This is a genomic window from Burkholderia crassaminum (genome assembly GCF_964265005.1).
GTDB lineage: Bacteria > Pseudomonadota > Gammaproteobacteria > Burkholderiales > Burkholderiaceae > Burkholderia.
The window spans coordinates 910167-967837 of record NZ_OZ183801.1 but is presented as its reverse complement, the minus strand read 5'-3'; the positions used below and the strand labels follow the sequence as shown (position 1 = coordinate 967837).

The following is a 57671-nucleotide window of genomic DNA, read 5'->3' as shown; positions in this document are numbered from 1 at the left end:
CGCGGCGTGCTGATCAACACGGCGCGCATGAGCGGTGTGGTCATCGATCCGCTCGCGCGGACCGCGCAGATCGACGCGGGTGCGCGCTGGGAACAGGTGATCGCCGCGGCGGTGCCGCACGGACTCGCGCCGCTCAGCGGCTCGGCGCCCGACGTGGGCGCGATCGGCTACACGCTGGGCGGCGGGATGGGCATCCTGGCGCGCCAGTACGGATATACGGCCGATCACGTCAGATGGGTCGAGCTCGTGACCGCGGACGGCGAGCTGCGGCGGATCAGCGCGACGGACGACCCCGAGCTGTTCTGGGCGGTGTGTGGCGCGGGCGCCAATTTCGGCGTCGTGACGCGCATGGAGGTCGCGCTCGTGCCGCGCGCGACGCTGTTCGGCGGCGGGATGGTTTTCGATACCGCGTACATCGACGACGTGCTCGCGTGCTTCGCCGACTGGACCCGCACGGCGCCAGAGGAGATGACCGCGTCCGTCGGGCTGTGCGCCTATCCGGACCTGGCGGCCTTCGCGGCGCCCCTGCGCGGCCGCTTCGTCGCGCATGTCCGTTTCGCGTGCGGCGCGCCGCCGGCCGTCGGCGAGTGGCTGGTGGCGCCGTTCAGGGCGCTGGGCACACGCCTGATCGACACGGTGCGCGAGCGTTCGTTTCTTGAAGCGGGCGGCATCTACGACGATCCACCGATGCCGCATGCGTACTACGGCAACAACCTGCTGATCGACGACCTCGATCACGCGATCCTGCGGGCGGCGGCCGAGGTCGCCGCGCCGCCCGGTTGGCCGATGTGCGTGGTGGACATCCGCCATCTCGGCGGCGCGGCGGGACGCGCGCCGCAGGTCGCGAACGCGGTCGGGCATCGCGGCGCGCGCTATGTCGCGCGGGTGCTGTCGCCCGTCGGCGCGGCCGACGCGCCGGCTGCGGCCGCGCGCCACCAGCCGTTTTACGACGCGCTGCGGCCGCGCGCGCTCGGCCGCTCGCTCAATTTCATCTATGGCCACGAGAGCAGCGTCGAACTGGTCGGCAGCGCGTTCGGCGCGGCGGATTTCGCGCGGCTGCGCGCGCTCAAGCGCGAGCGCGATCCGCGCAACGTATTCAGGCTCAACTACAACATCCCGCCGGCGTGAGCGGGCCGCCGGCGTCGCGCAGCAGGATCAACCGGAGAACTGTATGGGGCAAGACTCATCCCGCATGGGCACAGCCATGCCGTCACCCGTCCCGGAAACGGGCAACCCGGCGTCACCGAGCACCGAGACCGTGATCGCCGAGATCTGGCGCGAGGTGCTCGAAGTGCCCGAGGTGCGCGCGCAGGACAATTTCTTCGACCTCGGCGGCCATTCGATCCTGCTGTCGGTGGTGGGCGAGCATATCGCGCGCCGTCTGGGCAAGTCGGTGGCCTTGCTGGACATGTTCTCGCACCCGACCGTGCGCGCGCTTGCGCGTCACGTCGACCAGATTCCCCAGGAGCCCGCCCATGACCACGCCGGCTGAGCGCACCCGCGAACACGTCGCGATCATCGGGATGTCGTGCCGCTTTCCCGGCGCGGACGGCGTGGCGGCGTTCTGGGACAACCTGATCCAGGGCCGGGACACGATCACCCGTTATGCGGGCGACGGCGACGACGTGCTCGCGCACGGCCTGCTCGATCGGCCCGAGTGGTTCGACGCCGAGTATTTCCGCGTGTCGCAGCGTGAAGCGCGTCTCTTGAGCCCGCAGCACCGCGTGTTTCTCGAATGCGCTGTGGAGGCGCTGGAAGGCGGCGGCTACGATCCTGACCGCTACGCCGGGCGGATCGGCGTCTACGCAAGCGGGGCGGACACGGGTTATGCGCAGGTCGTGCGGTCCCAGCTGCATCGCCTGCCGCCCGTGGGCGACTGGGAAATCCTGCTCGGCAACGCACCCGAGTACATGGCCGCGCGGGTCGCCTACAAGCTGAATCTGCGCGGTCCGTCGATCGCCGTCCAGGCCGCCTGCGCATCGTCGCTCGTCGCGCTGCACGTCGCGATCCAGGGGCTCCTGGCCGACGACTGCGACATGGCGCTCGCCGGCGCGGCATCGGTGCACGTGCCGTCGAAGCTCACCCCGTACACGCCGGGCGGCGTGATTTCGAAGCAGGGTGTGTGCCGGAGTTTCGACGCGTCCGCCGACGGCACCGTCGGCACCGACGGCGTGGGCGTCGTGCTGCTCAAGCGGCTCGACGACGCGCTGACCGACGGCGATGTGATTTACGCGGTCGTGCGCGGCAGTGCGGTCGACAACGACGGCGCGGGGCGGATCGGCTTCACCGCGCCCAGCGTGGACGGGCAAGCGCGCGTGATCCGGGACGCGCTGCGCACGGCCGGCGTCAGCGCCGCGTCGCTCGGCTATGTCGAGGCGCACGGCACGGCCACCGCGCTCGGCGACCCGATCGAACTGTCGGCGCTGACCCGCGCGTTTCGCGAGCACACCGACGCGAGCGGCTATTGCTCGATCGGGTCCGTGAAAAGCAACATCGGACACGCGGATGTCGCGGCGGGCATGGCAGGCCTGATCAAGACCGCGCTCGCGCTCTCGCACGGCCGGATCCCGCCCAGCTTGCATTTCGAGCAGCCGAATCCGCACATCGATTTCGCCGCCACGCCATTTCGCGTCGCGACGCGGGCAGAGGACTGGCCGCGCACCTCGCAGCCGCGCCGCGCGGGCGTCAGTTCGTTCGGCATCGGCGGCACCAACGCGCACGTGGTGCTCGAAGAAGCGCCGCCGCAGCCGGCGTCGCCGCCCGGGCATCCGTGGCAATTGCTGGTGGTATCGGCGGAGCAGCCGCGCGCGCTCGAACAGGCGACCGACCGGCTGATCGATTACCTGCGCGCGCATCCGTCCGCCTCGCTCGCGGATGTCGCGTGGACGCTGCAGACCGGCCGCAGGGCACTCGCACTGCGCACCTTCGTGGTCGCGCGCGATCGCGAGGACGCGCTTGCCGCGCTCACCGCGGTGCGCGCCGGGGCGGGCGGTGGCGAGGCCGTGCCCGCTGTGTCGCCGCACGTGGTGCTGCGGTTTCCCGGCTCGCTCGACGAGGCCGAGACGGCGCGTCTGTTCGCGTATGAGCCGTCGCTGCGCGAGGCGGTCGACGCCTGCCTGCCGTCGGGTCGCGAGCCCTCGTCGGAACTGCGCTGCTTCGCGGTCCAGCACGCGGTGGCCGGGATGCTGGAGGCGTGGGGCGTCAAGCCCGACACGATCGTCGGCGAGCGTGCGGGCGCGTGGGCCGCGGCGGTGTGCGCGGGCGTGCTGTCCGTCGCGCAGGCGGTCGCGCTGATCGAGGCGAGCGGCGCGGGGCCGGTGGCGTTCGACGCGAGGCTCGGCGACATCCATCCCGCGCCGACGCGCACCCGCCTGTCGTTCGCCGGGCACGACCGGGTCTTCGAACCCGGCGAACGGGTGGATGCGCATCATTGGTCGTGGTGCGCGTATGGCCTGCCCGATGTGCGCGCGTCGGAGGACGGCACTCAGGGCGTGGTGTCCATCGACGTCGTGGGTGCGCCTGCCGACGACGGCGCGCGTGCCGACGCGGCGGTGGCGGCGGCACCGCCGCAGCTGCTGGTGCGGTTGGGGCGCGTGTGGAGTGCGGGGCTGCCGGTCGATTGGCGCGGCGTGCACGGCGCGGCGCGGCGGCGGGTGCTGCTGCCGGCCTATCCGTTCCAGCGGGCGCGCTACCTGGTCGACGCGGACGAAGCGCGGGCCGCTACGCCTGCGCCTATCCCCGCGCCCGTCCCCGCGCCGGCCGTCGCCGCGAACACGGCCGACGCCCACGCACCGGCGCGCGACTTCGAAGCGGACCTGACGCGGCTGTACGCGGAGATTCTCGGCATGGAGGCGGTCGGCGCGGACGACAGCTTCTTCGATCTGGGTGGCGACTCGTTGATCGCGGCGACCCTGTTCGAGCGCATCGCCGCACTGTTCCAGGTCACGCTCGATCCGCTCGCGCTCTACGACGCCGAGACGCCGCGCCAGCTCGCGGAGCTGGTCCGGCTGGCCGACGCCGAGGTGCGCAAATGACGGACGCGCAGGATGTCGCCGGACGCCGCGCCGGGCGCTGGCTCGTCTCGCCGGCGGGCGGGCCCGCCGACGGCGCGCGGCTCTACTGTTTCGGGCACGCGGGCAGCGCGCCCGGCGAGTATGCGCGATGGACGCCGGCGTCGCTGCGCTGCATCGCGCTGCAGTTGCCCGGGCATGGCGCGCGCGCGCTCGAGGCCCCGTTGCGCCGAATGGACGAGGCCGTGCGGCAGATCGTCGAGCACGTGTCGTTCGAACCGCCGTTCGCGTTCTTCGGCCACAGCCTCGGCGCGCTGATGGCGTTCGAGGTGGCCCGCGAGCTGCACGCGGCCGGCATGCCCGCGCCGATGCACCTGTTCGTGTCGTCCGCGCCGGCACCGCCGCGGATCGACACGGTGCAGGACGTGCATACGCTCGACGACGACGCGTTGCAGGCCTGGATCGAGGGGCGCTGGGGGCCGCTGCCGGACATGATCCGGCAGAACCCGGCGCTGCTGCGGCAGAGCCTGTCGGTACTGCGCGCGGACCTGGAGATCTTCGTCACCTATCGGCCAACCGAGCACGCGCCGCTCGACTGTCCGATCACCGCGCTGGCGGGCGACGCGGAGCAGTTCGACATGCCGGCATGGCGTGCGCATACGACCGCGCCGTTCGCGCATCACAGCCTGCCCGGCGGCCACTTTTATTTCCGGCAGACGCTGCCGCGTCTGTTCGGAATCTTGACCGAAGCGATCAGCATGAGGACGACTCTTTCATGAATCAACGACTCGATACCCCGGCGTCCCAGCCGGACGTTGCCGTTTTCCAGGATCCGCCGCACGAGCCCATCCCGGTCCTGCGTGCGTGGCTCGATTCGGCCAGGGCGAGCGGCGTGCTGGAGCCGGGCGCGATGGCGCTCGCCACGACGGGCGCGGAAGGCCACGCGTCGACGCGCATGGTCCAGGTGCTGGACGTCGGTCCTGACGGACTCCTGTTCACCACGCACGCGGGCAGCCAGAAGGGGCGGGAGATCGCCGCGTTCGGCTGGGCGAGCGGCGTGCTGTACTGGCGCGAGACGAAGCAGCAGATCGTCGTGTCCGGGCCGATCGGTTCCATCTCGATCGAGGCATCCGACGCGCTGTGGGCGAAGCGCTCGCCCGTTACGTACCCGATGTCGAGCGTGTCGCTGCAGAGCGAGACGCTCGACGACGAGCAGGCACTGCGCGCCAAGGCGCAGCGCCTCATCGATGCCGGCATGCCGTTTCCGCGGCCGGTCGGCTGGCTGGGCTACGCGCTGCGCCCGACGATCATCGAGTTCTGGCAGGCATCGCCCGATCAGCTTCACAACCGGCTGCGCTACGACGCGACGGCCAACGGCTGGACCAGCCGCAGACTTCAACCCTGACGCGGAGCACAGATGAAGACGAGTCGATATGTCATTGCCGATGTGTTCACCGATCGGCCGCTGGAAGGTAATCCGGTCGCGGTGTTCGTCGATGCGTCCGGGCTCGACGCGACCGACATGCAGCGCATCGCGCGTGAAACCAATCTCTCGGAGACTACCTTCGTCTTTCCGCCGAAAGCGGACGGCGATGTCCACGTGCGCATCTTCACGCCCGTCAACGAATTGCCGTTCGCCGGCCATCCGACGCTCGGCACCGCGATCGTGCTGGGCGAGACCCATGCTCAGCCGGTGCTCCGGATGGAGACCGCGATGGGTACCGTGCCGTTCGCGTTCGAGCGCACCGACGACGGCCGGATCCGCTCGGCCACGATGCAGCAGCCGATTCCCACCTGGGAACCGTACGAGCATGCGCAAACCCTGCTCGAAGGGCTCGGCCTCGCGTCGTCGACGTTGCCCGTCGAGCTGTACCGGAACGGACCGCGCCACGTGTTCGTCGGCCTGCCGGACATCGACGCGCTGTCGGCTGTCAAGCCGGACCTGCGGATTCTCGCCACGTTGCCGGACATGGCGGCGAACTGCTTCGCCGGCAGCGGCGGGCACTGGCGGATGCGGATGTTTTCCCCGGCGTACGGCGTCGCCGAGGATGCGGCAACGGGCTCGGCGGCCGGGCCGCTCGCGTGGCACCTGATCCGTCACGGGCTGATCGGGTTCGGGCAGGCCATCGAGATCTGGCAGGGCGTGGAAATGGGCCGCCTGTCGATCATGTCCGCCCGGGTCGACGGCTCGTCCGCCGGCGTCGATTCGATCCAGGTGTCGGGCAGCGCGACGATCGTCGCGCGCGGAGAGTTGCTGCGCTGGCGCGCGGCGGATGCGACGGTCGCGCACGGCGCGCTCGCCGGGGAGGTCGCATGAGCGCCGCCGGCGCCGGGTTCGGGATCCGCGCGTTCGGCTACGCGTTCGGCGAGGAAACCAGCGTCGCTGAGACGGCGGCGGACTACGTGACCGATCCGGAGCGCGTGCTGCAGTGGGGATGCACGACCTATCGCCGCGCGCGTCACGACGAGTTCGCGCTCGATTTCGCCGCACGCGCGGCACGGCAGGCGCTCGAGCGGGCGTCGTTGCGCGCGTCGGATCTCGATCTCGTGGTGCTCGGGTCGGCGGAAATGCCCGAGTACATGTACTGGGATTCCGCGGCGGCGCTCGCGCGCATGCTCGACCTCGAACGGACGCAGACGCTCGTGTTCAACAACGAGGGCTGCAGCGCCGGCCTGCGCCCGTTCGGCATGATCGCGGGGGCGTTCGCGCTGCAACCGGAGGTGGACAGGGCGCTGTTCGTGGTGGTCAACCGGGTCGGCGAGCATCACCGCAACCGGATGAACATCAACAACTGCGTGCATAGCGACGGCGCGGTTGCGGCCGTCCTGCAGCGCGGCCATGCCCGCTGCCAATGGCTCGCGACCGAGCACTTCACGCTGCCCGAGTACTGCGACCTGTTCCGCGGCGAGTACGGCGGCACGAAGACGCCGGTGCCGCCCGCGGGCTGGTCGAGCCGGAACGAGTCCGGCTACGAGAGCGTGCATCGTCATTTCAAGAATGACGCGTCGCGCCTGAAGGTCTTCCTCGACCACCGCAACGACTGGTTGACCGAGACCGTCGATGCGGCTTGCGCGCGGAGCGGGTTGACGCGGCGCGACGTCGATCACCTGATCTACATCAACGACGCGCGGCCCGGCGCGATCGAGGCGCTCGGCAAGCAGATCGGCGTGCCGGTCGAACGCACCAATTTCGCGTTCGCGGGCGTGCTCGGTCACATGGGCGCGGCCGACCATCTGGTGTCGCTTGGGCAGCACGTCGAGCGAGGGGAGATCCGCGACGGCGACATCGTCGCGATGTGCGGCATGTCAACCGGCATGCACTGGTGCTGCACGCTGCTGCGCGCGTGACGGCGCGACAAGGGGAAACGATGAACGTTTCGACAGACTGGATGGCGGCGTTGCGCGACGCGGCGACGCGGGGCGAGCCGCCGGACGCGCCGACGCGCGCGGCGCTGCTCGGCGTGACCGACGCGCTGCGCGCGATCGCGGCCGGCAAGCTCGTCGCCGGGTTGCCCGCGGGCGGCCCGCGGCCGAAGACGATCGACGTGACCGTGCTGGCCAATTGCACGACCGGCAACTATCCGCACCTGCTGGCCGCGCGGCTGGCCGGGATCGGCGTGCAGGCGCGCGTGCACGTCAATCCGTATGGCGGCTTCGAGATGGCGCTCGCGACGGGCCGTCTCGACGGTAGCGATCCCGATCTCGTGACCTGCCTGATCGACGAGGCGTACTTCATGCCGGAGGACTGGGATCCGGCGGACGCCGACGGGCTGGCCGCGCACCTGGCGTCGCGCGCGGACACGCTGCGCGCGCAGGTGCTCGCGCTGACCGATGCGTCGCGCGCCACGTTCGTGCTGCACACGCTGCCGCTTCCCGATACGTTGCGCAACAGCGTCATCAGCTGGCGTGCGCGCACGGCGCTCAGCCGCGCGTGGTGCCTGGTCAACGCTGCGATCCTCGGGCTCGCGGAGGACAGCGAGCGGGTCGCGGTGATCGATCTGGTCAGCCTGCTGGCGAACGCGGCGAAGCCGCTGCGCGACGCGCGCCTGATGCACTACGGGCATCTGTCGTTCAGCGACGACGCGCTGCTGCTGCATGCGAACGAAGTCCGGCGCTACGTGCAGGCGCGGCTCGGATTGTCGCGCAAGGGGCTGGGACTCGATCTCGACAATACGCTGTGGGGCGGCGTGGTCGGCGAGCTGGGCGCCGAGCGGATCGAACTGGGCCGCCTGTATCCGGGCAGCGGCTATCGCGCGCTGCAGACCGCGGCGGCGCGACTGCGCAGCCAGGGCGTCGTGCTGGCCCTGCTCAGCAAGAACGATGCGGCGCTGGTCGACGACGTGCTGGCGTCGCATCCCGAAATGGTGCTGCGGCCGGGCGACTTCTCGGCGAGCGCGGTGAACTGGGCGCCGAAATCGCAGGGCTTGCATGCGATCGGCGAGACGCTCGACCTTGCGCCCGATGCGTTCGTGTTCATGGACGACTCGGCGTTCGAGCGAGGCGAGGTCGCCGCGCAATGGCCCGAGGTGGCGCTCGTCGCGGCCGACTGCGATCCGGCGCTGCTCGCCGATACGCTCCTGGGCGGCGGGTGGTTCGACAGCCTCGCATTGACCGACACGGATCGCAACCGGCCGGCGCTGTATCGCGCGCGCAGCGACCGCCAGCAGTATTCGAACGGCTTCGCGTCGCGCGACGACTACCTGCATGCGCTCGGCATTCAGCTCGTGCCGAAGGCCGCGGAACGCTTCACGATCGCGCGGATCGCGCAGCTCGCGGCGCGTACCAACCAGTTCAACCTGACGGGCGAGCGCCACGACGACGCGCAGCTCGAGCAGATGGCGAACGATCCCGGCCACTTCGTCTATTCGTTCAGCGCGCGGGACCGGTTCGGTGACGACGGCATCGTCGGCGCCGTGTGGGGGACGCGCGACGCGTCGGCCTGGCGTGTCACGAATTTCGTGCTGAGCTGCCGCGTGCTGGGCCGGAGCATCGAAGTCGCGATCGTCGGCTGGCTCGCCGCGCGCGCCCGCGAGGCCGGCGCGCACATGCTCGAGGGACGTTACGTGGCGTCGCCCCGCAACGCGGTGGCGGCCGAACTCTGGCCCACCTGCGGATTCGCGCCCAGCCGTGACGATTGTTTCGCATTGCCGCTGTCGGGTGCGTTCGCGCCGACGCCAGCATGGATCCACATCCTTTCCGACCACGAGGTGTCCGCATGAGTGAAGCCGTATCGTTCGAGCCAGCCGTGTTGCGCGTGCTGAGCGAAATCCTGAATCAGCCGGAGGCGGCGTTGCAGGCCAACCCGGTGCTGGCGGCCCACGCGTGGGACAGCTTCAATTCGCTGAACGCGCTGCTCAGCCTGGAGGCGACGTTCCAGATCAAGTTCGACCTGCGGCGCTTTCACGAGGCGCGACGCGTCGACGACATCGTCGCGCTGGTGGCAAGCGCCGCGAACGGCGCGTCCGCGCCGGCTACCCACTCCTCTCACCTCAACTAGAAGGATCCCACCATGAGCGACATCCAGACCGAGGCCGGACAATTCGAACGCGACGCCGAACTGCGCCGCCGCAACCGTCAGGTGGTCGAGGACTACATGAGCCGCAAGGGCGAAGGACGCCTCACGCGTTATCAGCTGTTCGCGCCGGACGGCAGCGCCGGCCTGTGGACCAACGACACGCTGGAGCCCGTCGCGTCGCACGGTCACGAAGGCCTCAAGGCGCACGGCGAATGGTCGTTGAAGTGCTTTCCGGACTGGGAGTGGACGAATGTCGAGATTTACGAGACCCAGGATCCGAACCGGTTCTGGGTGGAGTGCGACGGCGAGGGGCAGATCCTGTTCCCCGGCTATCCGCCGGGCCGCTACGTCAACCACTTCATTCATTCTTTCCTGTTCGAGAACGGCAAGATCAAGCTCGAACGGGAATTCATGAATCCCTACCAGCAGATGCGCGCACTCGGCATCGTCTACCCCGCGATCAAGCGCGCCGGCATTCCTACCTAGACAGACAGGCCAAGACCCTGAACCGGAGTCATCGCATGCGTCATACGACATTGGGGGCGCGGACCGGCCTGCGCGTTTCCGAGTGCGCGCTGGGCACGGCCAATTTCGGCACATCCTGGGGCGGGGGCGCGTCACGCGCCGACGCACTCGCGATGCTCGAGCGTTTCGCCGACGCGAACGGCACCTTCATCGACACGGCGGATTGCTATCAGTACGGCGAGGCCGAGTCGATCGTCGGCGAGTTCCTGACGGGGCGGCGGGACCTGTTCGTCGTCGGGTCGAAGTTCGGTTACGGCGCGTCGCCGGCGCCGCACGCGCTCGATACCGGCAACAGCGCAAAGACCATGACGCGCGCGGTCGAGGCCAGCCTCAAGCGGTTGCGGACCGATTACCTGGATCTGTACTGGGTGCATTTCCCGGACGGTGTCACGCCGGTCGAGGAGATCCTTTACGCATTCGACGCATTGGTCCGCGCGGGCAAGGTGCTGTATATCGGCCTGTCCAATTTCCCCGCATGGCGTGTGTCGCGGGCCGCTGCGATTGCGGACCTGCGCGGCTGGGCGCCGGTCGCCGCGATCCAGACCGAGTACAGTCTCGTCGAGCGTTCGGCTGAACGCGAACTGCTGCCGATGGCGGCGAGCCTCGGGATCGGCGTGGCGAGCTGGTCGCCGCTCGGCGGCGGGCTGCTGACCGCGAAATACCGGCAGGACCGGAAGGGTCGCCTCACGGACTGGGGCGGCCGCGTCATCCGGTTCGAGGACAGCGCGCAGCGCACCGGCATCCTCGATACGGTGCTCGCGATCGCGAGCGAGAGCGGGCACGCGCCGGCGCAGGTCGCGCTTGCGTGGACGCTGGCACGCGCGCGTGCGTGCCGGACGGGCTTCGTGCCGGTGCTGGGACCGCGCAGTCGCGTGCAGCTCGACGCGTGCCTGGACAGCCTGTCGATCGTGCTCGACGTCGCGCAGCTGGCGCGGCTCGACGCCGCCAGCGCGATTCAGGCGGGTTCGCCGCATGAGGTCGGCGCGAACGCGCTCGAACGGATGCTCGGCGGCGCGGGTCATCGCGTCGAGCCGCGCAGCGGGGTGCCCGCATGACGGCGGACGCGATGGACGCGCGGCTTGCCGGCGCGTGGCGGCTTGCCGCCTTCGTCACCGTCGAGGCGGACGGGGTCAGCCCCGGTCCGCTCGGCGACGCGCCGACGGGCCTGCTGGTGTACGACCCGGACGGCTACATGTCGGTCGCGATGATGGGCCAGGCGAACGGCGAGCCCGGCGCGGCGGCGGTGCCACGCTACATGAGCTATGCGGGCACCTGGCGCTGCGACGGCGACGAGGTCGTGCACCGGATCACCATCGCGCCCGACGCGTCGTGGATCGGCACGGAGCAGGTCAGGCGCATCGAGCTGAGCGGCGCGACGCTCAAGCTCTACGGGCGGTCGCTGACGGGCGACCGCCGGCTGCGCCTGCTCGAATGGACCCGGCTACCCCGCGCGACCGACTTGCCCGACGGCTAGGCTCAGGCGCTGCCACCCGGCGCGGGCGGTACGTCCGCGTGGCGGTGCACGAGCTTCCAGTCGTCGCCGGTCCGGCGGAACACTTCGGTAACGCGGATCCGCATGTCGACCGGATGTTGCTGTCCCTTCAACTGGACGGTGACGACCTGGTAGCCGGTCCAGAAGGACAGTTCGTTGTCCGTTACTTGCTGCAGAATGTCGAGGCGGCTCTTGCCGCCCGGCTGGAAGATCTGCGCGTCGCTGATATAGCGCGCGCCCACCTCGGCCGCGCCCGACAGGCTGTCGCCGCGCGGGCTGTGGAAGGTCGCGTCCCCCTGTTTGACCACCAGCTTGTCGAGCGGCTCGGGATTGCCGCTGACATAGGCTTCTGCTGCTTTCGTGCGCACCGCAAAGAACGAATCGAATTCGGCGTGGCTCATCATGGTCCTCCTCGTCAATGTCGAGTCTCGATCATAGTGACGGGGACTGTCAGATTCTGTCAGCGGCGAGCAGTCTCGGTGTGGGCAACCGTCTTGCGCCAGGTGGCGAGCAGCGTCTGCTTGCGGCGCGGGTAGCGCTGGCCGAGCGACGCGAGGTCGGTCATCCGGTCGGTGCGGAAGTGACGGAAATCCATCCGCCGCTCGCACCACGCGACGAGAATGCGTCCGTCCTCGAAGAACCCGAGCGCGATCGGCCACACCGTGCGCAGCGACTGCTCGCCGTGGCCGTCGGTGTAGTGGAACGACAGCTTGTGCTCGAGCCGGATGGCGCGGCGGATCGCGGCCATGTCGATGGCTTCGTCGGACTTCGCGTCGCGCGGGCCGACCAGCAGCGCGTTCGAATCGAGCGAATCGCGCAGTGCGTCGGGAATCACCGCGGCGATCTTCGCGATCGCGTTCGTCGCGGCGGACGCGAGCTGTGCGTCCGCGCGCTTGCTGACCCAGCGCGAGCCCAGCACGAGCGCTTCGATTTCATCCTCCGAGAACATCAGCGGCGGCAGGATGTAGCCGGAGCGCAGCACGTACCCCATGCCCGCGGCCGCGTCGATCGACGCGCCCTGCGACTGCAGGCTCGCGATGTCGCGGTAGATGGTGCGAACGCTGACGCCGAGTTCGTCCGCGAGCGCCTGGCCGCTGACCGGTTGACGGTGGCATCGCAGCGCCTGCAACAGCGCGAGCAAACGTTCGGATCGGGCCATCGGCATGCCTCCGAAAAGGTTTGATGCTGCCAGAAATTGACGCGAGCGTGTCGTAAGCTCGTCTGGCGTTGATCAGTGTTCAACCCTCAAACAGGAGAGTCATGCGATGCCTACACCTAATCTGATCTTGCTCTATGTCAAGGATCCGGCCGAAAGCACCCGGTTCTACGAGAAACTGGTCGGGAAGGCGCCGTTCGCGCAGTTTCCGACCTATGTGGCGTTCGGCTTCGACAACGGACTGACGCTCGGTCTGTGGTCCACGCAGGCGCCGGATTTCGTCAGCGCCGGCACCGGGCAGCGCACCGAACTGGCGTTCATCGTCAAGAACGCCGCCGAGGTCGATGCATTGCATGACGCGTGGCGCGAAATCGGCGTGACGATCGAGCAGCAGCCGGCGAACGCGGTGTTTGGCCGGACCTTCGTCGCACTGGACCCGGATGGCCACCGGATTCGGGTCTGCACGCCGGACGACTGATTGGGGTGGGGGGCCGTTGGTGGCGGTCAAGTGCGTGGCGATCCGCGTCAATCCGCCGGATCGTTGCGCATCGCGCGTCGCGCGTCGATGTGTCGGCATGGATGCGCGCCGAGGCGCGCCCGCCCAGTAGTCGGCGGGCCGCCGCGGCGTTTGCACCCGACCCGGCGAAGGGGACGTGCAGCACTACCCGATACTCGAACAGCGGCAGATCGTGCACCTGTTGCACCGTCGTCTCATGGACCTGTTCGCAGCGTGCACCGCATTGCTCGCAATACATGACCTTGCTTTGACCGGCTTCAGATACAGCAACACCGGGCGTGCGGCCTGCGCCTTCCGGCCACTTTTCTTTATCACCCGACACGATCGCGACGTTAACGGTCGGCTAGAATTCTCCGCACTCGCGAAGCGCAAGCACATGCGGGGGGAGGACGGACGCGTCGCGCAAGCCAGCGTGGCGCTACCGCAGATTGGTGAGGGAATACGGGAAGGCACCGCGGATGCACAAGGCGGAATCGAGGTTGCGGTATGGCTAAGGTCGTGTTGCTTGACGACGAGGTCGAGTTGCGCGAGGAAATCGCCGCGTTTCTGGAAAAGCGCGGCTGGACGGTCAGTCAGGCCGGCACGATCGCGGAGTTCCGGGAGCGGGCGTCGGATCTCGCGTTCGCGATCATCGACGTGATGCTGCCGGACGGGAGCGGTCTCGACGCCGCTGCGTGGCTCAGGGCCCGGCATCGCGACTGCGGCATCGTCATGCTGACCGCGCGGGGCGAGACGCAAAGCAAGGTCGACGGCCTGATCGGCGGAGCCGATCATTATCTCGTCAAGCCGGTGAAACTGATCGAACTCGATGCCATTCTTCAGGCGCTCGGCCGCCGGGTGGCAAACGACTGGCGGCTCGACTGCCGGGCGCGCGTGCTGTTTGCGCCGGACGGTGGGCGCCTCGATCTGTCGGCAAGCGAGATCGGCCTGCTCGCGCTGCTGGCGCGCCATCCGTCCAAGGCGGTCAGCCGGCGGCAGATCGCGGAGGATTTCGGCTTCGACTGGGTCGACTACGACGAGCGCAGGCTGGAGACGATGGTCAGCCGTCTGCGGCAGCGCTGGCGAAGCGAGGCAGGATCGGAGCTACCGCTGAAGACGGTGCATGGCACCGGCTACACGTTCGCCGTGCCGCTGATGCTCGCCTGAGCGGCAACGAGCGCCCTGTTCGCGTTGGCGGGCAAAAAGACCGTCGCCCGGCAGCCGTGCCCCGCCTCACTGACCAGGATCAATGTGCCGCCCTGCATCTCGACCATGCGGCGTGCCAGCGGGAGACCGAGGCCCGTTCCCGGCTTGCGGCCCGCGTTGCGGCCGCGAAAGAAGCGATCGAATACGTGCGGCAGATCCGCTGGCGCAATGCCGGGGCCGTCGTCCTCTACTTCCAGCTCCACGCCGCCCGGCACACGCCGGCCGCGCAACACGATCCGGGTGCCGCCCGGGGTGTACTTGACGGCGTTGTCGGCGAGCGTGCGCAGCACGAGGCGTGTCAGGCTGCCGTCACACGCGAAGGCGTCCGGCAAGTCTTTCGCGTCGATTTCGAGACGGTGGCCGTCGGACAGCGCCTCGGCGGCGGCGGCCGCATCGTCGAGCAGTGCCGCCAGCCGGGTGTCGTCGATACGGGTTCCGCGCCGCAGCAGCTCGAACCCGTCCTCGTGCAGCGAGTCATTGATCAGTACGGTCAAACGCTGCGTCGCGCGCAGGATCTTCTGGTAACGCGACGAGGTCAGCGCATCGACATGCGGGTCGTCGAGATCGAGGTTTTGAGCGGTCGCGTCGATGACGGCCAGCGGTGTCCTCAACTCGTGCGAGACGGTTGCCAGAAGCTGCCGCTGCTCGTCCTGAGCGCGTTTTTCCATCGCGAGCGACGCTTCCACTTGCTCCATCGCCTCGCGCAGCGCCTGGGTGCGCAACGCGACCTTTGCTTCCAGATCGCGTTCGGCCTGGCGCGCGACGCGCAACGCGTCGGCCTGTGCCGCTTCCATCGCGTTGCGCATCGCGTTGTAGCGCGAGCTGATCGCCGAATTCATGATCAGCATGAACGCGAGCATGCCCAGATAGCCTGCGTTGTCGGCGAGCAGGCCCGGCGGAATCCAGCCGACGTTGCGCGCGACACGCAATGCGCTGCCGCCGAGCAACAGCAGCAACACGAGCACGACCACGCGCGCATGCCGGTGTCCGCGCGCGGCGAGCCAGAGCGAAATGGCCATCGTGACGAGGATGGCCGCAATCTGCCAGAACAGGTAGAGCGGGCGTACCCACCAGATATTGACGACCAGCATCAGGGGCGCGGCGGCGAGCGCCACGACGATCGTCAGTGCGGAAAAAGCGATCGCTGGACGCCGCCAGCGCCCGTTGAACAGGCCGAGGTAGTGCGAGGTGAACAGCGTGCCGACGGGGGTGCCGAGCAGCCAGCTGAGCAGGTAGACCGCATTGCTCGCGGACGGGAAGCCCGGCAGCAGGTACTGATAGAGGTAGCCTTCGGCGCCGAGCGCGGTGAGCAGGTTCACGATCACGCTCAGCCCGAAGAGCCCGAAAGAGGCGTCGCGCGTCACCCGGAAAAGCCACAGGCTGGAGACGAGCAGCACGAGATGCGCGGCGTCGAGCAGGCCGAACAGCAGCGATTCCTTGCTGGTCGCGGAGATGAATGCGTCGGGCGACCACAGCGCCATCGAAAAGCTCATGGTGCTGGTGCTGCGGATTCGCAGATAGAGCGTGACCGGCTGGCCAGCGGGAAGGTCCAGGCGAAAAACGGGGTTGCGGTAGGCGACGTCGCGTTGCGCGACCGGCTTGCGGTCGCCCGCAACGTGGCGCCGGTACCCGCCGCCCGGCTGCGGCACATACAGCGTGACGTCGTTGAGCAGCGACGAGCGCAACTCCAGAAGCCACATGGGCGGCGCGCTCGCCGGGCGCATGACGGTCAGGCGCAGCCACGCCGCACCGTTGACATAGCCGAGCGCTGGCTCCGACGTCTGGCCGACGAATGCGCGCGCGATCTCGGGGCGCGACAGTTGCTCCACCGTGAGCGTGTTGCCGGGATCGCGCAGCAGGTCCCAGCCTGTCCGAATGCCGACCTGTCCTCCGTCCGGCAGCGCAATGGGCGCCGATGCGAAGGCGCACGAGGTCCAGGAAAACAGGATGAGGAACAGGAGCGGGAACATCGCGCGATTCGTGCCGGTTGCTTCAGTCGGGCGTCACTATAACCGAACGGACGACGTCTTCCGGGCTCCCGGTGCCGGTCAGGCGCGGCGGCGCCCGGATGTCAGAACTTGTCAGTTTTCGTCCTGCACGTTCATTTAAGATTCGCGCCAGTCAAGGAGGCACGGGCCGTTCACCGACGGGGGAAGCCCGAGACCCTTGGCCAGCGGTACCACCATGGGCAGCGCCCCGCACGATGACGGCCATCGACTGGACACGCGTCCGCATCGATCGGCGTCGAAAACAACATGGCCGGGCCGGTGAAGGCATGCCGACGAGCATTGGCACACAGCTTTGGCACGAGGCGCTCGTCGACCACCATGCCGTCACCGTCAACGGAGGTCGGCGGGGCGTTGTTGGCGGTGCGGCGTTGCGCGCGAAGCTGCCGGCAGTGGCCCGTCCGCTTTCAGCCCCGCCCGGCTCAATGGCGCCGGGCGGGGCTGAAAGCGCCGCGCCGGCTGACTTTCCTGGCGACGGTTATCGTGTGAATCGCTCATGCCCAGGTATTTGATCTGTACTGCAGATGAACGAACCGGAATTGCTTTCTCTGACGAATGCGCATCGCACAGTCGGGGACCATCGCTGTCATGCACCTGCGCTCGACAAAGGGCTCGACATACTGGAATTGCTTGCCGGGCAGGCTGACGGCTTGTCGCGCGGGGAGATATCGACGGCGCTCGGCCGCAGTCCGAGCGAGAATTACCGGATGGTCGAACGACTGGTCTCGCGCGGTTACGTTCATCGAGCCTCCGGCGGCGATCGCTATCACCTTTCGTCCAGGATTTATCGACTGGCAATGCAGCACCCGGCATTGCGCGACATGCTCGACATCGTCGATCCGGCGATGACGCGGTTCGTCCAGTCGGCATGTCAATCCGCTTTTCTGGGCGTCTTTCACGAAGGTCTGCTTCGCGTGGTCGCAACGTATGATCCGCCCGGCGGGTTCAGGATTGCGCCCAAGGTAGGCGCAGCGCTTGGGGTGGTCGATACCGCACCGGGCCTCGTCTTGCTGGCGTTTCAGGGGCCCCAGGCCCGGAGTGCGATGCTGCGCTCTGCGCAGCAGCCGGCCCCTGACGCCTTCGGCCGCGCGGAAATCCCGCATGACAAGCTCGAAGCGATTCGTCGAACGGGATATGCGCGAATGCCGAGCCCGAGCTTCCACGGGTTGGAAGACATGGCGGTCCCGGTGCTCGCCGGGGCCGGGAGCGCCACCGCGGTCATCTCATGCCTGATTCAGGTAACCGGGATGTCGGGCGATCGCCCGGGCAGGGATGCCGTGTGCGCGCACTTGCTTGCCGTTTCTCGCGATATCTCGGCCCGCATCATGCGCCGGCCAGGGGCTTGAGCGTCAAGTGCAACGACTGGACGATCCCATGATTTCATCGGCACGGCCGACAGGCTGTCCGGTGATTGTCCAACTCGCGCCGGCGGATGTCGGCGGCCCATGGCGCTCGCATTGAACCGAAGCCGATGACTGTCTTGGTCGGGGCTGCGTGCCACGACAACAAAAATCGACAAAACGGAACAGATGGGCGCGGTGTTCCCGCCTACCATCCCGACGTGCCTCGCGCATTCCCGTACCGCCGCAGCATCGGCAGATGCATCGCCCGCATTCCGCTGCACGAGTCTTCCTCGCACCCTCGCATCCTGACAAGCCGCCAACGAGCAAAGGATTCGCCATGTCCGCAAGATCATTCGCTCCATTCGTGCTGATGCTGCTGCTCGCGGCGTGCGGAGGCGACTCGGATTCGGCCGTGCCGGGCAGCATGATCGCGGCGGCGTCGGCGCGCGCGTCGCAGGCACCAGCGTGGAAACCGCTCGTGCCCGGCACGAGCTGGCAATGGCAGATCGACGGCAACACGATCAACGAGAAGGTGCTGGACGGCGTGAACAACCCCCGCAAGATGATCGACGTCGACATGGAACTGACCGATGGCGATACGATCCGGCGCCTGAAGACGAAGGGCATCACCGTCGTGTGCTACATGGAGGTGGGCGGGCGGGAAGACACCCGAGGCGATGCCGGCAAGTTTCCGGACAGCGTGCTCGGCAACCCCGTCGAAGGCTACGAGGATCACGAACGCTGGCTGGACATTCGCCAGACCGCGATCCTGATGCCCCTGATGCTGGCGCGTCTCGACATGGCGAAGAAAAAGGGCTGCGAGGGCATCGAGCCGGATCTCGACGACAGCTATCGCCAGGAAACGGGCTTTCCGCTGACGCGCGACGATCAGCTGCGCTACAACACGGCGCTGATCGCCGCCGCGCACGATCGCGGGATGTCGATGGGCCTCAAGAACGGCTCGGGTATCGCTACCGCGATGGCGAAAGTGGCCGACTGGGCGCTCAACGAGCAATGCAACAGGTTCCACGAGTGCGGCGGCTACGCGAGCTTCGTCGCGCTGAACAAGGCCGTGTTCAATGTCGAGTACACGCGTCCGGACGGCATGACGCTCGCGGATTTCTGTCCTGCGGACAACCAGGCCAATTTCGACGGCATTCTGAAACTGTCGAGCGACACGCTCTCGGCGCTGCCGCGCGCGGCCTGCCGGTTCGAGTGAGCGGCGGGCTGCGCGGATCGTCGCGCGACGCGACGACGGGGCGCGCGATCGTCCCCGTCCGGCGTGGTGAATCGTTGCCCGACCCGGGTGGCCGCGTTCGGATGCGCGCAGGCCGCGCGGTCCGTGGGCCATACGTCCGAACGCGTGTTCAGCCCTGCGTTCGAGTACCCGACCGGCATCGCGCCGGGACGATATCGCAAGGCAGTCGACGGGGAGAAGGCGTCGTTCGACGCGGCGCCGGGTGAACGAGCGGTGACGGCCGGGATTCAAGACCGGCTTTCGTCGTGACGATCAGTGTTCACCAAAACAGATCATCTGGATCACAAATATTCATTTGAAGTGACCCTGCACGGCGCCTATCGTCATAGCCAATACAGACGACGTCGTGCGCAGGTCGGGCACACGCGCAACGGGCCGGTGTGCCGGGCGACGAGTCGCCGGGTTCCCGCCGCCGCACGTTCGAGCGGAGCGTGGCGATGCGCCCCGTCGTGAACCGCGCGCCGCCATTCGCCGCGTCAGATCAGGAGACGGAGCATGCAACTTCGAGACAACGGCCTGCGCTTCTCGCCCATGACGATCGCGCTGCACTGGACGGTTGCGATCCTGCTGTTCTCGATCATCGGGATGGCGATCGGCATTTCCCACGCAACCGACGTCGCGCAACGCATGCGCATGATGCAGTGGCAGAACCTGCTGGGCGTCGTGCTGTTCGTGCTGTCGATCCATCGACTGTGGGCACGCCTGTCGTCCTTCCATCCGCTGCCGCTTGGTACGCCGAATCCGGTCGAGGTGATCGTCAGCCGGTCCGTGGCGGTGGCACTGGCGCTGGCCATGGTGCTGCTGCCTGTCGCCGTCTGGCTCGCACGATCGGCCGGCGGGGAAGTGATTGCGTTGCCGTTCGGATACGCGGTGCCCGCGCTGATCGAGCCCAGCCCGCGTGTGCGGCATGTGGTGGACATCCTGTTCGGCATCGGCGCCGTCGCATTTCTTGCCGGATTGGCGCTGCACCTGTTCGGCGCGCTCAAGAATCATGTCGTGAAGAAAAATGACACGCTGAAGCGGATGCTTGGCAAACACGTGGAGCTTTGACGCCGTGGAATCCATCGAACAATCCTCCGGCGCGCCCACGATCGAGCGCTTGTGCGGCGTGCGCTATCCGGTCTTTCTGGCCGGCATGGCCGCGCTCTCGGGGCCGCAGCTCGTCAGTGCGGTATGCAATGCGGGTGGGCTGGGCATCCTCGGCGGGCTGCGGCTGCCGCCGCTCGCGCTGCGCAAGTGGATCCAGCAGACCCGCGAACTGACGGACCAGCCGTTCGGCGTGAATCTCGTGCCGCAATTCGGGGGCCCCGCCGTATTCGAGGCCCAGTTCCGGGTGGTGCTCGAGCAAAGGCCGAAGCTCCTGTCGCTGTTCTATGCGGAAGACGAAGCGGCCGACATCATTCCGCGCGCAAAAGACGCCGGCATGCTGGTCATGGTCCAGGTGGGGTCGGTTGCGCTGGCACGCAAGGCGATCGCGTGCGGCGCGGACATCATCGCCGCGCAAGGCAGCGAGAGCGGCGGACACATGAACCGCGGCGCGATCGGGCTGACTGCGTTGCTGCCGGCGATTCGCGAGATCGCCGAGGGGCGGCACGTGCTGGCGGCGGGCGGCATCACGACGCGGGACGACGTGCGGGCGGCGATGGCGCTCGGGGCATCGGGCGTGCTCGTCGGCACGGCGTTCGTCGCGACCGACGAATCGATTGCGCATCCGCTGTACAAGCAGAAGATCGTGGACGCCACGGTGGACGATACCGAGTATCGGACCGGCTACTCGTATGGCTGGGCCTACGGCACCCCGCATCGCGTGATCCCGAACCGGGACAAATGGAACCTGTTGCGTTTCATCGGCGGTGGCGCACGCGCGATCGACCCCCCGCGCATGGCACGCAAGCTGTCGCTCTATGCGGGGCAGGGGGTAGGCAAGATCGCGTGCATCGTGCCGGCGGCCGAACGCGTGGCCGAGCTTGCGGCCGGGCTCGCGCCGTTGCCGCGACAATGTCGCGATCCTCGGTGACACGCGCTGAGAAACCGCAAAACAACATGAAGTGGCTTGAATGGCCACGTCATCATGCGGGCTCCGGAGATCCGGTACGGACGCGCGGCAAGGGAAGGCGCGTGGTGCGCGGAATGCTGTTCCGATGTGCGTGCGAATCGCGTTTGCGCAATACGTCGCTGTCTTTCGGCGCGTCATCCGTATGCCGACACGGGGTTTCATCAACGTGATTACAGCGCATGCGAACGTGCCGCGCCGACACGTCGGTGCGAATTTCCGCCGTGTCATGCGATGGCGAAATGTGCCAATTCATGCTGTTTTGTGGTATTTCACGCGGATGTCATCTCGTGTCGCGATAGTGCGGGATCGGGCGACAAGGCCCGGGAATGAACGGCGCGAGCCGGCCCGTTCGCCCCGCTCCCGGGAATCCGTCCATGGGGCGCGGCGAGCGGCAACCGACGCACCGGCCCCGAAGGGGCGGTGCGTGTCATCTCGACAGAAGGAGCATGCAAATCGTGAACGCCATCGCAGCGGCAGATGCTTATGACGTGATCGTCGTCGGCGCCGGCATCGTCGGCCTGGCCCATGCCTATACGGCGGCACTCAAGGGACTGCGCGTCTGCGTGATCGAACGCGATGCCGCATGCGTGGGCGCGTCGATTCGCAATTTCGGTTTCGTCACCGTCACCGGGCAGCACGCCGAACACAGCTGGCGGCGTGCGCGGGCGAGCCGCGAGGTCTGGGCGGACGTGGCGCCGCAAGCCGGCATCGATGTGCTTCACAAGGGCCTTCACCTGATTGCGCGTCGCCCCGAGGCGATGCACCTGATCGACGCTTTCATGCAGACCGGCATGGCCGACGGCTGCCGGGTCATGACACCCGGCGAAGCGGCGGCCGTGGCGCCGGAACTGCGGCTGGACGGCGCGCAAGGCGTCCTGCACAGCCCGCATGAATTGCGCATCGAGCCGCGTACCGCGATCGGGTTGCTCGCGTCATGGCTGACGGAACGTTTCGGCGTGCGGTTTCGCTATGGCGAGATGGTGCACGAGGTGCGCACGCCGTCCGTGCGTACGTCGCGTGGCGTGCTGCACGCGGAGCGCGTGATCGTCTGCGGCAATGCGGACAGCCGACACCTGTACGGCGACTGGTTCGCGAAGCACGAGGTCCGCCTGTGCCAGTTGCAGATGCTGCGCGTGCGGCCGCGCCGCCCGCTGGCGCTGCGCGCCGCGGTGATGAGCGACCTGAGCCTGCTGCGGTATTCGGGTTTCGCGGCGCTGCCCGCAGCCGGCGCGTTGCGTACGCGCCTGAACGCGGAGGAGCCCGTGTGCCTCGGTTACGGCATCCACCTGATCGCGGTGCAGAGCGCCGACGGCAGTCTCGTGGTGGGCGATTCGCATGAATACGGCGCCGCACCGCTGCCGTTCGCGACGCAGGAGATCGATGCGCAGATCCTGCGCCTGCTGCACGAGACGCTCGATGTGCCGGAACTGGATGTCGTCGAACGCTGGACCGGCAGCTATCCGTCGGCATCCGATGCCGATTGCGTGATCGAAGCGCCGGACGACGGCACGCGCGTCGTCGTCGTGACGAGCGGCGCCGGGATGAGCACGGGCTTCGGGATCGCGCAGGACGTGTTTGCCGCGTGGTGAGGGCGGGGACAGGCGCGTCGCGCAGTCCGGGAAATCGCGACGGCATGAACGGGCAAACGGCGAGCGGGCGGCGCGTGTACGATGGCAGCACGGCGCGCCCGGTTCATCCCCGCGCCGCAACGTCGACGCAAGGATGCTGATGTGAATCACGAGATCACGACCATCGCGCAACTCGAGGCGATCTACGGGACACCGCACGAACGTGCGATGTGGAAGGAAATCGATCACCTGAACGACGACTATCAGGCATTTGTGCGCGCGTCGCCGTTCGTCGCGCTGTCGTCGGTCGGGCCGCACGGCACCGATGTTTCACCGCGCGGCGATCGCGCGGGATTCGTGTCGATCGTCGATCCGAAAACGCTCGCGCTGCCGGATCGGCCGGGCAACAACCGGATCGATACGCTGCGCAATATCGTGGCCGATCCGCGCGTGTCGCTGCTGTTCCTGATTCCCGGGGTCGGCGAGACGTTGCGCGTGAACGGCCGCGCGACGATCAGCGCCGAGCCCGACCTGCTCGCGCGCCTTGCCGTCGACGGGAAAATGCCGCGCACGGTGCTGTTGATTCATATCGACGCGGCCTATTTCCACTGCTCGAAGGCCCTCGTGCGTTCGCGTCTCTGGGATCCGGGCGCGCGGATCGAACGTGACAGTCTGCCGAGCGCGGGTGCGATGCATCGGCGGCTGAGCGGTGGCACGTTCGACGGCGAATCGTACGATCGCGAACTCCCGGCTCGCACCGTCGCTGGGCTGTACTGAGCGCGGCGACGGCGATCCACGCGCGCATCGGATCGACGGCGCGGATCGCACGTCGCATTGCACGGCCGCGTTGCACGACCGAAGTCGTACGAGAGCCCGCGGCGCAGGCCGGGAACGGCTACGTCAGGCGCCGGAGCGTGCCTGTCGTTTGCGCGAGGCCCGCGGCCCGCGGCAATACCTGACCGCGGGCCGCGCGTTGATCCGCGATCATGCAGCCGTCACGCGTGACGGCGCGCCCCGCATTCGCCGCAGAACAGGTCGTCGGCGGCCATCGGCTTGTGACATTGCGCACACGCTGCGGCTTCGTCCGCAGCGGGCGATCCCGTATCCGGTGTCGGCAGCGAAGCCGTGCCCGTCGCGCCGGCCGTGTGCGAATCGCGAGCCTTCGCGAGGTGATCGGCGGCGCGCTCGCGTGCCTGTTCGGCGTGGCGTTTCGCGTCCGCGACGTGCTGGCTCAGTTTCTCTTCGGCCGCGGAGAAATCGACGCCGCTGACCGTCTGCAGATAGATGAGGCACGTGCCGTTGACGAAGGTCAGGAACGGAATCACGAGGCCGATCGCGAACAGCAGGCCGTTGCCGAAGCCGTACGCGCCCAGATAGGCCATGCTGCGGTAGTCGAATCCGCCCAGGCCGCCGAGCCCGCCCTCCGCTGCATCCGCGCCGAGGCCGTAGGCGCCGGCGTGCCGGCCGAGGCCGCCCAGGCCGCCGAGCGAGCCCATCAGGCCGCCCAACGGGCTGGTGCCGGTTGCCGCCGAGATCGACGACGCGATCGCGGCGCCCGTGCCGAGAATACCGAATACGATCGCGGACAGGACGCCGACGAGCAGCAGCAGCCCGAACATCCTGACGATCACGCCGAGCAGCTGGCGGCGGCCGATCTGCAGCAGGCGCGCGGCGGTCTGCAGCGTCGAGTTGCCCTGCCAGATGGCGGGCGCGGCAAGCGGATAGCCGACGTACCACATGCCGGCGAAGATCGCGCCCGCGACGATCGCCGCGATCGGATACGCGATCGCATACAGCAGCGGGCCGAGGCCCGGGATCTTGCAGACCAGGAACACGATCAGCAGCGCGAGCAGAAACAGTATCCAGCCGACCGCGAGCAGCACGCCGATCCCGAGAAGGCGGTGGACGGTGAACGTCGCTTGCAGCAGCGCGTCGACGAATCCGACCGGCTCGCCCTGCGCATCGCGCATCAGCACGATGCCGACCGCCGAATAGCCGATCAGCGAGATCGCGAAGGTCGCGATGATGAACAGCAGGCCGAGCACGGGGCTGTGACGGAGTACCTGGATCGTGAGCATGGCCATCAGCATGCTGGCGACGATCGCGAAAGCACACATCGCGAGTGCGCGCCAGTTCGTGACCGCCTCGGCGGCGCGAAGTAGTCCGAACTTCCCCGACACGGGGGCTTGATCGAGCGTTGACATTGTTGAATCTCCTTGCAGGTGCGGGCCGGTCAATGTGCGGTGGGGGCGTCGAGCAGCGCGACGACGGTGACGCCGTCGACCTGCGCGAGCTGGATGCTGGACTGCCGGACCGAGCCCGGCTTGCCGTTCAGATAGACCTGGCTTTTCAGCGTGTAGGTGCCTTGCGGCGCACCCGACGGCAGTTTCAGCGTGAAGCTGTTGTCGAATTCGCCGCTGCCCGGCGTCGCGTTGACGACCTTCTCGCCACGCTTGAACTGCTCGCCCGACGGCGCATAAACGGTCACGACTTCCTTGACCTCCTGGACGGGCTCGTTCGTGCCGGACACCGCGCGAATCTGCGAGGCCAGCTTGATCGGCTCGCCGGTCTTGACGGCGGAGCGCGGCGTCACGACCGTGGTGTACGCGTCGATCTTCGCGTACGGCGGCAGGTTGTTGCGGTTGTTCGCGCGGTAATCGCGATCGACTTCGGCCGCTGTCTTCGTCTGCCGCGTCGCGACTTCGATCACGGCGCATGCGGCGAGCCCGGCAACCGCGCCGCCGATCGCGCCCTTGGTGCCGCCGATCAGCGCGCCGACCAGTGCGCCGCCGGCGCCGAGCGCCGTACAGCGCAACACGGATTCGGACGAGATCCCGCCGGTCCCGTTCTGGGTGGCGCAGCCGCTGGCGAGCAGGGTTACCGCGCAGGCCGCGGCGAGGGTTTTCTGGATGGTCATGTCGGTGTTCTCCGGCGCTTCATTCAAGTGTGCTGTTGTTGCGCAGTGCATCCATCTGCCGCGCCTTCGCCTTGTCGATGAGCGTCTTCGCCGGACGGTTGCCGGGCTCGATCGCAAGTACGCTTTCCGCTGTCGCGACGGCCTTGTCGTACTGGCCGCGCGACAGGTCGCCCTGCGCGCGTTTCAGCAGGCCGTCGACGGCGGGCGATGCAGGGTTGGCCGCCGTAGAGGGGCGCACGGGCGGTGTAGGGCGCGGCTTGCTGCGCGATGCGTCCGCAACGGCGGCAGGTGCAGGCGGCGCGGGCGTGTCGTCCTGCAGTTTCGCGAAGGGCGACGTTTGCTGTGCGTTCGCAGAGGCCGGCGCCGTGTTCGACGACGGTGCTGTCGCGGGTGCGGAAGCCGTCGCGACATTCGTGACGACAGCCGGGCCCGACGCGGGCGAGGTCGTAGCTGCGGCGGCGGTGGCCGTATCGATCGGCGCGGACGCTGGTGCGTCGGCCGGCGTCGTCGCAACGACCGCGCTGGCGATGACGGTACCCGCACCAGTGATGTCCGACGCGGCGTTGGCCGTGACGGCCGGAACCGCGGATGCGGCGACCGGTTCGGGCGTTGCGGGTTCGCTCGCCTGGCGGCCGTGCCACCAGAATGCGCCGCCCGCACAGGCGACGGCGACCGCGACGCCCGCTGCAATGATCTTGAGTTTTGCCGACGGATCGTCGTTCGTCGTCGCGGGCTGTGTGATCGGCCGGGGTACCGCGTCGGATTCCGGACGTACGGGTTCGGCCGACGCCGGCGGGGTATCGGCATTCGGTACGTCTTGAGATTCGGCAACTGCTTCGACGGCGTTCATTTCGTCGGCGGTGAGCGCCGCGCCGATGCTTGCCGATGCACCCGCAGGCCCGGACTGCACATCGGTGACGACGGGCGCGACATGCGATGCAGCGGCCGCGTCGCCGCGATGGTCTGCCGCTGCCGTGTGCGTGGCGTTTGCCGCAGTGTCGTGCGATTGCAGTGGTGCGCTCGCGCGACCAGATTCCGGATCGGTGATGCTCGCGACGTGCGGGATGTCATTCGGGGTGGTGTTCGCTGCCGGTGATTCGACGTCGATATCCGTTTGCGCACTTTGTGCGGTTGCGATGCCGTGCGCGGGCTCGTGAGCCGATTCCGCGGCCGCGTACGCGGGTTGCCGTGCCGACTCGGCCGGCGGCGCGGGCACATCGATGTCGATCGTGCCAACGTCATTCGCGGATGCGACGGGCGTCCCGCACTTGTTGCAGAAACGCTGGTTTGGCGTCAGAACGGCATGGCAGCCCCGGCATGGTGTGCCGGCCGCTTCGTTACGGGGGGCCGCAACCGGTGTTCCGCATTGCCTGCAGAACTTGAGGCCGCCGGGCAGATCGGTCCCGCAGTGGGTACACGCAGTCATAATTCAGTAATCCTCTTCGTTTTGTCGATCGACGTGAGGGTGCCGTGCGGGCATGCGCACGTTTGTCGAATCGCGGGATGGCGGCGTACCGGACGCGTGCTACGAAGGCGCGCGACGCGGAACGGGCCGCTCAGCGCGGGATATCAGTCGGAATCGGGACGGCCGCACAGGAAGTGCGGCGTAGAGAAGAAGAGATCCGGCCGACGTGAATTGGCACGTACGGCCCAACGGATCCGGATGCCCCGGTATTGAATGGCGAGTTCAAGCTTTCCCCGTTTCAGTCGCCAGGTTGAATCCGGCAGACTGTTTTCATTATTTCGATTGATAATACAAATGGTCTTATGCAGCGGATATTACACTGAAATTACAAGGTTTTGCCATCCGCCAATCGTGTGACGGGGCGTGTCGCACCGCAGATGCGCGGCACGGGTGCTGGATGTGAAGTCATGGCATTGCCACGTGCTACAGGTCGCGTCGACCGGCCGCATTCACGACGGAAAGGTGTGTAGGCTCCCGCGAGCGCTCGGCGGTTTGGGAACGAACGTCATCGCGCAGGAAGGATTCCGCCCGACAATGCGCGTCTGCCGTCACCGCTGCCCTCACAACAGACAGACTCGACGCAGCGTGACCGTGCGCAGATACACGGATTTATCGAGCCACGGCACAAACACGTACTCGTCGTATGCGTCGCAGCCGATCAGAATCCAGTGGGACAGAACGTTGGACATGATGGTCTCCTTGACTCGGCTCGTTTCTCGCTTTGATGTGACGGGCGCCGACGTGCAGCGGTCGTTGTCCGTCGTGCTCTCACACACGGTATACCCGGCGAGCACGGCGCCTATTCCCGAAGTCGCGCGATACATTTCCCGGGCGGCATGTCGACGATCGCGGGAATAAACGGGCCTGCTTCCCGGTATGTCGATCACGCACCGGAGGCATCGAGAGGAGGCGCCAATGCACTACAGGGAGCGACAGGCCCGGGACGCGGCGGGCCGGGTGCAGCGAGATCGCGAGGGCGCCCTGAACGTGGGCGAGGCCCAACGGTCATCGTGGTTGCAGGAGGGCGCCGGCATGCGCCCGCCGCGGCGCAATCGTGCACCGCGTCCCGCACCGCACACGCATGGCCCCGATGCCGGTCAACCGGCGTCGGCGCATGACCGGATGCGCAAGACCGCACGAAGGCTGCAGCTCGGGTCCGGCATCCTGCTGTGGCTCTATATTTCCATTCACATGGTCAATCACGCGCTCGGCATCTGGTCGATCGATATCGCCGAGCGCGGGCTGCACCTGGCGATCGGGCTCTGGCAAAGCGTGCCCGGAACGATCGTGCTGTACGGCGCGGCCGGCCTGCATTTCGCGCTGGCGATCCGCACCATCTACGGCCGCCGGCACTGGTCGCTGCCGCCCGCCGAATGGCTGCGTCTCTGGGCGGGACTCAGCCTGCCGATGCTGTTGATACGCCATGTCGTCGGGACCCGGGTGGCGACCTCGTTCTATGGCTTCGAGCCGAACTACGAACGGGTCATCGTGTCGCTCCTCACGAGCGGCACGCAGGGGCTGCAGATCGCGCTGCTCGCACCGGGGTGGGTCCACGGCAGTCTCGGGTTGTGGTTTCATCTGCGCCGGCATGCGTTGTTTCGTCGCGCGAGGTTCGTGCTGCTGGCCATGCTCGTCCTGCTGCCCGTGCTGTCGGCGGCGGGCTTCGTGCAGATGACGCGCGCGATCGTGCCGGAAAGTCTCGCCGTACCGGCGCCCGATGCGGCGCTGGTTGCGCATCGCGCCGCGCTCGATAGCTGGCGGCATCTCCTCGTCGCCGGTTATCTGTCGCTGATTGCGATTGCCTTCGCCGGCGGTCAGTTGCGAAACCGGCTCTGGGGCGGCGGTTCGCACGATCCATCCCGTGAGCCGCGGTAAGAACCAACGCATGAATACCGCACGCCCGCTCGCGGTTCGCCATCCGCGCGCGTCGGCTGCACCGGCACCGGCACCGGCACCAGCACCAGCATCGGCATCGGCATCGGCATCGGCATCGGCATCGACATCGACATCGACATCGACATCGACATCGGCACCGGCACCGGCACCGGCACCGGCACCGGCACCGGCATCGGCATCGGCGCAAGCCGGCCACGCGAAGTCTGCTGACAGAGTCTGGCAGGAGCTTCGGCGATACTGTGCGCTTTCGCACCCGATGATCCGCGGCGCATGTCGGATCCCCTCGCCATGACAACCACTCAAGTTCCCGTCCCGCTGAAGGAATCGCTGGGGAAGCAGCAATTCCACGCGCTGTCCGACGTGCTGCATTCGATCGAGCCTGCCTTCGACCGGCCGGCATTTCTGGCGACGGCGCTCGACGGCCTCGACGGCTTGACGCTGATGGAGCGCGTCAGGCGCGCCAGTGTCGCGATCGACACGGGCGCACGACCGCTACCGGGCGGGTACGATGCCGTGCTGGCCTTGTTGGAGGAGGCAGCGCCTCGATTGGGCCGGGGTTTCATATCGCTGATCGCCCCCGATTACGTCGGGCACTACGGTCGTCACGCCTTCGACCGTTCGATGGCCGCGCTGAAATACTTCACGCCGTTCGGCACGTCGGAATTCGCGGTGCGCGAATTCCTGCGCATCGACCAGGCGCGGGCGCTCGCAACGATGGAAGCCTGGTCGCAGGATGCGGACGATGCCGTACGCCGGCTGGCAAGCGAGGGAAGTCGCCCGCGTCTGCCCTGGTCGTTCCGGCTGCGTGAGATCGAGGCCGACCCGGCGCTGGCCGCGCGGATTCTCGACAACCTTCGCTCGGACTCGAGCGCGTATGTGCGCCGCTCGGTCGCGAATCACCTGAACGATGTGGCGAAGACGCATCCGGCGTGGGTGCTCGATCGGGCCGAACGATGGGGCGGCGACCATCCGCATACGCGATGGATCGTCCGTCATGCGCTCCGCACCCTCGTGAAGCAGGGCGATGCGCGAGCGCTCGCGATACTGGGTGCCGACAGCGCACCGCGTCTGGATATCGGCCCGTTCGACGTGACGCCCGCGCAGGTAGTGCTCGGCGAGTCGATCACGCTTGCCTGCGAGCTGCAATCGACGGCCGAGACCGCGCAGCGGCTCGTCGTCGATTACCGTATCGCGTATGTGAAGCAGAATGGCGACGCGTCGCCGAAGGTGTTCAAGCTGAAGGGGCTGACGCTCGAACCCGGCCAGCGCGTCACGCTGCGGCATAGTCGCCTGATGCGCGATTTCACGACGCGCCGGCACTATGCGGGCCGGCATGAGGTCGAGCTGATCGTCAATGGCCAGGTCGTTGCGCGATCGTTTTTCGAGCTCGCCGTGTGAGTGGGGGGCGGGCTCGGTGGAAGTTGCCATGTGCGTTCCAGCGCGAGGGCTACCGAGTCGACAGAGTTCTGTCTCGTTGTCGTGAGTAGCCAATTGCTTGACTCGGCCGTGTACCGCCGCTTCCATCGGCAATACGTCCGCCCTGATATCTGCAGTCGCCGAACCGGATCAACCACCGGCGTACCCGGCTCGGCCTGCAAGCGTGCCGCTATGGTCAATGCAGCCCGCTGAAACGTGGATCAATATACGCATCGACGTCCTGAGACTGCTTGTACACGCCATTGCGCACGTTGAACGCATTCGCGTTTCGCGTCGAGCCATGGATCGAATTGACGGATGTGTCGGACAACGTCGAGTAGACCGGGAAGGGCAGGGCCGAATGATCGTTGCGGGCCTGGCCGCGGGGTGATGTGGCCAGCACATCGACTGGAATGAAAATGGCCGACAGTGGTGTATGTAACCGTGAGCGCTGTCTCCGACGTCGGCGAGTCGCTACGACCGCGAAATGGTTCCGTGCAATCCGCATACCTCGCCCGCAGATGCCCGTGCGCGGGTGTCAGGTGATGGAATCAGGATCCGGACAACAGCGGACCCTCGTCAACCACCTTACCCCCGTCGACTACCAGGCCGGGTCGATCGCCGCATGAGGCGCCGTACGTGAAATCGAGGCAGGGTCGCGACTGTCCAGCCACGATTGGCGTTCAAGCGAACGCCATCGGCACAATCCACGAATTTCGACTCCGGCATCCGCCGGGATCGCTACGGCATCAACCGATCCAGCAGCGGCGACCGGAAGATCCGGTTCGGGTCGTAGCGTTCGAGGGTCGCGCGCGCCGCATCCCACGTGCTCGGCGCCGGCTGTCCTTCACGATGCAGGTTCGGAATCGTGCTGGTGAGCATCGTGTCGTCTTGCCAGGCAGCTGTATCGGTGTAGCCCCAACCCTTCGACCATTCGGGGCGAAGCGTCGCATACGAACCGGTGTAGTTCGAGAGCATCCATTGCTCGATCTCGCGATAGAAGCGATCGGCAGACGGCGTGCCCGGTAACGTCAGAATATCGAACCACACGGCGACGTCCCAATCCGGCCGGTCGGGGCGCGGCTTGAGTGCGGACAGGGTGGGCACGGCTGCGCCGGCGCCGACATCGGCCGGCTTGTCGAGACCGGTGATACGGATTTCGACGGGACCGTTCATCGGATACTCGCCACGCGCCTTGTACGTGTCGACGCGGTTCTGATAGAACTGCACGAATTCGCTGATCACGCGCTGCACGTCGGCGCGCCGCGCCAGTACCGCGTAGCCGTTCGCGGTGACGCGCAGCGTCGTCGGTCGAATGTACTGCAGCACGGTGCGCGACCAGCCCCAGATATCCCCGCTAAGCGTGAGCGCGAGACCGGCGGCCGTGATGGCCAATTGCGTCTGGCCGAACAGCGGCGTCAATGCGCCTTCGCCGCCGATCACGATCCGTTTGACGAGGTCCGAGATGGACTGCGGGATCGAATCGGAGAACGGATAGTTGTACGGCTGCGTGACGGCGCGCGACAGGAACGGTTTGCTGGGCGTCGGCGTCCAGACCTTAAGCCACGGGCTGGAGGTGAACGGGAACCAGATGGCTTCCACCCGGCCCGCACGATCGAGATACGACGCGATCGTGCGGCCCGACGTGCCGGCCGGCGCAAACAGTTCGGATGCCGGAATGTCAACGTAGCTCTGGCAGCGTAGCCGCTGGTTCGGGCCCGCCGTCAGCGTGACTTCGACGACGAACGCCCGCCCGATGTGCGTGAGGAACGCGCCGATCTCGGGATCGCTGCGCTCGAACCGGCGCAGCACGTATTGCTGCCGGGCCGGATCGTACACGACCGCGGTGAGCGCGACCACGAGGTTGCTCAGTGAGCCGTAGGTGTGGCCCGGTTGCAAGGTTTCACCGGCCGCCGGCACGGCAGTGCCATGTGCATCGATCGCGAGCGCACCGCCGAGCGTGATGTCGCCTGGCGCAGGCGCGGCAATCACACCGAGGCCATACTGCTCGAGCGTCGCGAGCAACGACTCCAGCGAGATGCCCGTTTGGGCGGTGACGCGCGCCGGACGTGCCGACGTGTCGACGGAGACGGCCGTCAGCGACTTCGTCGTATCGAGCAGCACCAGGTTCGCGGCACCGGCGCCCGGATCCAGCGTCAGCGGCGACCAGTTGTGCATGTACCCGCGCGGGCGGATCCGGTAGCCGTTCGCGCGCGCCCAGTTGACCGCCGCGACGACGTCGTCGGCAGAGCGCGGCGCGGCGGTCCATACGTCCTGCACCGCGATTTCGCCGCTCCAGTTCTGGAACGCCTGCTTGTAAAGCGGGATATCGGCCGGGAAACCGGGCGGCGTCGCGTCAGCGGTCCGCGCGTTGGCCGCAATCTGGTAGAGCGGCGTCCAGCCGGTGACGACGCCTGCGGCCGCGAGCTTCGCCATATCGGCGAGGAAAGCGCGGCGCGACGCAGGTTCGTCTCGGAAGTCTTGACTCATGGTGTGCTCCAGTTTTTTCGGAATGGTTTTGACAATCGGAAAGACGACTGATGACGCGTTGATACCGGGATGCGGCAATTCGAACAGCAGCGATGCGAGGTAAAGCGTTGGCCGGTCAGGATTGAAAAGGCGACCGGTTCGGCGATTCGCGGACGCGCATCACCGCGGACCTCTGGAAGGAAATCCAGAAGTTGCCCGGTTTCTTATTCAACTGGCGCGGGCCTGTCCTGTCGGCAGGCGAGTAGGGGAATTCGACTGAATATCGCGTGACGAAGCGCTAGCCGCGACGATCAATAAAGGACGATTGCGCGTGAATATTTATTCTCATGTTTCACATTTTTAAATAAAATCACTCGCAATTTAAGATCGGTTGATGATTCACCCCTTGCAGCGCCGAAATGGTATCAATCTGTTCGATGTGTGACAAGCGGCGCTCGATGCCAAAAGCACGGTGGAGAACGAATAATCCTGGATGAAATCCACCCCAACTTCTCTCGAGCGATGTTTCGCAAACGGAAACAAAACAGAAACTAAAGCTCCCGCGCGCAATGCATGGCTGGATTGTTGCGAAATATCGTGGCAAATAATGGCGAATCTATTCATTCAAAACTGGTGCATCAATCGATTTCAGTTTTGTTGAACGAAGCGCCTGAAGAAAATATCCAATTGACTGCAAAATATCTTAAATCGTAGATATCATACGAAGCTAGGGTATTCGTGCATCAAATCAATCAAAGGAATCGTTTCGACTTTTTTGTTGCGTTTTATTCGGTAAACACGCCAAGAGCGCGCTTTTATTCCGCCACACTCAATGACTGAAATAAATGTTCCAGCTTATGGCAGGGTTCGCCAGCAATCGTCAATCCCTGCGCCGCCGTCCTCAAGCACGCACAACAAGGAGAGTCAGATGGTCGCGATCTTCGCGAAGCTCGGGAAGGTGATTTCGAGCGCCGGCAGTGAGCGGTTCGCATCCGACATGCATGCATTGCTGGTCGGATCGATTCCGGTCGCAACCACCAGGATGACGGAATGGACGCTCGACGAGCCGGCGGGCGAAGTGGTCCACGTGGAATCGCTCGGTGCGTTCGGCGCGACGCGCGACGACGGACGCGGCGGCGCACCGGTCGTGCACGGCGAGCGGGAACCGGCGACGCATCCACTGCGCAACCGGATCGTGGCCGCTTGCGACCGGCAGCTCATTCACGTCGATCCGCTGATGCGGCGCGGCAACGGCGGCGAGGTCGTGCCGCCGCGTGGGGCGGGCGTGGGATTCCAGTGCCACCTCGTGTCGCGCAAGGCGAATCGCCGCTACGTGATCTCGTTGCATCGCGCGGCGTCGCATGACGACTTTTCGTTGCAGGAGATGTCGTTCCTGAGAAATTTCGCGGATACGCTGCTGCCGCTCGTCGAGTGGCATGCATCGACGCGGCGGCAGGGCGTGCGCGAAAGCGGGACGCCGCGCGGTGCGATGGCGCTCGGGTCGGGTGTCGAGGCGCTGCGCCACGAGTTTGAATCGCGGCTTGCGCGCGCCTCGGTCGTGCTGTCGGCGCGCGAAAGCGAAGTGTGTCTCGGCCTGCTCGCGGGCAAGATGCTGCGCGAAATGGCCGGCGAGCTCGGCGTCAAGGAGAGCACGGTCGAGACGTACATCAAGCGTGCCGCGGTGAAGCTCGGCATCAGCGGCCGGCACGGGCTCACGAAATGGATGATCGACAATTGCGTGCCGTGCGCATCGGCGGCATGACGCCGCTTCCTTTCGCAAATCGGATCGCGGTCCCGGCTTCGGCTGCTTCATCGACCCTCTGTTCAACTCTGTCGGAAGACGCCTGACGAGGCGTTGAAGCTGCGCGCGCCGCGCGCCGACATGATCCGAACATCGTGCCGCTCATCCATTTGTCGCGGATATCCGGGACAAACCGACGAAGCACCGACCATCGAATCCGGTGCGACGCGCGGCGCCGCGGGTCAGATCGACGCATTCGGCCCTTGAAGCGGTCGCCGGCCCGGGCGATCCGCCGTTCGTTGAAAACGGGATCGTCACATGACGAAGCGGCATCGTCCGGACGCCCGCTCGTTGCACGGAGGGTTCGACGGTCGTACGCGCGAACACCCGCATCGCATCGTCGCCGCCGCCGATGACACCCGGCGGCCCGGGTCACCGGTCATCCTGCCATGTCGGCGCTGACGGGACACCTGGCCGAATCCGAGAAGATGCGACCGCTATCCAGGCGAATGACCCGACCGGCCAGCCTGAAATACTGATCGTCATGGGTCACGATGATCACGCATTTCCCCCGCGCTTGCAGATCGGGCACCAGCACTTCGTAGAAGAATTTCTTGAAAACCGGATCCTGGTCGGCAGCCCATTCGTCCAGGATATAAATCGGGCGATCCTCGATGTAGGCGCAAAGCAACGCCAGTCTCTTGCGCTGCCCCGTCGACAAGGCCGTGGTCGTCGAGTACGTCTTGTCGTGAATTTCGATCTTGCCGGCCAGCTTGAGGGTTTCGAGGTATTCCCGCGCACGCTCGCTGCTCGCGCTTTCATGGTCCGGCCCGATGATGCGATTGAATAGATGGAAATCGGTAAATACGGTGGAAAACAGATTCCGGTACGGCTCCCGCGCATCATCGTCGATGACCTTTCCGTCCAGGGCAATATGGCCTTCGGTTGGCGCATAGAGGCCGCTGAGCACCTTCGCCAGTGTGCTTTTGCCGCTGCCGTTTCCACCAATCACATAGATCAGTTCTCCGGCGTGAATCGTCAGGTTGACGGGGCCCAGGACGAAGTCGACCGACGACGCGTTGTCACGGTAGGTCATCTTGACGTCGCGCAACTCGATACGCTGCCATGACCTGATCGGCGTGGATTCCCCCATGCCGGGCGAGGGCGGCTTGCCGAATGAATCTGGCGTGTCGTCGATCAGGAAACCGAATTCCGCGAGTCGGGCGAGGGCGGTCTTGCCCTCGGCCACGATCGGCAGAATGTTGATCAGCATGGTCAGCGGCCCCATCATGTAGAGCACGGCCAGGATGCTCGCCGTGAGTACGGCGGGATCCACGACGCCGAGAGACGGCACGCCGAACAGCAGGAATCCGAGCAGGACCGCCACGGTGACCTGGCCGATGCTGTCGCCGGTCATGAACCAGAAGCGTTCGATGAAGTTGTAGCCCGCCACGCGCCGTGACGAGACTTCGATCGCCGCCTTGGTGAACCAGCGTCGTCTGGCCCGGTTGAGCTTGAGTTCCTTGATGCCGAACACGAGGCTGTGCGTGTATTCGTTGAACTGGACGAACTCGTCGCGCACGCGTTCCGTGAAATTGGCCGCCTTTCGATAGAACAACAGGTAGAGCACCAGGCCGACGATCGTCAGCGTGACCGTCGACGCGAAAACGATCCACGACAGATAGGCGAGATAGGCGACGCTGCACATCAGGATGACGGATTGAACCAGGATCGTCGGTATGGTGAGCAGGGTCTGGCTCAGTTGCGGAATGTCTTGCGTCAGCATCGTCAGCACATGCGGCGCGCCGCGCCTGTCGATGTCTTCCAGCGGCGTCGCCAGGATGCGCTTGCACAGGTTGACGCGCAATCGCGTCATGATCTTCATGCACGCGTAGGACGGCATCGCGGCAGCGCCGCTCCGGCAGATCACCGCGACGACGTTCACCGCGATGAAGATCATCAACAGCATCGGTCGATCGTCCTGGTCGTGAAGCACCCGGCTGATCAGGCCGACGCCCGCGATCGACGCCACGCCGCTGATGAGGCCCGTCAGGACCGTGCCCAGGGTCAACCAGGGATGACTGCGCCACATCAGGGTGACGGCTGAGTGCCACGGCGGCGATTTGCTTTGCGCGGAGTCCATGAGTCGCTATTCGGAGAGGCGTGAAAACGGGAAGGGCTCAGTTGACCAGGTGACTGAGTTCGATGACGTGTGCCGCCGATCTCAATCTCGACGAGGCCTCGTGCCTTCCGAGAAACGTGATGCTTTCGACGATTTCCAACGGCGAATCGGAAAACAGGATGCAGCACTTCAGCAGGCGCTGCGCACGGTCCCAGCCGACGTTCATGGAATCGGCCACGCCCTGCAACGCAGCCTCGACCGACGCGGCCGTCCAGCCGTCGTTCCGGATCAGCTGCGACTCGATCAGCCGAAGAAATTTCAGGAGGGTGCGGGGATTGCTTTCGATGCTGTACATGAGGATGTAATCGATCCGCAGTTTCTTCGTGATCAACGGAAAAATCAGGTCGATCACGCCGGCGGTCGATTCACATTTCCCGTAAGCCAGCGAAATCGCCTCGCCGAGCTTGCAGTCCCGGTGAAGCGCATCCAGCGCGGCCTGTACGAACGCCGCTTCATGGTCAACGGTAGTGATTTGCATGATAGTCAATGGCCTGTCGAGTGATGGATCGCGGCGAGCGTGGACCGCAGGCGTTACCAGCCATCCGGAATGGGCATGGAATAGGTCAGCGGCTTTTCCGGCATGACTTCGTCCATGATGTCGGAGTAGCCGGACTCCTGGCCGACCAGATTGGGCTCGAAGCAGTAGCAGTTGAACGTCTTCTGCAGGACGAGGTTGTTGCGGTCGTTGATGGCCGGCGGATGCTCGTTGATCGCGATGAACGCGTCGTAAAGCGAGTGCCTGACGACGTACGCATGCGCGGTCAGCGTCTCCACCGTCTTGACGACGTTCGGCGCGACGGGAATGGGCGGTGCGAAGTGATACGCGCCCAGAAACAGCATGTGCCAGTCATCCGGCACCTGCGCGATGAAGTCGGGGAAGCGCACGGCGAAATCGGCGGCGAAGAACGCGTCGTCCTCGAAGATCAGGACTTCGCTCGCGCCGGCGGCCTTGGCCTGTTTGACGGCGGCGAGATGGCTCATCGTGCAGCCGTAGTCCTGCGGACGCATGTGGCTCAAGGATTCCGGTACGCTCACCAGCCTTGCATCGACGGCGGGCAGCCGTTCCACCGTGAGGATGTTCTGCTCGGCGAATTTTCGCTGCATCGCCTCCCAGCGATCGGGACGCCGGTCCAGGTTGATGCAGACCTTGCGGGCGAAAGTGTTGTCGATCGTCGGCGTTGATTTCATGAGGGCGTTTTTTCCAGGAACTGATTGACATGGGCAGCGAGGACACCGGCATGCGGATCGAGCAGCATGGTCAGGTGGTCGCCAGGGACGTCCGTCACCTCGACGGAAAGCGCCGAGAAGCGTGACCACCCCCAGGCCGGGTCCAGGCGAAGCTGCGCGATCTCGGGCGACGGGTCGTAGTCGCCAGGATCGCGCTCGGTACTGCGGAACAACGCGATCGGCACGGGCAGCGGAGAAGCTTGCGGCGCGTAGTGCGCCTTGAAGTTGGCCTGATAGACGCGCAGATAGGCGCGCAGGCGGTCGGGTCCGGCGTCCGCGAACCAGCTGCCGCGAGCGCCGATCCGGTCGAGGATCAGGCCGGCCTGGCCGTCGGGATCGAGCGGGACGAGGTCGTCTCGCGTCACCTGAAGGTCGGTCCCGAGGAAGGTGCCGATTTCGTGGGCGATCGCGACCAGCCATTCGGTGTCGTCCCAGTCCTGCCAGTAGGTGGCGGCCGGGCTGTCGATGGGTGCGGACGCATCGAAGATCGCCAGCAGCTTCACGACGGCGCCCTTGGCGACGAGCTGCCGGCTCATTTCGAGCGCCACCTGCGCGCCGAACGAGTGGCCCGCCAGGTAGTAAGGGCCCGCGCCCACCAGCGGCCAGATGCGTTCGATGTGACGGGCCGCGATGTCTTCCACGCGGGTGAGCGGCAGGCAGGCGCCGTCGAGGCCGAGCGCTTCCAGCCCGTGAATCGCGTGGGTTCCGCTCAGGTGGTTCGCGAGCGGGTGGAAGTAGACGACGTTCCCGCCGGCGCCCGGCAGGAGGAACAGCGGCGCAGCGGGACCGCCGTCGCGGATCGGCACGAGCCCGCCGGCAGGCGCGGACGGTTCCTGCGTGGCCAGCGCCGCCGCCAGTTTCCCGATCGTCGGATTCTCGAAGAGACAGGAAATCGGCAGCCGGCGATCGAACGCTTTCTCGACATTGGCCATCAGCTGGATCGCGATGATCGAGTGACCGCCGAGATCGAAATAGTTGTCGCTGACCGTGATGTCGTCTCGCTTGAAGATCCGCTGCCAGATCGCCAGCAACGTGCTTTCGTGTGCCGTCGGCGCGACGGCGCGTGCCGCCGTAACCGGACCGGCGGCGGGTTGGACGGCAGGGTCGGCCACGCCGCGCGGCGCGCCCGGCTGGCCACCGGCAGCCGGCCCATCGGCGAGCTGGCCGGTCAACTGGTCAGGCTCGGCGGCGAATCGCTCCAGCAACGCGCGGAGGGTGTCCAGCATCTGCCGCACCACGTCGGGCGCGACGCGGTGTGCGTCGTGCGAAATTTCGAAGCCGATGCGCTCGTTCGGGTGCACGGTCAGGGTCAGCGGGTAATTCGATTCCGCGAAGGCGCGGGTGTCGAGGATCTCGATGTCGTCCGGCCCGAGATCGGGAGCAGCGGCAACCGGGAAGTTCTCGAACACCAGCAGGCTGTCGAACAGGCTGTCGCGGGCGGGCAGTTCGCTCCATGACTGGATATCGACCAGCGAGCTGTACGAATGCGGTTCCATGGCCGCCTGGGCTGCGTGGACCTCCGCCAGCCATTCGACGAAGGGGCGCTCCGGCGCGATGCGCAAGCGCAGCGGCAGCGTGTTGATGAACAGCCCCGCGATTGACTCGACGCCGTCGAGCATCGGCGGGCGACCGGACACGGTGACGCCGAAGACGACGTCGTCCGTTCCGGCGTGGCGCCGCAGCACCAATGCCCAGACAGCGCGGATCAGGACGTTGAGGGTGACGCGATGGGTGCGCATGAGCGCTTGCAGCCGCGCGGCCAGGGCCTCGTCCAGCAGGAATTGCTGGGTCCGCCGCGTAGCCTGCCGAGCGGCGTCGCCGGCGGCCTGCCGGGCCGGACCGGCCGCGATCGGCGTTGCGGCATGGAACCCCGCCAGTTCGGCGCGCCACCAGGTTTCGTCGGCCGGGCGAGGATGGCGGGCGAGCCAGTCGATGTACGTGCGGTATCCCGGCGCCGATGCGGCGGCCGCGGGCGCGCCGGTGCGGACGAGCGACAGGTAGTCGTCGAACACTTCCTTCATCAGGATGGCGGTGCTCCAGCCGTCGAGAATGATGTGGTGCGCGCTCCAGCAGAAGCGATGGCGCGTGTCCGTTTCCTGGATCAGCGTGCAGCGGAACAACGGCGCGCGCTGAAGATCGAAGCCGCGCCGCCGGTCATCGGCGAGGAAAGCGTCGAAGTCCTGCGCACGGCGGGACGCATCGCGGGATCGCCAGTCGAGGCACGTCCACGGCAGGTCGACCGTGTGCAGCACGGTCTGGACGGGCTGATCGCGATCGGCCCACGCGAACGCGGTGCGCAACACGGGATGGCGCGCGAGCGCATGGGCCCACGCTTGCCGGAGCGCCGGCACCTGGAGCGGGCCGCGGACGACGAAGCTGAACTGCTGGAAATAGGCGGCGGGATCCAGGTCGTACAGCGAATGGAACAGAATGCCCTGCTGCAGCGAAGAGAGCGGGTAGCTGTCCTCGATGTCGTCCCATGCGGTGTCCTGGACCGACGCCGCGAAGTCGAGCAGGCGGTCCTTGAAGTGCGCGGCCAGGTTCTCGACCGTTTGCCGCCGGTGCAGCCGCTCGCCGTAGCGCCAGTCCACCTGAAGCCTGCCGTCGACAACGGCGGCGACGATCTCGAACGCATGCGTGCGCTGCGACCGCTCGGCACGCAGCGAACCGAGGTCCTCGGCCGCCGGGCGCCAGCCTTCGGATTGCTGCAACACGGTATCGAGCTGCCCGTGATAGTTGAACAGGATATCGGCGTTCGGCAGCGCGGCGAGACCGTCGCGCACCGCGTCGTCGGGGCTCAGGTAGCGAAGCAGCGAATAGCTGAAGCCTTCGGCCGGAATCCTGCGCAACTGCTGCCGTGCGGCACGCAGCGCTTCCTCCGGCGTGTGCCGGGCGTCGGCCTCGAGCACGACGGGGTAGATGGAGGTGAACCAGCCCACCGTCCGGGTGAGGTCGAGCGGCGCATCCGACACGTGGCGGCCGTGACTCTCGAGATCGATCCGGGTGCGGGCGTTGCCCGTGACCATGCTGCAGGCTTGCGCAAGCGCGGCGAGCAGGACGTCGTTGATGCGGGTGTCGTGGGCCCGCGGCAGCCGGCGCAGCAATGCCGTCGTGGCGGCTTCGTCCAGCTCGAACGACACGGACGCCGCGTCGCCGACCGCGTTGCTGGCCGCACCCGCGGCCGGATAATCGACCGGCATCGGTTCGACGGGCTGCGCGACGAGGGCCTGCCACAGCCCGGCTTCGTTGCCGATGGCCGGCGACCGGCTCAGTTGCTGCAGATGCAACGCCCATTCGCGGAACGAAGTTGTTTTCTCGGGCAGCGGCTGGCCGTGGTAGGCGGCATGCAGATCCTCGAGGAGCACGCGCCACGACACGCCGTCCACCGCCAGGTGATGGACCGACACGAACAGGCGGGCGAGCGGCTCGTCCGCCACGCAGAAGAGCCGGGCCGTCAGTAGCGGGCCGTGCGTGATGTCGATGCCGCGTTCGGCTTCGGCGGCGGCGGCGCGCATCGCCGCCAGGCGCTCGCCGGCGTCGCCGGCGATCTCCCGCTTCGCGAAGCATGCGGGCGCCTCGCCGCCGGCGACGACTTCCTGGGTCCAGCGGCCCGCGCTGCGCGAAAAACGCAGGCGCAATGCATCGTGATGTTCGTGGACTTGCCGGAACGCGTCGGCGAGCCTCGACGCGTCGATATCCGCCGGCACCTGGATCAGGACCGTCTGGTTGTAGTGCGACGGCGCATCGGTCTCCTGCTCGAAGAACCAGTGCTGCACCGGTGTGAGCGGCGCATCGCCCAGCGGGCTGACGCTCGACGCATACGTTGCCCGCTCTTCGGGTGCGGCGGCCAGCTGCGCGATCGTCTGGTACTGGAACAGCTGTTTCGCCGTCACACGAAGTCCCGCCCGATTGGCGCGCGCGATGACCTGAATGCTCAGGATGGAATCGCCGCCCAGTTCGAAGAAGTTGTCGTGGATGCCGACCGAAGGCAGTTGCAGCACGTCTTGCCAGATTGACGCCAGCAGGATTTCCCGGGGCGTGACGGCCGGCGCGTGCGGCAGGGCCGCGTCGATCGTGTCCGCGGGCGCAGGCAACGCCTTGCGATTGATCTTGCCGTTGGGCAGCATCGGCAAGGACACCAGCGCGACGAACTGCGACGGCACCATGTAGTCAGCGAGCTTGCCGGCCAGATAGGCGCGAAGATCGGCGAGGTCCGGCGTTGCGGTCGCGATATAGGCGATCAGGAACGTTCGGATGCCTTCCGTTTTCGCGATCACGACACAGTCGTCGACCTCCGGATGCGTGCGCAGTGCCGCCTCGATCTCACCGGGTTCGATGCGCAGGCCGCGCAGCTTGATCTGATGATCGATGCGGCCGAGGAACTCGATATTACCGTCGGGGCGGTAGCGCGCGAGATCGCCGGTGCGGTAAAGGCGCGCCCGCGGGTCGGTCGAGAACGGGTCGGCGATGAACTTCTCGGCGCTCAGTTCCGGCTCGCCGTGATAGCCGAGCCCCACCGGCGTGCCGCCGATCAGCAGTTCGCCCGCGACGCCGAGCGGCGTGGGCTGCATGTGCGCGTCCACGATATGAAGGCGGGTATTGGCGATGGGCCGGCCGATCGGGACGATGCGGTGCGGGTCGTCGCGCTTGCACTCCCATGCGCTCACGTCGACGGCGGCCTCGGTGGGGCCGTAGAGGTTGTACAGCCTGACGTCCAGGCGCTCGAGGCAGCGTTGCTGCAGGTCGTAGGGCAGCGCCTCGCCGCTGCACACGACGCGGCGCAGCGACGCGCAGTGCGCGTCGAGGTCCGGATGGTCGAGGAAGGCACGCAGCATCGACGGCACGAAGTGAATCGTGGTGATCCGTTCACGCGCGATGAGTTCGGCCAGATAGTCGGTCTCGCGCTGTCCGCCGGGTCGGGCGAACACGAGGCGCGCGCCGGTGACGAGCGGCCAGAAGAATTCCCAGACCGAGACGTCGAAGCTGAACGGGGTCTTCTGCAGGACGGCGTCGTCGGCGTCGAGCGAGTAGGCGTGCTGCATCCAGAGGATGCGGTTGGTGATCGCGCGATGGGTGTTGAGCGCGCCCTTGGGCCGGCCGGTGGAACCGGACGTGTAGATCATGTAGGCGAGGTTGTCGCCGCTCAGATCAGGCTCGGGGTTGGCCACGGCGTCGGGATCGAGGTCGAGTTCGCTGGAATCGACGACGATCAGGGCGGCTTCGGTGTCGGGCAGCGCGTCGCGCAGATGCTGCTGGGTGAGGAGCCAGCGCAACTGCGCGTGCTCGATCATGAAGCGCACGCGCTCGGCGGGATAGTCGGGGTCGACGGGGACGTAGGCGCCGCCGGCCTTGAGGACGGCGAGCAGCGCGACGATCATGTCGAGCGAGCGCTCCATGGCGACGCCGACGAGGGCGTCGGGCCCGACACCGAGGGCGATGAGCCGGTGCGCGAGGCGGTTGGCGCGCAGGTTGAGTTCGGCGTAGGTGAGCGTGTCGTCGTCATGGACGGCGGCGACGGCATCGGGCATGCGCGCGACCTGTTGTTCGAACAGGCGGTGCAACGGTTGAGCGGCGGCCTCGCCAAAATCCGTTTCGGTCTGGTTCCACTCGACGGTCAGCAGGTTCCGCTCCGCTTCGCTCGTCAACGCAAGCCCGCCGAGCGGCCGGTCCGGATCGGCGATCACGGCATCGACGAGCGTGCGGAAGTGTTCCGCCATGCGATCGATCGTGGCGGCGTCGAACAGGTCCAGGTTGTATTCCAGCGAGCCCGCCAGGCCGTCGTCGGCATCCTGGATATGGAGCGTGAGGTCGAACTTGGCGGTGTGGGTCTCCACCGACACCGGCGTCGCCACGAGACCGGGGAAGATCAGCGCCTGGGATTGCGCTTTCTCGTACGCGAACACGGCCTGGAAAACCGGCGTGCGGCTCAGGTTGCGCTCGAGCTTGAGCGAATCCACGACCTGTTCGAACGGAATCTCCTGGCGGCTATAGCCGTCCAGCGCGACGCGCTTCACGCGCGCCAGCAATTCGCCGAAGCTCGGATTGCCCGACAGGTCCACGCGCAGCGCGAGCATGTTCGCGAAGAAGCCGATCAGCGGCTCGGTCATGCTGGAGCGCCGATTGGCGATCGGGGAGCCGATGACGAGGTCCTGCTGATGGCTGTACCGCGACAGCAGCAGCGCATACGCAGCGAGTACGACCATGAACGTGCTGGTGCCGGACGCACGTGCGATCGCGCGCAGGCCGTCGGCGCGTTCGCCGTCCAGCCGGAACGGCAGCACCGCGCCGCGGAACTGCTGGATGGCGGGGCGGGGACGGTCGGTGGGCAGTTCGATCAGGTCCGGCGCGTCCGTCAGCGATGCGCTCAGAAGCGCCAGTTCCCGATGCGTATCGGCGGACGCCAGGCGCTCGTGCTGCCACACCGCGTAGTCCGCGTACTGGATGGCCAGTTCCGGCAGCGGCTGGCCTGCATAGAGCGCGGCCAGTTCGCCGATGAGGATGCCTGACGACCACGCATCCGACACGATGTGATGCATCACGACGCCGAAGACGTGCAAATCCGCATGCACGCGATACAGCACGACGCGATAGAGCGGCCCGGCGGTGAGATCGAACGGGCGATCGGCTTGCTCGGCGAGCAGCGCGAGCGCCTCGGACTCGCTGGCGACGTCGACGACGTCGAGCGCGACCGGCGCGGGCGGCGCGATGCGCTGGACCCCGAGGCCGTCGATGGCGGGAAACGTCGTGCGCAGGATCTCGTGACGCCGGCTGATCCCGGACACGGCGGCCCGCAGGCGCGAGAGGTCCAGTGCGCCGTCGAAACGCAGCGCGCTCGAGATGTTGTAGGCGGCCGACGGGCCTTCCAGTTGCGCGAGGAACCACAGGCGCTGCTGCGGAAAGGACAGCGGCAGGTCGTTCGCGCGCGAGCGGGGCAGGATGTTGCCGGCCGTCGCACCGGCGCGGGGTGACGACGCCTCGATCAGGTCGGACACCGCGCAGATGGTCTGGAGTTCGAAGATCGCGTCGATGCCGATCTCGACGGAGAAGCTGCCCCAGATCCGCGAGACCAGCTGCATGGCCTGGAGCGAATCGCCGCCGTAGTCGAAGAAGCGGCCGGCGAGATCGACGGCCGGGTTGTCGAGCACGTCGCGCCAGATGCGCAACAGTTCGAGCTGGACCGGCGTGGCGTCGGGACTGGCCGCGTCGGGCGCCGCGGCCGGCTCCATGGCCAGCAGCGCCGGGCGATCCAGCTTGCCGTTGGCGTTGAGCGGAAATTCGGCGATCAGGACGATGTCGGACGGGACCATGTAGTCCGGCAGTTTCCCGCCCAGGAACGCCCGGAGGTCCGGCACGTTCAGGCTCGCGGAACCCTTGACGTAGGCCGCCAGCTTGCGCACGCCGTGAGCCGATTCGCGCAGCATGACCGCCGCGCCGACGACCGCCTCGTGCGCGGTGATCGCGGCCTCGATCTCGCCGAGTTCGACACGGTGCCCGCGAATCTTGACCTGGTCGTCGACGCGCCCATAGCACTGGATCCGTCCGTCGGGCAGCCATCGGCCGATGTCGCCGGTGCGGTAGATGCGCGCTTCGCCGGGGAACGGATGCTCGACGAATTTCGCGGCGGTGACGTCGGGTCGCAGGTGGTAGCCGCGTGCGAGGCCGGCGCCGGCGAGGCAGATTTCCCCCGGCACGCCAAGCGGGACCGGCCGCAGGGCCTCGTCGAGCATGTACACCCGGGTGTTGGCGATGGGCCGGCCGATCAGCACCGAAGCCGGCACGTCCTCGACGCGCTCGACGATGCAGCCGACCGTCGCCTCGGTGGGACCGTACTCGTTGTAGATTTCGATCGACGGATCGATCTTCCGCAGCGTCGCGATGTGCTGGGGCGTCAGTTCCTCGCCGCCGACGATCACCTTGCGCACGCCGGAGCGTGCCAGGTTCATGTACTCCAGCAGGTGAATGTGGGTCGGCGTGAGCTTGAGGGTGTCGACGCCGCTGCCGGGCTGGAACATCCGGGCCAGAATGGTGTCGATGCTTTCCGACTGCGGATAGATGCGCAGCGCCTTGCCGCGCACCAGCGGGCAGAAGAGGTTGGTCAGCGTGAAATCGAAGCACAGCGAGCTGTACAGGCCGAAACTGCCGGTCGTGCTTTCCGGAAAGTAGTACTCGACGGCCCACGCGATGTAGTGGGCCAGGTTCCGGTGTTCGAGCAGGCAGCCTTTCGGGCGCCCGGTCGAGCCGGACGTGTAGATCACGTAGGCCAGGTTCGCCGGTTCGGCGCGGCACGGCGGATTGTCCGGCAGCGGCGTCCAGTGGGGGAGCTCCTGGTCCAGCAGCAGTGTCACGCCGGAGAACTCGTACCATTGCGCCAGTTGACTCGACTGGGTCACCAGCAGCGACAGGCCGGTGTCGCCGAGAATGTGATTGATCCGTTCGGCCGGATAGGCCGGGTCCAACGGAACGAACGCCGCCCCTGCCTTCAGGATGCCGAGAATCGCGACGATCATCCATTCTGAACGTTCGAGCATGACGCCGACCAGCGATTCCTGCCCGACGCCGTAATGTTCGCGCAACTGATGCGCGAGGCTGTTGGCCCGGGCGTTCAGGTCGGCGTAGGTCATCAACGCACTGTCGGTGACGAGGGCCGGCGCTGCCGGCGTGCGGGCGACCTGCGCTTCGAACATCTCGACGACCGTCGGATGGCGAGGGCCGGCCGCCGCGGTTTCGTTGAAGGTGGCCAGCTGCCGGCGCGCGTCCGGCGCGCGCGAGTCGATGTCGCCGACCGGCTGGTCGAGGTGTTCGAATGCCTGCATCACAGTGGCGAGGCCGCTTGCGAAACCGTCCATGACGAATGGCTCGATGGCGCCGGCATGACGAATCTCGATTTCGCCGCGCGCCAGTCGCAGGTGCAACTGCAGGTCGTCGTCCTGCCCCGTCAGCGCATGGTGCACCCGATCGTCCGCCAGCGAGACCTTCGTGAGCTGCGCGAGCGCCAGCTCCTTTTCGTGACGCACCAGCGTTTCGAGCGGGAATTGATGCTCGGCATAGCTTTCCTCGACGATCCCGGCCACGCGCGACAGGTAGTCCTCGATGCGCTCCTCGGGACGGACCTCGATGATCAGCGGAATGGTGCCGACCCGGGTCGACGGGTGCTCTGCAAGCCCCGGCGTGCCGAGCACCGTGACCGGCGTCCGGAAGTATTGCCAGAGCAGGAACGCAATGCCCGCCGCCGTGACGGCGAATTCGGCAAGCTCGCCGTCGCCGATGCGCCGCAACACGTCGAGCGACGCGGGCGTGAGCGGCACCGTGCAGGATAGCTGGCGCCCCGGTTGCGGGCTCGGCGCGTGCGCGGCGATCCGGTAGGTGCCGGTGACCAGGGACAGGCTTTCGCGCCAGAATCGCGCGGTGTGCGCATAGCGATGGTCGGTGACCAGCACGTTATTGTCTTGCACAGGAAACTCCTCGATACGTTTTGTTCACCTGAAACAACCCGAAGCCGGGCGCATGGCGCCCGCCGTTCGCACTCCGGCCGGCATCACGACTTCTCCTCGAGCACGTCGTCGACGGTGACTTCGGGCGCTCGCTTCAGGCGCAGGCCGACCCGCACGCGCGGGCTGGCGGCGGGCGCTTCGCCGGACAGCGGGATGCGATCGACCGGCATGGCCGGATCGCGGCGGAAGACGTCCTGGATCGCGAGCAGCCGATCGCGCATCGCGGCGATGGTCGCGGGGCGGAACAGGTTGGCGTTGTAGATCAACTGAATGCGGTGCCGGCCATCGCTTTCCACGACCTGGAACGACAGATCGAACTTGGCCGTGGTGTCCGCCTGCGAGCGGTCCGTGATGCGCAGATCCGACTGCGGCGCGGGCATCGAAATGGCGTTCGCCTGAATGTCGAAGATCGGGAAGTGGCCGGCCGGGGTGCGAATCTTCAGGTCGTCCAGCAGTGCATCGAACGGATAGGACGCATGCGCCAGCGCGTCCGTGGAGGCTTTTGCCACCGCGTCGATCACCGCTTCGACGGTTGCGGACTTCTGCACCGGGACGCGGAGCACGAGGGTGTTGAGGAACACCCCGATCTGCGATTCGAGCTGCTCGCTGTCGCGGCCGGCCGACACGCTGCCGATGACGATGTCCTCGCGCCCCGTGTAGCGGTGCATCAGCACGCAGAACGACGCGAGGAGCACCGTGTAGAGCGACGTATGGTGCGCGCGGGCCAGTGCTGCGAGGCCCGTCACCTGCTGCTCCGACAGTTCGACTTCGAGCGTCTGCCCGGCATGACCGGGCCGCTCGGGACGCGGGAAGTCGGACGCCAGTTGCAGGCGGGGCAGTGGCGCCGCGAGTTGCGCGAGCCAGTACGCGCGATGCGCGGCGGCGTGCGGACCTTCGAGGCTCGCGTTGTGCCACGCGGCGTAGTCGCGATACTGGATCGACAGCGGCGGCAGGTCGTGTCCCGCATACAGGGCCTGCAGGTCGTCGGTCAGCACGCGGATCGACCACGCATCCGATATCACGTGGTGCATGTTCAACAGCAGCAGGTGTTCCGTCGGCGAGAGCCGGACCAGCTTGACGCGCAAGAGCGGCCCCGACGCGAGATCGAATGGCTGCCCGCTTTCCTCGCGAATCAGCGCATCGATGGCCTGCAGCGCAGCATCGTCCGCGAGATCCATGTGCTCGACCCGGAATCCGGATGCCTCGCGGGTGAGGATGCGTTGCCGCAGCTCGCCTTCGATCATCGCAAACACGGTGCGCAGGCTCTCATGGCGATCGACCAGCGCGTCGAACGCACGGACGAGGCGCGCCGTGTCGACGGCGCCGTCCAGCTGCAGCGCGCCTGCCATGTTGTACGTGGACGGATCCGCGCTGCGGCTGGCGAGCCAGATCCGCTTCTGTGCACGGGACACCGCGTAGGACGGTTGCACCGCAAGCGCCGGGATGGGCGCATCGACATCGAGGAGATCGGTGGGGCGGGATGCCAGCTTCCGCGCGAGTGCGCGCGGCGACGGCGCCTGGAAGATATCGGCGACCGCGACGTTCAGTTTCAGTTCACGCCGGATCCGGCTGACCATCTGGATCGCTTTCAGGCTTTGGCCGCCATGCTCGAAGAAGTCGTCGTCGACGCCCTTCGGCCGACGGCCGAGCACCTCGGCGAAGATGCGCAGCAGCGCGGCCTCGACGGGCGTCTGCGGTTCGGCCGGCGCGCCGTCGGGCACGGACGCGGCATCCGGTAGCGGCAGCGCGGCGCGGTTGATCTTGCCGTTCGGCATGACGGGCAACGCCGGCAACAGCATCACGGTGTCGGGCACCATATGCGCCGGCAGCGTGTCGCGCAGTGCGTCGCGCAGGCGTTGGGGCGTCCAGCCGGTGCCCGACGCGTAGCCGCACAGGGTCATGTCCGAGTCCGACGCCTGCCGGGCGACCACGACGGCGTTGGAGATGCCTGCGAGCCCCGTCAGCGCGGCTTCGATTTCCCCGAGCTCGATGCGATAGCCGCGGATCTTGACCTGGAAGTCGCGGCGTCCGAAGAAGTGGAGCGTGCCGTCGGCCCCGAAGCAGCCGATGTCGCCGGTGCGATACAGGCGCGCGCCCGGTTCCGGACTGAACGGATCGTCGCGGAACACCGCCCGGGTGCGTGTTTCGTCGAACAGGTAGCCGCGCCCGACGCCCGCTCCCCCGATGCAGATCTCGCCTTTGACGCCGGCCGGGCACGGATTCATGTCGGCGTCGACGACGTAGAGGCGCAGGTTCTCGATGGGGCGGCCGATCGGAATCGCCGGCAGATCCGGCGCGCGTTCCATGCTGAAATGCGCGACGGAATCCGACGCTTCGGTCGGCCCGTATGCGTTGATGAGCCGGACCGCCGGATTCAGGCGGAACCACGCGTGCGCGGAGGCCGGCTGCAGGGTTTCGCCGATCGTCAGCAGCGTGTCGAGGTGCGGGAAGGCCGGCGCCGGGTGCCGTTCCAGCTCACCGAGAAAGGTCGCCAGATAGGACGGCACGAATTGCATCGCCGTGATGCGGTCGCGGTGAAGCGCGTCGATCAGGCGCGCGGGCTCGAGAATGTCGGCATCGGGATAGATCACCGTCGTGCCGCCCGACACCAGTGCCGCGAAGCACTGCCAGACCGAAATGTCGGAGCAGTGCGAAGCGGTCTGTGCGACCGCGCTGTGCGCGCCGAGCCCGACCCTGCGCGCCATCGCGAGCACGTGATTGAGCATGCCGCGATGCTCGACCATCGCGCCTTTCGGCTGGCCGGTCGACCCCGACGTGAAGATCACGTAAGCGAGATCCGCGGGCCGGCAACGCGGCGCCGGCCCGCCGGCACCCCGTTGCTCGGGCAGGCGCGCGGGATCGACCCGCTGGATCGACGCCAGAGCCGGCGGCGGCATGCCGTCCGTCGCGACGATGATGGCCGGCCGGGCCAGCGTCAGGAGGGTCTCGACCCGCTGGGCCGGATAGGCCGGATCGACGGGAACGTACGCCGCGCCGCACTTCCAGATGGCCAGGATCGTTTCCAGCATCAGCGGCGAGCGCGGCATCCAGACGGCGATCCGGTCGTCCGGCTGGATCGGCGCGACGTGCAGCAGATGACCGGCGATCCGGTTGGCGCCCTCGACGAGGTCGCGATAGGTGCGGACCTCCGTGCCGCAGCGGACCGCAATGCGCTCGGGGTGCACGGCTGCGACGGCTTCGATCAGTTCGGGTAGCGTCCGGTCGGACGGAACCGGCGCGAACGTATCGTTCCATCCGAGCACGATGGCGTCCCGCTCTGCGGCGGTGAGGAGCGCGACGCTGCGGTTCGGGCGATCTTCCTCGCCGGCGAGGCCGACGAGCAGCGTTTCGACGTGACCCAACAGGCGGACGATCGTTTCGCGATCGAACCGGCCGTCGTCGTACAGCACCTGCAGCGACAGGCGCTTGCCCGGCGTCACGACCAGCGTCAGCGGGTAGTTGTTCGGATCGGCGACCTGGAATTCGCCGATCCGCAGGCCGGGCAGCCCGTCGGCCAGCGCTTCCTCGACCGGATAGTTCTGGAAGATGAGCAGGCTTTCGAAGAGCGGCACGCCGGGCGGCAGGCCCGCGAATTTCTGGATGTCGGCCAGCGGATAGTGCGCATATTCCTCCTGCTGCGCGAGCTCCATCTGCAACTGCGCGAGCCACGCGGACGTGGGGCGCGCGTCGATGCGAACCCGCACCGGCAGCGTGTTGATGAACAGCCCGACCATCTCGTCCGACGCCGGCAGCGAGGCCGGGCGACCGGAAACGATCGTGCCGAACACGACGTCCGCTTCGCCGCTGTAGCGACCCAGCAGCTGGGCCCACGCGCCCTGCACGAGCGTGTTGAGGGTGAGGCGACGGGTTTGCGCGAAGGCGACGAGCCGTTGCGTGTCGCTTTCGGAGAGCCGCAGCGGCACCTCGACATAGGCGCCCGGCGCGGCCGTGCCGTCGAGTTCCGGGCGTCCCAGCACGAGCGGCGTCGTCGCCGGGAAATCCGCCAGCTTCGTCTTCCAGAAGCGTTCCGCCGCGGCTGCGTCCTGGCGCGCCAGCCAGCGCACGTACTCGGCGAAGGCCGGCGGCGCGTCCTGCTCCGGCGCACCGTCGGCCGGCAGCGCCTGATAGGCGGCGGCCACTTCGCCCAGGAGCCGGGCGGAGCTCCACCCGTCGAGCAGGATGTGGTGATGGCTCCAGTGGAAGCACCAGGCGTGATCGCCCATGCGGAACAGCGCGACGCGCATCAGCGGCGCCCGGGTGAAGTCGAAGCCGCGTGCCCGGTCCTGCGCGTCGTAGGTTTGCCGACGCCGTTCGGCCTCCGCGGCGGACGCCGCGCGCAGATCCTCCTCGTGCCACGGCAAGTCGATATGGCGATGCACGACCTGCACGGGGCTGTCGAGGTCTTCCCAGTGAAACGACGTTCGCAAGATGTCATGCCGCTGCGCCACGGTATCCCACGCGCGGCGGAACCGTTCGACGTCGAGCGCGCCGTCGATACGGAAATTCAGGCTGCTGAAGTACGCATCCGACGCGGGTTCGTACAGCCCGTGGAACAACATGCCCTGCTGGGTCGGCGTCAGCGCGTAGACGTCGGCGATCTCGTCCGGCATGACCGAGGCCGGCGCCTGCGCCAGGCCGGTTGCGGGCCGGGTCGATGCGGACGGGACGGCAGGGGCGGCGACCAGGGATTCGAGCGCCGCGAGGTACGCTTGCGCGACGCGCCGGATGGTGGCGGCGTCGTGGCAGGCCCGGCTGAATTCCCACGCAACGTGCAGGCGGTCGCCGCTCACGTAGGCGTTGATGTCGAGCAGGTGTTCGCGCCGCTGGTTCGCATGGCGGCCGTCCCCGCTCGGCTCCGTCGCCGGTTTCCAGTCGCGCGCGGCGGCGAACAGCTGGTCGGTCTGGCCCAGGTAGTTGAACAGCAGTTGCGGCTGCGGCGCCGGACCGTCGAGCCGGTCTTGCAGCAGGCCATGGCTGATGCCCGCGTTCGGCACGGCGCGCAGTTGCGTCTTGACCGACGCAACCAGGCGAGCCGGATCGTGCGGGCCGGGATCGACCGTCAGCGCGACCGGGAACACGGACGTAAACCAGCCCACCGTGCGCGAGATGTCGAGGTCTTCGAACAGTTCTTCGCGCCCGTGCGCTTCGAGATCCAGCAGGACGTCGGCGCATCCGCTCCAGTCGCTGACGGCACGCGCGAGCGCGGCAAGCAGCACGTCGTTGATCTGCGCGTCGTAGGCCCGGGGCGCGGCGCCCAGCAAGGCCGTCGTCGTGGCTTCGCCCAGCTCGACCACGATCGTTTCGGCGGACGACACGGTATTGGCGTCGGCCGGCGCGGCGCGATCGAGCGGCAGGCCGGGCAGGTCGGCGCGCGCCAGGGCCTGCCAATGGACGAGATCGGCGTCGGCGGCGCCTGAGCCGGCCCAGCGCGAGATCGCCCGGGTCCAGGCGGTCCATGTCGCGCTGCCGCCCGCAAATTCGGGCGCCTTGCCGTTGCGCAGGCGGGTATAGGCGTCGTACAGGGTTTCGAGCAGCGCGCCCCACGACACGCCGTCGACGACCAGATGATGCGCAACCAGCAGCAGACGAAGCGAACGGCCTTCGTCGAGCCGGAACAGGTCCGCACGCACGACGGGGCCGTCCGACAGATTCAGGCTCGCATGCGACTGCGCGACGTGCTGCGCGAGCCGCTCGCGCGGAAGGTCGAACACGCCGACGGGCACCTCCGGATCGTCGACGACTGCCTGGATCCAGCCGGACTCGCCCGCGCGAAAGCGCAGTCGCAGCGCATCGTGCCATTTGACCGCGTGCCGCAACGCCAGGCGCAGCAAGGCCGGATCGAAATCCGCCGGCACCTCGAGCAGGACCGCCTGGTTGTACTGATCCGGATCGTTCTGATGCCGCGCGAAGAAACGCGTCTGGATCGGCGTCAGCGGCAGCGGGCCGGACGATGCGACGAACTCCGCCGCGCCGACCGTGCCGCGCGTCGCCACGGCGGCGAGCTCGGCAACCGTCGGATGCTGGAAGATCAGCCGGGTGGTGAGCTTCAGGCCCGCCCTGGCGGCCAGCGACACGATGCGCATGCTGAGAATCGAGTCGCCGCCCAGCGTGAACAGGTTGTCGTGGATGCCGGGCGCCGGAATGCCCAACGCTTCTCCCCAGATGCGGCACAGCAGTGTCTCGGTGGGCGTGCGGGGCGGTGTCGGTGCGTGTGCCGCCGCCGACAGCCGCGACCGGTCGAGCGGCGGCAGCGCCTTGCGGTCGATCTTGCCGTTGCCGCTCAGGGGCAGCGCGTCGAGCACCACGTAGATGGCGGGCACCATGTAATCCGGCAACGTGGCGGACAACGCAGCGGCTATCGCGGCATCGCTCAGCGACGCGCCGTCGCGGAACGCGACATACGCGCATAGCGCGGCGCGGCCGGCGTCGTCGCGATAGTCGAGTGCGGCCGCCTGGCGGATTTCCGGAATGGCGGCCAGCGCGTTGTCGATCTCCCCGAGCTCGATGCGGTAGCCGCGGATCTTCAGCTGGTGGTCCTTGCGGCCGTAGAGCGCGATCGTTCCGTCGGGGAGATAGCAGCCGATGTCGCTGGTGCGGTACATGCGGACACCGCGCTCCGGAATGAACGGATCCTCGACGAAAGCCTCCCGCGTTGCGGCTTCGTTGTTCAGGTAGCCGCGGCCGACGGCGATGCCGGACACGCACAGTTCGCCGGGAATCCCGATCGGGCACAGGTTCATCTGCGGGTCGACGACGTAGAGGCGTACGTTGCGGATCGGCTTGCCGACCGGCACGTAAGGCGTGGTTGGCGCGCACGTCATGCGGTGCTGCGCGACGTCGTCGGATGCTTCCGCCGGGCCGTAGGCGTTCACCAGCGAGATGTCCGGGAACACGTCGAACCACTGTTTCACCAGGGCCGGGCTGACCATCTCGCCGGTGACGAGCAGGTGCCGCAGGTGCCGCATCAGCGCCGGCCGTTCCGACGCGCGGTCGAGCACGGCGGACAGATAGGATGGCACCAGTTCGAGGATGCTGACCCGGGTGGCGTCCAGGGTCGCGATGAAGGACGCCGGATCGCGAATGCATTCGTCGTCGACGATCACGGTCTTGCCGCCGGCGAGCGGCGCCGTGAAAAATTGCCAGACCGAAATATCGAAGCAATGCGGCGCGGTTTGCGCGATCACCGACGAAGCCGAAATCGAAAACTCGTCGATCTCGGCGAGCATGTGATTCAGCATGCCGGCGTGCTCGACCATCGCCCCTTTCGGCTTTCCGGTGGAACCGGACGTGTAGATCACGTAGGCGAGGCTGTCGGGCGACACGGGGCGGCCGGGGTTGGTGTCGTCGTCGATCCCGGTGGTGTCGTCGAGCGACACGACCGGCGCGAGCGAGGCCAGCTCGGCCGGCAACAGGCCGTCGCAGGTCATTACGAGGGCGGCGCCGGAATCCTCGAGAATGGTGCGGATGCGCGCCGCCGGATAGTTGGGGTCGATCGGAATATAGGCGGCACCGCACTTCCAGACGGCGAGGATCGCTTCCATCAGGTGGGCCGACCGGTGCATGCAGATCGCGACCAGCGCGTCCGGCCCCAGCTCGGCGGCGGCCAGCAGGCGGTGCGCGATACGGTTGGCACGGGCGTTCAGTTCACCGATGCTCAGGACGCTGTCGCGGTACTCGACCGCCGCCCGCCCGGGGTGCGCCGCGGCGGCCTGTTCCAGACGATGCACCACGGTGAGCGCGGCGTCGAACGGCACGGCGGTGTCGTTGAAGGTGTCCAGCAGTAGCCGGCGCTCGGCCTCGGGCAGGATCGACAGGCGTCCGAGCAGCCGGTTCGGATCGGCCGCGAAGGCATCGAGCGTCGCGGCCACGTGGCCCAGCATGCGCTGCATCGTGTCTTCATCGAAGCGCCGCGGATCGAACGACAGTTCCATCTTCCAGTCGTCGCGTGCCGTCACCACGAATTCGAGCGGGATGTCGGCGCGGTTGTAGAGTTGAACCTCGTCGACCGCCAGCCCGTGCGCGCCATGCGTCAGCGACGCGTCCAGCGGGTAATTCATGAACGTGATGTTGCTCTCGAACAGCGGCGTCGTCAGCGGCACTTCGCTGCAGCGCTGAATGTCGGGCAACGGCGTGTGCTCGAACGGCGCGCGGGCGGCCACGCGCGCCTGGATCATCTTCAGCCACGGCACCAGCGGCTGCCTGGGGTCGACCCGCACCCGCACCGGCACCGTATTGATGAACAGGCCGAGCATGGATTCGATCCCCGGCAGGTTGGCGCCCCGTCCGGACACGACGGCGCCGAACACCACGTCGGTCTCCCCGCTGTATCGCGACAGCACGAGCGCCCAGGCGGCTTGCGCGAGGGTATTGAGCGTGACGTGATGGCGGGCCGCAAATTGCCGCAGGCGCGCGCTCAGGTCGGCCGACAGGTCGGCCTGCACTTGCGCGAGACCCTCGCCGAAGCGCTCGCCCGCGTCCGCGCGCGCGGACGTGGGCAGCGGGGTCGGCGAGTGAAAACCTTCGAGATAGCGCGCCCAGTATTGCTGCGCGGCTTGCGGCTCGCGCTGCTGCAGCCACTGGATATAGTCGCGATAGGAGCGCACCGCGGGGAGCGCCGGCGGCACGCCGTGCGTGAGCGCGCGATAGGCCTCGAAGATCTCCTCGATCACGAGCGACAGGCACCAGCCGTCGGCCAGGATGTGATGGTGGCTCCAGCTGAACAGGTACGCGTGCTCGGCGACGCGCACCAGGCGGCAGCGCACGAGCGGCGCACGATCGAGCGCGAAGCCTTCGGCCAGGTCGCTGTCGAGATGCGCGCGCCACCGCGCGCGCTGTTCGTGGTCCGGCAGATCGCGCCAGTCGTCCTGCACCCACGGCAGCGTGGCGTGCGCATGCACGACCTGCATGGGCTTGTCGAATTCCTCCCAATGGAACGACGTGCGCATCACCGGGTGCCGATCGATCAGCTGCTGCCAGGCGGCTTGAAACAGCGCGGGATCGAGGCTGCCGGTGATCCGGCAACCGAGCTGGTTGAAGCTGCTGCTCGCGCCGGGCGAGTGCACGGCATGAAAGAGCATCGCCTCCTGCATCGGGGAGAGCTCGTAGATATCGGCGATGGTGGGGGAGGTCACGATTTGATCCTTGATACGAGGGCGTCCAACGCTTCCTGACTGATGCGAGCGGCCGGAAAGTCCGACGGGCTCAGCCCACGCGGGCCGTCACCGCTGGCCTCGACGATCGACAGCAGACGGCTGCGGTAGCACTGCGTCAGCTGCTCGATGACGCCGGGTGGGCAGGCCGCGCGGTTGTAACGCCAGGTCAGGCGCAGACGCCCGTCGAACACCATCCCGTCGATCTCGAACAGATGGCCGCGACGTGCGCGCGGGCTGTGCTCGGGACTCTGGAAGTCGAGCACCGGTTTCCAGCCCGTGTCGTCGGCCAGCACGCGATCGATCTGGCCGAGGTAGTTGAAGCGCACCGGCGCCGGCGGCTGCCGTTCCAGTGCCGCCGCGATGCCGGCGTCGTTGCCGAGGTAGCGGGCGACGCCGTAGCCGAGCCCGCGCATCGGCACCGCGCGCAGCTGCTCCTTGACGTGGCGCAACGCGTCGACCGCCACGGTGGCGTTGCCGGCATTCAGGTACACCGGGTAGTGCGTGGTGAACCAGCCGATCGTGCGCGACGTATCGACGCCGTCGAAGAGGTCCTCGCGACCGTGGCCTTCGAGCTCGACGACCAGCGTGGCGTTGGCGGTCCAGTCGCCGAACGCAAGCAGCAGAGCCGTCAGCAGGACTTCGTTGATCTGGGTGTTGAACGTGCGCGGCACGTCCTGCAACAGCGCGAGCGTCTGCCCGGCGTCGAATTCGATGACCGTCGTGCCGGCTTCGCCGACGGTGCCGACCGGCATGTCGTCGAAGCACGCAGGCTCGTCGGCGCTGGCCTGGAGCCAGTAGTCCAGCCCGTCGGGCGCGCTCGCACCGAGTTCGGACAGGCGCGTCGACCAGTCGCGCCACGACGTCGTCCTGGCCGGCAACTGCACCGCTTCGCCCGCTTCCTGCTGGCGACACGCGGCGTACAGGTCTTCGAACAGGATGCGCCACGATACGCCGTCGATCACCAGATGGTGCGCGACCACGAGCAGGCGCTGCGGCGCGTCGGGACCGAACTGGAACAGGTGCGCGCGCAGCAGCGGCGGCGCCGACAACGTGAAGCTTTCCTGCATGGCGCTGGCGGTCGCGA

General features: G+C 67.3%; 37 protein-coding genes and 3 pseudogenes (2 of these 40 cut by a window edge). 23 read left to right on the top strand and 17 right to left on the bottom strand.

Going from position 1 to position 57671, the window contains the following annotated elements:
* From ACPTTF_RS37475 to ACPTTF_RS37420, 12 genes are all read left to right on the top strand, one after another.
* On the top strand, positions 1-1128 hold the 3' portion of the coding sequence (locus tag ACPTTF_RS37475) for an FAD-binding oxidoreductase (RefSeq protein WP_423372515.1). It extends 249 nt beyond the left edge of the window; 1128 of the gene's 1377 nt are visible here — the last part of the coding sequence; the start codon falls outside the window, past its left edge; its stop codon occupies positions 1126-1128.
* 76 nt (positions 1129-1204) lie between these two features.
* The gene (locus ACPTTF_RS37470) at positions 1205-1492 is read left to right on the top strand and encodes a phosphopantetheine-binding protein (protein WP_208102046.1); all 288 of its coding nucleotides are present in this window, start codon (positions 1205-1207) and stop codon (positions 1490-1492) included.
* The gene (locus ACPTTF_RS37465) at positions 1476-4034 is read left to right on the top strand and encodes a type I polyketide synthase (protein ID WP_423372514.1); all 2559 of its coding nucleotides are present in this window, start codon (positions 1476-1478) and stop codon (positions 4032-4034) included. The genes ACPTTF_RS37470 and ACPTTF_RS37465 overlap by 17 nt, the downstream gene beginning before the upstream one ends.
* Positions 4031-4789 carry a thioesterase II family protein gene (locus ACPTTF_RS37460; RefSeq protein ID WP_423372513.1) on the top strand — a complete coding sequence of 253 codons (759 nt, stop codon included), beginning with the start codon at positions 4031-4033 and terminating at the stop codon, positions 4787-4789. Before ACPTTF_RS37465 ends, ACPTTF_RS37460 begins: the two co-directional genes overlap by 4 nt.
* Entirely contained in the window at positions 4786-5415 is a 630-nt protein-coding gene (locus ACPTTF_RS37455; RefSeq protein ID WP_423372512.1) for a pyridoxal 5'-phosphate synthase, read from the top strand. The genes ACPTTF_RS37460 and ACPTTF_RS37455 overlap by 4 nt, the downstream gene beginning before the upstream one ends.
* A 12-nt stretch (positions 5416-5427) precedes the next feature.
* Complete coding sequence (locus ACPTTF_RS37450; RefSeq protein WP_166959007.1) at positions 5428-6327, top strand: PhzF family phenazine biosynthesis protein; 900 nt, start codon at positions 5428-5430, stop codon at positions 6325-6327.
* Positions 6324-7358 carry a 3-oxoacyl-ACP synthase III family protein gene (locus ACPTTF_RS37445; protein WP_166959009.1) on the top strand — a complete coding sequence of 345 codons (1035 nt, stop codon included), beginning with the start codon at positions 6324-6326 and terminating at the stop codon, positions 7356-7358. Before ACPTTF_RS37450 ends, ACPTTF_RS37445 begins: the two co-directional genes overlap by 4 nt.
* A gap of 20 nt (positions 7359-7378) precedes the next feature.
* Positions 7379-9229, top strand: a complete 1851-nt coding sequence (locus tag ACPTTF_RS37440; protein WP_423372511.1) for an HAD-IIIC family phosphatase — start codon at positions 7379-7381, stop codon at positions 9227-9229.
* The gene (locus ACPTTF_RS37435) at positions 9226-9507 is read left to right on the top strand and encodes a hypothetical protein (RefSeq protein ID WP_423372510.1); all 282 of its coding nucleotides are present in this window, start codon (positions 9226-9228) and stop codon (positions 9505-9507) included. Before ACPTTF_RS37440 ends, ACPTTF_RS37435 begins: the two co-directional genes overlap by 4 nt.
* A gap of 12 nt (positions 9508-9519) precedes the next feature.
* Positions 9520-10011 (top strand): PhzA/PhzB family protein, encoded by a 492-nt coding sequence (locus tag ACPTTF_RS37430; RefSeq protein ID WP_423372509.1) that lies wholly within the window; start codon positions 9520-9522, stop codon positions 10009-10011.
* A 35-nt stretch (positions 10012-10046) separates the two neighbouring features.
* Entirely contained in the window at positions 10047-11105 is a 1059-nt protein-coding gene (locus ACPTTF_RS37425) for an aldo/keto reductase (protein WP_423372508.1), read from the top strand.
* On the top strand, positions 11102-11524 hold the full coding sequence (locus ACPTTF_RS37420) for a lipocalin-like domain-containing protein (RefSeq protein WP_423372507.1): 423 nt from the start codon (positions 11102-11104) through the stop codon (positions 11522-11524). Before ACPTTF_RS37425 ends, ACPTTF_RS37420 begins: the two co-directional genes overlap by 4 nt.
* A gap of 2 nt (positions 11525-11526) precedes the next feature.
* Here ACPTTF_RS37420 and ACPTTF_RS37415 read toward each other — a convergent pair whose 3' ends face one another.
* On the bottom strand, positions 11527-11946 hold the full coding sequence (locus tag ACPTTF_RS37415) for a YybH family protein (RefSeq protein WP_423391208.1): 420 nt from the start codon (positions 11944-11946) through the stop codon (positions 11527-11529).
* Positions 11947-12002: 56 nt separating this feature from the next.
* Positions 12003-12701: a helix-turn-helix transcriptional regulator gene (locus ACPTTF_RS37410; protein WP_166959024.1), complete on the bottom strand. Its 699-nt coding sequence runs from the start codon at positions 12699-12701 to the stop codon at positions 12003-12005.
* 106 nt (positions 12702-12807) lie between these two features.
* Here ACPTTF_RS37410 and ACPTTF_RS37405 point away from each other — a divergent pair, with 106 nt between their 5' ends.
* Positions 12808-13176, top strand: coding sequence for a VOC family protein (locus ACPTTF_RS37405; RefSeq protein WP_423372506.1), 369 nt, complete (start codon positions 12808-12810; stop codon positions 13174-13176).
* A 134-nt stretch (positions 13177-13310) separates the two neighbouring features.
* Here ACPTTF_RS37405 and ACPTTF_RS37400 read toward each other — a convergent pair.
* Positions 13311-13540 (bottom strand): annotated as a pseudogene (locus ACPTTF_RS37400) (transposase family protein); the annotation flags it as partial.
* Between the two features lie 161 nt (positions 13541-13701).
* Here ACPTTF_RS37400 and ACPTTF_RS37395 point away from each other — a divergent pair.
* Positions 13702-14361, top strand: coding sequence for a response regulator transcription factor (locus ACPTTF_RS37395; RefSeq protein WP_423372505.1), 660 nt, complete (start codon positions 13702-13704; stop codon positions 14359-14361).
* Here ACPTTF_RS37395 and ACPTTF_RS37390 read toward each other — a convergent pair.
* The gene (locus ACPTTF_RS37390; RefSeq protein WP_423372504.1) at positions 14328-16370 is read right to left on the bottom strand and encodes a 7TM-DISM domain-containing protein; all 2043 of its coding nucleotides are present in this window, start codon (positions 16368-16370) and stop codon (positions 14328-14330) included. The genes ACPTTF_RS37395 and ACPTTF_RS37390 overlap by 34 nt on opposite strands.
* A 560-nt stretch (positions 16371-16930) precedes the next feature.
* Here ACPTTF_RS37390 and ACPTTF_RS37385 point away from each other — a divergent pair.
* From ACPTTF_RS37385 to ACPTTF_RS37360, 6 genes are all read left to right on the top strand, one after another.
* On the top strand, positions 16931-17752 hold the full coding sequence (locus ACPTTF_RS37385; protein WP_423372503.1) for an IclR family transcriptional regulator: 822 nt from the start codon (positions 16931-16933) through the stop codon (positions 17750-17752).
* Positions 17753-18086: 334 nt separating this feature from the next.
* Positions 18087-18968, top strand: coding sequence for an endo alpha-1,4 polygalactosaminidase (locus ACPTTF_RS37380; protein WP_423372502.1), 882 nt, complete (start codon positions 18087-18089; stop codon positions 18966-18968).
* Positions 18969-19502: 534 nt separating this feature from the next.
* Positions 19503-20057 carry a cytochrome b gene (locus tag ACPTTF_RS37375; RefSeq protein ID WP_423372501.1) on the top strand — a complete coding sequence of 185 codons (555 nt, stop codon included), beginning with the start codon at positions 19503-19505 and terminating at the stop codon, positions 20055-20057.
* Between the two features lie 4 nt (positions 20058-20061).
* Entirely contained in the window at positions 20062-21024 is a 963-nt protein-coding gene (locus tag ACPTTF_RS37370; protein WP_423372500.1) for an NAD(P)H-dependent flavin oxidoreductase, read from the top strand.
* 494 nt (positions 21025-21518) lie between these two features.
* Positions 21519-22652: a TIGR03364 family FAD-dependent oxidoreductase gene (locus tag ACPTTF_RS37365; RefSeq protein ID WP_423372499.1), complete on the top strand. Its 1134-nt coding sequence runs from the start codon at positions 21519-21521 to the stop codon at positions 22650-22652.
* A 141-nt stretch (positions 22653-22793) separates the two neighbouring features.
* Positions 22794-23408 carry a pyridoxamine 5'-phosphate oxidase family protein gene (locus tag ACPTTF_RS37360; RefSeq protein WP_347814777.1) on the top strand — a complete coding sequence of 205 codons (615 nt, stop codon included), beginning with the start codon at positions 22794-22796 and terminating at the stop codon, positions 23406-23408.
* A gap of 218 nt (positions 23409-23626) precedes the next feature.
* Here ACPTTF_RS37360 and ACPTTF_RS37355 read toward each other — a convergent pair whose 3' ends face one another.
* From ACPTTF_RS37355 to ACPTTF_RS37335, 5 genes and pseudogenes are all read right to left on the bottom strand, one after another.
* Positions 23627-24835, bottom strand: coding sequence for a hypothetical protein (locus tag ACPTTF_RS37355; RefSeq protein ID WP_166959074.1), 1209 nt, complete (start codon positions 24833-24835; stop codon positions 23627-23629).
* 29 nt (positions 24836-24864) lie between these two features.
* Positions 24865-25548, bottom strand: a complete 684-nt coding sequence (locus ACPTTF_RS37350) for a hypothetical protein (protein WP_423372498.1) — start codon at positions 25546-25548, stop codon at positions 24865-24867.
* Between the two features lie 19 nt (positions 25549-25567).
* Entirely contained in the window at positions 25568-26764 is a 1197-nt protein-coding gene (locus ACPTTF_RS37345) for a hypothetical protein (protein WP_423372634.1), read from the bottom strand.
* Between the two features lie 57 nt (positions 26765-26821).
* A pseudogene (locus ACPTTF_RS37340) lies at positions 26822-26974 on the bottom strand (double zinc ribbon domain-containing protein); the annotation flags it as partial.
* A 599-nt stretch (positions 26975-27573) separates the two neighbouring features.
* Positions 27574-27702 carry a hypothetical protein gene (locus ACPTTF_RS37335; RefSeq protein ID WP_021162513.1) on the bottom strand — a complete coding sequence of 43 codons (129 nt, stop codon included), beginning with the start codon at positions 27700-27702 and terminating at the stop codon, positions 27574-27576.
* 226 nt (positions 27703-27928) lie between these two features.
* Between ACPTTF_RS37335 and ACPTTF_RS37330 the strand changes: the two genes are divergently transcribed.
* The gene (locus ACPTTF_RS37330; protein WP_423372497.1) at positions 27929-28888 is read left to right on the top strand and encodes a hypothetical protein; all 960 of its coding nucleotides are present in this window, start codon (positions 27929-27931) and stop codon (positions 28886-28888) included.
* 309 nt (positions 28889-29197) lie between these two features.
* The gene (locus tag ACPTTF_RS37325) at positions 29198-30307 is read left to right on the top strand and encodes a DNA alkylation repair protein (RefSeq protein WP_423372496.1); all 1110 of its coding nucleotides are present in this window, start codon (positions 29198-29200) and stop codon (positions 30305-30307) included.
* A gap of 214 nt (positions 30308-30521) precedes the next feature.
* Here ACPTTF_RS37325 and ACPTTF_RS37320 read toward each other — a convergent pair.
* Positions 30522-30641: pseudogene (locus ACPTTF_RS37320) on the bottom strand (ABC transporter substrate-binding protein); the annotation flags it as partial.
* A gap of 425 nt (positions 30642-31066) precedes the next feature.
* A complete protein-coding gene (locus tag ACPTTF_RS37315; RefSeq protein WP_423372495.1) occupies positions 31067-32815 on the bottom strand; it encodes a cholesterol oxidase substrate-binding domain-containing protein in 1749 nt (582 codons plus the stop codon).
* 907 nt (positions 32816-33722) lie between these two features.
* On the opposite strand from ACPTTF_RS37315, the gene ACPTTF_RS37310 reads away from it, so the two are divergent.
* A complete protein-coding gene (locus ACPTTF_RS37310; protein WP_423372494.1) occupies positions 33723-34556 on the top strand; it encodes a response regulator transcription factor in 834 nt (277 codons plus the stop codon).
* Between the two features lie 418 nt (positions 34557-34974).
* Here the strand turns inward: ACPTTF_RS37310 and ACPTTF_RS37305 are convergent, their stop codons facing one another.
* The 6 genes from ACPTTF_RS37305 to ACPTTF_RS37280 form a co-directional block, all read right to left on the bottom strand.
* Complete coding sequence (locus tag ACPTTF_RS37305) at positions 34975-36678, bottom strand: cyclic peptide export ABC transporter (RefSeq protein WP_423372493.1); 1704 nt, start codon at positions 36676-36678, stop codon at positions 34975-34977.
* 37 nt (positions 36679-36715) lie between these two features.
* The gene (locus ACPTTF_RS37300; protein ID WP_423372492.1) at positions 36716-37195 is read right to left on the bottom strand and encodes a hypothetical protein; all 480 of its coding nucleotides are present in this window, start codon (positions 37193-37195) and stop codon (positions 36716-36718) included.
* 53 nt (positions 37196-37248) lie between these two features.
* Positions 37249-37905, bottom strand: coding sequence for a glycosyltransferase family 25 protein (locus ACPTTF_RS37295; protein ID WP_423372491.1), 657 nt, complete (start codon positions 37903-37905; stop codon positions 37249-37251).
* Positions 37902-47396, bottom strand: a complete 9495-nt coding sequence (locus ACPTTF_RS37290) for an amino acid adenylation domain-containing protein (protein WP_423372490.1) — start codon at positions 47394-47396, stop codon at positions 37902-37904. The genes ACPTTF_RS37295 and ACPTTF_RS37290 overlap by 4 nt, the downstream gene beginning before the upstream one ends.
* 83 nt (positions 47397-47479) lie before the next feature.
* Positions 47480-56566 carry an amino acid adenylation domain-containing protein gene (locus ACPTTF_RS37285; protein WP_423372489.1) on the bottom strand — a complete coding sequence of 3029 codons (9087 nt, stop codon included), beginning with the start codon at positions 56564-56566 and terminating at the stop codon, positions 47480-47482.
* On the bottom strand, positions 56563-57671 hold the 3' portion of the coding sequence (locus ACPTTF_RS37280; protein WP_423372488.1) for an amino acid adenylation domain-containing protein. Its footprint extends 2806 nt past the window's final position; only the last 1109 of its 3915 coding nucleotides appear in the window; the start codon falls outside the window, past its right edge; it ends in the stop codon at positions 56563-56565. The genes ACPTTF_RS37285 and ACPTTF_RS37280 overlap by 4 nt, the downstream gene beginning before the upstream one ends.

Coding starts and splice junctions, on each gene's coding strand:
- ACPTTF_RS37470 (WP_208102046.1), top strand. CDS start 1,205: ATGCCGTCACCCGTCCCGGAAACGGGCAACCCGGCGTCACCGAGCACC.
- ACPTTF_RS37465 (WP_423372514.1), top strand. CDS start 1,476: ATGACCACGCCGGCTGAGCGCACCCGCGAACACGTCGCGATCATCGGG.
- ACPTTF_RS37460 (WP_423372513.1), top strand. CDS start 4,031: ATGACGGACGCGCAGGATGTCGCCGGACGCCGCGCCGGGCGCTGGCTC.
- ACPTTF_RS37455 (WP_423372512.1), top strand. CDS start 4,786: ATGAATCAACGACTCGATACCCCGGCGTCCCAGCCGGACGTTGCCGTT.
- ACPTTF_RS37450 (WP_166959007.1), top strand. CDS start 5,428: ATGAAGACGAGTCGATATGTCATTGCCGATGTGTTCACCGATCGGCCG.
- ACPTTF_RS37445 (WP_166959009.1), top strand. CDS start 6,324: ATGAGCGCCGCCGGCGCCGGGTTCGGGATCCGCGCGTTCGGCTACGCG.
- ACPTTF_RS37440 (WP_423372511.1), top strand. CDS start 7,379: ATGAACGTTTCGACAGACTGGATGGCGGCGTTGCGCGACGCGGCGACG.
- ACPTTF_RS37435 (WP_423372510.1), top strand. CDS start 9,226: ATGAGTGAAGCCGTATCGTTCGAGCCAGCCGTGTTGCGCGTGCTGAGC.
- ACPTTF_RS37430 (WP_423372509.1), top strand. CDS start 9,520: ATGAGCGACATCCAGACCGAGGCCGGACAATTCGAACGCGACGCCGAA.
- ACPTTF_RS37425 (WP_423372508.1), top strand. CDS start 10,047: ATGCGTCATACGACATTGGGGGCGCGGACCGGCCTGCGCGTTTCCGAG.
- ACPTTF_RS37420 (WP_423372507.1), top strand. CDS start 11,102: ATGACGGCGGACGCGATGGACGCGCGGCTTGCCGGCGCGTGGCGGCTT.
- ACPTTF_RS37415 (WP_423391208.1), bottom strand. CDS start 11,946: ATGATGAGCCACGCCGAATTCGATTCGTTCTTTGCGGTGCGCACGAAA.
- ACPTTF_RS37410 (WP_166959024.1), bottom strand. CDS start 12,701: ATGGCCCGATCCGAACGTTTGCTCGCGCTGTTGCAGGCGCTGCGATGC.
- ACPTTF_RS37405 (WP_423372506.1), top strand. CDS start 12,808: ATGCCTACACCTAATCTGATCTTGCTCTATGTCAAGGATCCGGCCGAA.
- ACPTTF_RS37395 (WP_423372505.1), top strand. CDS start 13,702: ATGGCTAAGGTCGTGTTGCTTGACGACGAGGTCGAGTTGCGCGAGGAA.
- ACPTTF_RS37390 (WP_423372504.1), bottom strand. CDS start 16,370: ATGTTCCCGCTCCTGTTCCTCATCCTGTTTTCCTGGACCTCGTGCGCC.
- ACPTTF_RS37385 (WP_423372503.1), top strand. CDS start 16,931: ATGAACGAACCGGAATTGCTTTCTCTGACGAATGCGCATCGCACAGTC.
- ACPTTF_RS37380 (WP_423372502.1), top strand. CDS start 18,087: ATGTCCGCAAGATCATTCGCTCCATTCGTGCTGATGCTGCTGCTCGCG.
- ACPTTF_RS37375 (WP_423372501.1), top strand. CDS start 19,503: ATGCAACTTCGAGACAACGGCCTGCGCTTCTCGCCCATGACGATCGCG.
- ACPTTF_RS37355 (WP_166959074.1), bottom strand. CDS start 24,835: ATGTCAACGCTCGATCAAGCCCCCGTGTCGGGGAAGTTCGGACTACTT.
- ACPTTF_RS37350 (WP_423372498.1), bottom strand. CDS start 25,548: ATGACCATCCAGAAAACCCTCGCCGCGGCCTGCGCGGTAACCCTGCTC.
- ACPTTF_RS37335 (WP_021162513.1), bottom strand. CDS start 27,702: ATGTCCAACGTTCTGTCCCACTGGATTCTGATCGGCTGCGACGCATAC.
- ACPTTF_RS37330 (WP_423372497.1), top strand. CDS start 27,929: ATGCACTACAGGGAGCGACAGGCCCGGGACGCGGCGGGCCGGGTGCAG.
- ACPTTF_RS37325 (WP_423372496.1), top strand. CDS start 29,198: ATGACAACCACTCAAGTTCCCGTCCCGCTGAAGGAATCGCTGGGGAAG.
- ACPTTF_RS37315 (WP_423372495.1), bottom strand. CDS start 32,815: ATGAGTCAAGACTTCCGAGACGAACCTGCGTCGCGCCGCGCTTTCCTC.
- ACPTTF_RS37310 (WP_423372494.1), top strand. CDS start 33,723: ATGGTCGCGATCTTCGCGAAGCTCGGGAAGGTGATTTCGAGCGCCGGC.
- ACPTTF_RS37305 (WP_423372493.1), bottom strand. CDS start 36,678: ATGGACTCCGCGCAAAGCAAATCGCCGCCGTGGCACTCAGCCGTCACC.
- ACPTTF_RS37300 (WP_423372492.1), bottom strand. CDS start 37,195: ATGCAAATCACTACCGTTGACCATGAAGCGGCGTTCGTACAGGCCGCG.
- ACPTTF_RS37295 (WP_423372491.1), bottom strand. CDS start 37,905: ATGAAATCAACGCCGACGATCGACAACACTTTCGCCCGCAAGGTCTGC.